Annotated in this window: 54 protein-coding genes and 1 riboswitch (2 of these 55 only partly in view); of the genes, 26 read left to right on the top strand and 28 right to left on the bottom strand. The window is 70.0% G+C overall.

Features of this window, described 5'->3' with window-relative positions; translation table 11 throughout:
• The 6 genes from ACGFNU_RS32235 to ACGFNU_RS32210 all read right to left on the bottom strand — a co-directional run.
• A protein-coding gene (locus tag ACGFNU_RS32235) for an MFS transporter (RefSeq protein ID WP_392599730.1) crosses the window boundary here: on the bottom strand, positions 1-1,123 show its 5' portion. 110 nt of this gene lie to the left of the window's left edge; only the first 1,123 of its 1,233 coding nucleotides appear in the window; its start codon is at positions 1,121-1,123; its stop codon lies off the left edge, out of view.
• 783 nt (positions 1,124-1,906) lie between these two features.
• A complete protein-coding gene (locus ACGFNU_RS32230; RefSeq protein ID WP_392599728.1) occupies positions 1,907-2,866 on the bottom strand; it encodes a sigma-70 family RNA polymerase sigma factor in 960 nt (319 codons plus the stop codon).
• A gap of 11 nt (positions 2,867-2,877) precedes the next feature.
• A complete protein-coding gene (locus ACGFNU_RS32225; RefSeq protein WP_392599726.1) occupies positions 2,878-3,618 on the bottom strand; it encodes an SDR family oxidoreductase in 741 nt (246 codons plus the stop codon).
• A gap of 83 nt (positions 3,619-3,701) precedes the next feature.
• Positions 3,702-4,712, bottom strand: a complete 1,011-nt coding sequence (locus ACGFNU_RS32220; RefSeq protein ID WP_392599725.1) for an LLM class flavin-dependent oxidoreductase — start codon at positions 4,710-4,712, stop codon at positions 3,702-3,704.
• Positions 4,713-4,760: 48 nt separating this feature from the next.
• On the bottom strand, positions 4,761-5,081 hold the full coding sequence (locus ACGFNU_RS32215; RefSeq protein ID WP_392599723.1) for a DMT family transporter: 321 nt from the start codon (positions 5,079-5,081) through the stop codon (positions 4,761-4,763).
• A 1-nt stretch (position 5,082) separates the two neighbouring features.
• Positions 5,083-5,730 (bottom strand): FMN-dependent NADH-azoreductase, encoded by a 648-nt coding sequence (locus tag ACGFNU_RS32210; protein ID WP_392599722.1) that lies wholly within the window; start codon positions 5,728-5,730, stop codon positions 5,083-5,085.
• Positions 5,731-5,829: 99 nt separating this feature from the next.
• On the opposite strand from ACGFNU_RS32210, the gene ACGFNU_RS32205 reads away from it, so the two are divergent.
• Both ACGFNU_RS32205 and ACGFNU_RS32200 read left to right on the top strand, forming a co-directional pair.
• Positions 5,830-6,426 carry a TetR/AcrR family transcriptional regulator gene (locus tag ACGFNU_RS32205; protein WP_392599720.1) on the top strand — a complete coding sequence of 199 codons (597 nt, stop codon included), beginning with the start codon at positions 5,830-5,832 and terminating at the stop codon, positions 6,424-6,426.
• A gap of 102 nt (positions 6,427-6,528) precedes the next feature.
• The gene (locus ACGFNU_RS32200; protein WP_392599719.1) at positions 6,529-8,127 is read left to right on the top strand and encodes an alkaline phosphatase D family protein; all 1,599 of its coding nucleotides are present in this window, start codon (positions 6,529-6,531) and stop codon (positions 8,125-8,127) included.
• 13 nt (positions 8,128-8,140) lie between these two features.
• Here ACGFNU_RS32200 and ACGFNU_RS32195 read toward each other — a convergent pair whose 3' ends face one another.
• Complete coding sequence (locus ACGFNU_RS32195) at positions 8,141-8,608, bottom strand: NUDIX domain-containing protein (protein ID WP_392599717.1); 468 nt, start codon at positions 8,606-8,608, stop codon at positions 8,141-8,143.
• Positions 8,609-8,734: 126 nt separating this feature from the next.
• Here ACGFNU_RS32195 and purU point away from each other — a divergent pair, with 126 nt between their 5' ends.
• Positions 8,735-9,583 carry a formyltetrahydrofolate deformylase gene (gene purU / locus ACGFNU_RS32190; RefSeq protein ID WP_392599716.1) on the top strand — a complete coding sequence of 283 codons (849 nt, stop codon included), beginning with the start codon at positions 8,735-8,737 and terminating at the stop codon, positions 9,581-9,583.
• A gap of 115 nt (positions 9,584-9,698) precedes the next feature.
• Positions 9,699-10,829, top strand: a complete 1,131-nt coding sequence (locus ACGFNU_RS32185; protein ID WP_392599714.1) for a right-handed parallel beta-helix repeat-containing protein — start codon at positions 9,699-9,701, stop codon at positions 10,827-10,829.
• A 104-nt stretch (positions 10,830-10,933) separates the two neighbouring features.
• Here the strand turns inward: ACGFNU_RS32185 and ACGFNU_RS32180 are convergent, their stop codons facing one another.
• The gene (locus ACGFNU_RS32180; protein WP_392599712.1) at positions 10,934-12,388 is read right to left on the bottom strand and encodes a cation:dicarboxylate symporter family transporter; all 1,455 of its coding nucleotides are present in this window, start codon (positions 12,386-12,388) and stop codon (positions 10,934-10,936) included.
• Between the two features lie 166 nt (positions 12,389-12,554).
• On the opposite strand from ACGFNU_RS32180, the gene ACGFNU_RS32175 reads away from it, so the two are divergent.
• The 6 genes from ACGFNU_RS32175 to ACGFNU_RS32150 all read left to right on the top strand — a co-directional run bounded on the left by ACGFNU_RS32175 (position 12,555) and on the right by ACGFNU_RS32150 (position 17,997).
• Positions 12,555-14,189: an ATP-binding protein gene (locus tag ACGFNU_RS32175; protein WP_392599711.1), complete on the top strand. Its 1,635-nt coding sequence runs from the start codon at positions 12,555-12,557 to the stop codon at positions 14,187-14,189.
• Positions 14,186-14,869, top strand: coding sequence for a response regulator (locus tag ACGFNU_RS32170; protein WP_392599710.1), 684 nt, complete (start codon positions 14,186-14,188; stop codon positions 14,867-14,869). Before ACGFNU_RS32175 ends, ACGFNU_RS32170 begins: the two co-directional genes overlap by 4 nt.
• Before the next feature lie 18 nt (positions 14,870-14,887).
• Positions 14,888-15,715 carry a maleylpyruvate isomerase family mycothiol-dependent enzyme gene (locus tag ACGFNU_RS32165; protein WP_392599708.1) on the top strand — a complete coding sequence of 276 codons (828 nt, stop codon included), beginning with the start codon at positions 14,888-14,890 and terminating at the stop codon, positions 15,713-15,715.
• A gap of 376 nt (positions 15,716-16,091) precedes the next feature.
• Entirely contained in the window at positions 16,092-16,253 is a 162-nt protein-coding gene (locus tag ACGFNU_RS32160; RefSeq protein ID WP_392599706.1) for a hypothetical protein, read from the top strand.
• 98 nt (positions 16,254-16,351) lie between these two features.
• Entirely contained in the window at positions 16,352-17,515 is a 1,164-nt protein-coding gene (locus tag ACGFNU_RS32155; RefSeq protein ID WP_392599758.1) for a thiolase family protein, read from the top strand.
• 29 nt (positions 17,516-17,544) lie between these two features.
• A complete protein-coding gene (locus ACGFNU_RS32150; RefSeq protein ID WP_392599704.1) occupies positions 17,545-17,997 on the top strand; it encodes a winged helix-turn-helix transcriptional regulator in 453 nt (150 codons plus the stop codon).
• On the opposite strand, the gene ACGFNU_RS32145 is transcribed toward ACGFNU_RS32150, so the two are convergent.
• Positions 17,994-18,473: a hypothetical protein gene (locus ACGFNU_RS32145; protein ID WP_392599702.1), complete on the bottom strand. Its 480-nt coding sequence runs from the start codon at positions 18,471-18,473 to the stop codon at positions 17,994-17,996. The genes ACGFNU_RS32150 and ACGFNU_RS32145 overlap by 4 nt on opposite strands.
• A gap of 134 nt (positions 18,474-18,607) precedes the next feature.
• On the opposite strand from ACGFNU_RS32145, the gene ACGFNU_RS32140 reads away from it, so the two are divergent.
• Both ACGFNU_RS32140 and ACGFNU_RS32135 read left to right on the top strand, forming a co-directional pair.
• A complete protein-coding gene (locus tag ACGFNU_RS32140; protein WP_392599701.1) occupies positions 18,608-19,036 on the top strand; it encodes an Hsp20/alpha crystallin family protein in 429 nt (142 codons plus the stop codon).
• Positions 19,037-19,100: 64 nt separating this feature from the next.
• Positions 19,101-19,436, top strand: a complete 336-nt coding sequence (locus tag ACGFNU_RS32135) for a MerR family transcriptional regulator (protein WP_392599699.1) — start codon at positions 19,101-19,103, stop codon at positions 19,434-19,436.
• Positions 19,437-19,440: 4 nt separating this feature from the next.
• Here the strand turns inward: ACGFNU_RS32135 and ACGFNU_RS32130 are convergent, their stop codons facing one another.
• Together ACGFNU_RS32130 and ACGFNU_RS32125 are read right to left on the bottom strand one after the other, a co-directional pair.
• A complete protein-coding gene (locus tag ACGFNU_RS32130; RefSeq protein WP_392599697.1) occupies positions 19,441-19,746 on the bottom strand; it encodes a hypothetical protein in 306 nt (101 codons plus the stop codon).
• Positions 19,746-20,222 (bottom strand): class I SAM-dependent methyltransferase, encoded by a 477-nt coding sequence (locus ACGFNU_RS32125; protein ID WP_392599695.1) that lies wholly within the window; start codon positions 20,220-20,222, stop codon positions 19,746-19,748. The genes ACGFNU_RS32130 and ACGFNU_RS32125 overlap by 1 nt, the downstream gene beginning before the upstream one ends.
• Positions 20,223-20,273: 51 nt before the next feature.
• On the opposite strand from ACGFNU_RS32125, the gene ACGFNU_RS32120 reads away from it, so the two are divergent.
• Complete coding sequence (locus tag ACGFNU_RS32120) at positions 20,274-20,873, top strand: TetR/AcrR family transcriptional regulator (RefSeq protein ID WP_392599694.1); 600 nt, start codon at positions 20,274-20,276, stop codon at positions 20,871-20,873.
• Positions 20,874-20,929: 56 nt separating this feature from the next.
• On the opposite strand, the gene ACGFNU_RS32115 is transcribed toward ACGFNU_RS32120, so the two are convergent.
• From ACGFNU_RS32115 to ACGFNU_RS32080, 8 genes are all read right to left on the bottom strand, one after another.
• Complete coding sequence (locus ACGFNU_RS32115) at positions 20,930-22,303, bottom strand: L-serine ammonia-lyase (protein ID WP_392599692.1); 1,374 nt, start codon at positions 22,301-22,303, stop codon at positions 20,930-20,932.
• Positions 22,304-22,361: 58 nt separating this feature from the next.
• The gene (gene glyA / locus ACGFNU_RS32110) at positions 22,362-23,621 is read right to left on the bottom strand and encodes a serine hydroxymethyltransferase (RefSeq protein ID WP_392599690.1); all 1,260 of its coding nucleotides are present in this window, start codon (positions 23,619-23,621) and stop codon (positions 22,362-22,364) included.
• A 2-nt stretch (positions 23,622-23,623) separates the two neighbouring features.
• Entirely contained in the window at positions 23,624-24,013 is a 390-nt protein-coding gene (gene gcvH, locus ACGFNU_RS32105; RefSeq protein ID WP_392599688.1) for a glycine cleavage system protein GcvH, read from the bottom strand.
• 37 nt (positions 24,014-24,050) lie between these two features.
• Positions 24,051-25,133, bottom strand: a complete 1,083-nt coding sequence (gene gcvT / locus ACGFNU_RS32100; RefSeq protein WP_392599686.1) for a glycine cleavage system aminomethyltransferase GcvT — start codon at positions 25,131-25,133, stop codon at positions 24,051-24,053.
• A gap of 172 nt (positions 25,134-25,305) precedes the next feature.
• Positions 25,306-25,402: riboswitch (glycine riboswitch) on the bottom strand.
• A gap of 69 nt (positions 25,403-25,471) precedes the next feature.
• Positions 25,472-26,236 (bottom strand): 3-oxoacyl-ACP reductase, encoded by a 765-nt coding sequence (locus tag ACGFNU_RS32095; protein WP_392599684.1) that lies wholly within the window; start codon positions 26,234-26,236, stop codon positions 25,472-25,474.
• A gap of 22 nt (positions 26,237-26,258) precedes the next feature.
• Positions 26,259-27,620: an aldehyde dehydrogenase family protein gene (locus ACGFNU_RS32090; protein WP_392599682.1), complete on the bottom strand. Its 1,362-nt coding sequence runs from the start codon at positions 27,618-27,620 to the stop codon at positions 26,259-26,261.
• A 35-nt stretch (positions 27,621-27,655) separates the two neighbouring features.
• A complete protein-coding gene (locus ACGFNU_RS32085; protein WP_392599756.1) occupies positions 27,656-28,993 on the bottom strand; it encodes a glutamine synthetase family protein in 1,338 nt (445 codons plus the stop codon).
• Between the two features lie 57 nt (positions 28,994-29,050).
• The gene (locus tag ACGFNU_RS32080; protein ID WP_392599680.1) at positions 29,051-30,589 is read right to left on the bottom strand and encodes an amino acid permease; all 1,539 of its coding nucleotides are present in this window, start codon (positions 30,587-30,589) and stop codon (positions 29,051-29,053) included.
• A gap of 128 nt (positions 30,590-30,717) precedes the next feature.
• On the opposite strand from ACGFNU_RS32080, the gene ACGFNU_RS32075 reads away from it, so the two are divergent.
• Together ACGFNU_RS32075 and ACGFNU_RS32070 are read left to right on the top strand one after the other, a co-directional pair.
• The gene (locus tag ACGFNU_RS32075) at positions 30,718-31,512 is read left to right on the top strand and encodes a FadR/GntR family transcriptional regulator (protein ID WP_392599678.1); all 795 of its coding nucleotides are present in this window, start codon (positions 30,718-30,720) and stop codon (positions 31,510-31,512) included.
• A 220-nt stretch (positions 31,513-31,732) separates the two neighbouring features.
• Positions 31,733-33,046: a M50 family metallopeptidase gene (locus ACGFNU_RS32070; protein WP_392599676.1), complete on the top strand. Its 1,314-nt coding sequence runs from the start codon at positions 31,733-31,735 to the stop codon at positions 33,044-33,046.
• On the opposite strand, the gene ACGFNU_RS32065 is transcribed toward ACGFNU_RS32070, so the two are convergent.
• A complete protein-coding gene (locus ACGFNU_RS32065; RefSeq protein WP_392599674.1) occupies positions 33,043-34,140 on the bottom strand; it encodes a PLP-dependent cysteine synthase family protein in 1,098 nt (365 codons plus the stop codon). The genes ACGFNU_RS32070 and ACGFNU_RS32065 overlap by 4 nt on opposite strands.
• Before the next feature lie 116 nt (positions 34,141-34,256).
• Here ACGFNU_RS32065 and ACGFNU_RS32060 point away from each other — a divergent pair, with 116 nt between their 5' ends.
• Positions 34,257-35,129, top strand: coding sequence for a hypothetical protein (locus tag ACGFNU_RS32060; RefSeq protein WP_392599672.1), 873 nt, complete (start codon positions 34,257-34,259; stop codon positions 35,127-35,129).
• Positions 35,130-35,145: 16 nt separating this feature from the next.
• A complete protein-coding gene (gene sigJ, locus ACGFNU_RS32055) occupies positions 35,146-36,030 on the top strand; it encodes an RNA polymerase sigma factor SigJ (protein WP_392599670.1) in 885 nt (294 codons plus the stop codon).
• Between the two features lie 2 nt (positions 36,031-36,032).
• On the opposite strand, the gene ACGFNU_RS32050 is transcribed toward sigJ, so the two are convergent.
• Positions 36,033-37,595, bottom strand: a complete 1,563-nt coding sequence (locus tag ACGFNU_RS32050) for an ATP-dependent DNA ligase (RefSeq protein ID WP_392599669.1) — start codon at positions 37,593-37,595, stop codon at positions 36,033-36,035.
• A 126-nt stretch (positions 37,596-37,721) separates the two neighbouring features.
• Between ACGFNU_RS32050 and ACGFNU_RS32045 the strand changes: the two genes are divergently transcribed.
• Both ACGFNU_RS32045 and ACGFNU_RS32040 read left to right on the top strand, forming a co-directional pair.
• Positions 37,722-38,516 (top strand): hypothetical protein, encoded by a 795-nt coding sequence (locus ACGFNU_RS32045; protein WP_392599667.1) that lies wholly within the window; start codon positions 37,722-37,724, stop codon positions 38,514-38,516.
• 359 nt (positions 38,517-38,875) lie between these two features.
• Positions 38,876-39,592 carry a 4'-phosphopantetheinyl transferase family protein gene (locus ACGFNU_RS32040; protein WP_392599665.1) on the top strand — a complete coding sequence of 239 codons (717 nt, stop codon included), beginning with the start codon at positions 38,876-38,878 and terminating at the stop codon, positions 39,590-39,592.
• A gap of 71 nt (positions 39,593-39,663) precedes the next feature.
• Here the strand turns inward: ACGFNU_RS32040 and ACGFNU_RS32035 are convergent, their stop codons facing one another.
• The 3 genes from ACGFNU_RS32035 to ACGFNU_RS32025 are packed head-to-tail and all read right to left on the bottom strand — an operon-like array spanning position 39,664 to position 42,672.
• Positions 39,664-40,644, bottom strand: a complete 981-nt coding sequence (locus ACGFNU_RS32035; protein ID WP_392599663.1) for a diiron oxygenase — start codon at positions 40,642-40,644, stop codon at positions 39,664-39,666.
• A gap of 9 nt (positions 40,645-40,653) precedes the next feature.
• A complete protein-coding gene (locus tag ACGFNU_RS32030; RefSeq protein ID WP_392599661.1) occupies positions 40,654-41,517 on the bottom strand; it encodes an SDR family NAD(P)-dependent oxidoreductase in 864 nt (287 codons plus the stop codon).
• A 48-nt stretch (positions 41,518-41,565) separates the two neighbouring features.
• Positions 41,566-42,672, bottom strand: a complete 1,107-nt coding sequence (locus tag ACGFNU_RS32025; protein ID WP_392599659.1) for a ferritin-like domain-containing protein — start codon at positions 42,670-42,672, stop codon at positions 41,566-41,568.
• A gap of 109 nt (positions 42,673-42,781) precedes the next feature.
• Between ACGFNU_RS32025 and ACGFNU_RS32020 the strand changes: the two genes are divergently transcribed.
• Positions 42,782-43,546: a TetR/AcrR family transcriptional regulator gene (locus ACGFNU_RS32020; protein ID WP_392599657.1), complete on the top strand. Its 765-nt coding sequence runs from the start codon at positions 42,782-42,784 to the stop codon at positions 43,544-43,546.
• Here the strand turns inward: ACGFNU_RS32020 and ACGFNU_RS32015 are convergent.
• Positions 43,527-44,144 (bottom strand): TetR/AcrR family transcriptional regulator, encoded by a 618-nt coding sequence (locus ACGFNU_RS32015; protein ID WP_392599655.1) that lies wholly within the window; start codon positions 44,142-44,144, stop codon positions 43,527-43,529. The two genes, ACGFNU_RS32020 and ACGFNU_RS32015, sit on opposite strands and share 20 nt — an antisense overlap.
• 121 nt (positions 44,145-44,265) lie before the next feature.
• Between ACGFNU_RS32015 and ACGFNU_RS32010 the strand changes: the two genes are divergently transcribed.
• Positions 44,266-45,726, top strand: coding sequence for a flavin-containing monooxygenase (locus ACGFNU_RS32010; RefSeq protein WP_392599654.1), 1,461 nt, complete (start codon positions 44,266-44,268; stop codon positions 45,724-45,726).
• Between the two features lie 18 nt (positions 45,727-45,744).
• Here ACGFNU_RS32010 and ACGFNU_RS32005 read toward each other — a convergent pair whose 3' ends face one another.
• The 3 genes from ACGFNU_RS32005 to ACGFNU_RS31995 all read right to left on the bottom strand — a co-directional run bounded on the left by ACGFNU_RS32005 (position 45,745) and on the right by ACGFNU_RS31995 (position 50,052).
• Positions 45,745-46,584, bottom strand: a complete 840-nt coding sequence (locus tag ACGFNU_RS32005; protein WP_392599652.1) for a hypothetical protein — start codon at positions 46,582-46,584, stop codon at positions 45,745-45,747.
• Positions 46,585-47,214: 630 nt separating this feature from the next.
• Positions 47,215-48,462 carry a PucR family transcriptional regulator gene (locus ACGFNU_RS32000; RefSeq protein WP_392599651.1) on the bottom strand — a complete coding sequence of 416 codons (1,248 nt, stop codon included), beginning with the start codon at positions 48,460-48,462 and terminating at the stop codon, positions 47,215-47,217.
• Positions 48,463-48,810: 348 nt separating this feature from the next.
• On the bottom strand, positions 48,811-50,052 hold the full coding sequence (locus ACGFNU_RS31995) for a PucR family transcriptional regulator (protein WP_392599649.1): 1,242 nt from the start codon (positions 50,050-50,052) through the stop codon (positions 48,811-48,813).
• Between the two features lie 517 nt (positions 50,053-50,569).
• Between ACGFNU_RS31995 and ACGFNU_RS31990 the strand changes: the two genes are divergently transcribed.
• The 5 genes from ACGFNU_RS31990 to ACGFNU_RS31970 all read left to right on the top strand — a co-directional run.
• Positions 50,570-51,469: a hypothetical protein gene (locus tag ACGFNU_RS31990; protein WP_392599647.1), complete on the top strand. Its 900-nt coding sequence runs from the start codon at positions 50,570-50,572 to the stop codon at positions 51,467-51,469.
• 469 nt (positions 51,470-51,938) lie between these two features.
• A complete protein-coding gene (locus ACGFNU_RS31985; protein WP_392599645.1) occupies positions 51,939-52,616 on the top strand; it encodes a hypothetical protein in 678 nt (225 codons plus the stop codon).
• A gap of 96 nt (positions 52,617-52,712) precedes the next feature.
• Positions 52,713-54,713, top strand: a complete 2,001-nt coding sequence (locus ACGFNU_RS31980) for a hypothetical protein (protein WP_392599643.1) — start codon at positions 52,713-52,715, stop codon at positions 54,711-54,713.
• A 57-nt stretch (positions 54,714-54,770) separates the two neighbouring features.
• A complete protein-coding gene (locus ACGFNU_RS31975) occupies positions 54,771-55,442 on the top strand; it encodes a hypothetical protein (RefSeq protein ID WP_392599641.1) in 672 nt (223 codons plus the stop codon).
• A gap of 15 nt (positions 55,443-55,457) precedes the next feature.
• On the top strand, positions 55,458-55,610 hold the start of the coding sequence (locus ACGFNU_RS31970) for an ABC transporter ATP-binding protein (RefSeq protein WP_392599639.1). 852 nt of this gene lie beyond the right edge of the window; only the first 153 of its 1,005 coding nucleotides appear in the window; it begins with the start codon at positions 55,458-55,460; its stop codon lies beyond the right edge, outside the window.

The following is a 55,610-nucleotide window of genomic DNA, read 5'->3' as shown; positions in this document are numbered from 1 at the left end:
CCGCGATGATCAGGCCGGTGAGTACGGCGGCCGAGGAGCTGAATCCGCTGATCGCCATGCCACCGGCGGTCGAGCCGAACGCGATTCCCAGGTTGGCCGCAGAGGCGGGCAGTGACTGTGCCAGCGCGCCGCCTGGGCCGGCCAGGCTGATGACGCGGTATTGCAGTGAAGGCACCATGCCGAAGCCGAACACGCCCCCGGCCAGCAACACCAACGCCACGAGGAAAGCGATCGAGCCGACGAAGTAGAGCGCCAGAAGGGAGGCTGCGAGGCCGATGGTCGCGATGCTCAGGGTGCGCGCGGCGTTCCGGTCGGCGAACCGGCCGCCGCCGAACGAGCCCACCGCCGTGGCCATGCCGTAGACCAGCAGGAACACGCTGATCAGCGCGCCGGAGATGCCGGTGACGCTTTCCAGGAACGGCACGATGTAGGTCAGCGCCGCGTACAACGCCGCGAACACCAGGAAGGTCAGAAACAGAACGGCGAGCACTCGTGGTGCGAACGCGTGTCTGGCCTGGTCACCCGCACCGCCGCCGCTGCTGGGCGCGGACGGCACCAGCGCGAGCGTGGCGATGAGCGCGACCGAGCTGAGCACGACGATCGCGGTGAACGAGCCGCGCCAGCCGAGCGCCTGCCCGGCCAGCGTGCCCAGCGGCACGCCCAGCGCGGCCGACACCGCGACCCCGGAGATGATGACGGAGATCGCCCGGCCCATGCGTTCCGGCGGGACGACCGCGATGCCCGCGGCGAACGCGGCGGCGATGAACAATCCCTGGAGCGCGCCGGTGACGACCCGCGCCGTGAGGAACAGCGCGTAGTCCGCGGTGAGAACCGTGACCAGGTTGCCCAAGATGAAGAGGACGAGCGCGCCGATGAGGACGGTCCGTTTATCGAATCTGATCGTGAGCGCGGTCAGGATCGGGCCGCCGATGGCCAGGCCGAGCGCGTAGCCGGTCACCAGCGTCCCGGCCGTGGGGATGGAGACGTGGAGGTCGGCGGCGATCAGGTTGAGGACGCCGACCACGAGCAGTTCGGCACTGCCCAGGACGAACATTCCGACGAACAACGTGGCCAGGACGAGATTCGCCCTACCTCGACTCAGCGCTCTTTGCTGGGTGCTCATGTGCACCTTCCTTGTTATGTGTCCCGTGCATGCGGTGTGCGGAAGTGGTGGCGCGTGGGTTGCTCGCACGCGGCCGTCGCTGACGATCGCCATATGGAAAGCGGCGGTGGCGCTCACCGGACAAGGCAGCGTCACCGTCTCCGCCCCAACGGCGGCAGACCGGCGCCCCCGCCTTGCCAGTCCTCTGGACTCACCGGCGCTGACCTGGGCAGGCCATCCGGCGCGACTCCCTTGCGGCGGACTACCGTGTGGCGGCCGCTCCGTAAGTTGGTGATCCCCTTGCGGCGGCAGACCCACGTGGCGGCGACTCCCGCGCGGCGGTGGCGGCTGTCGTGCGGCGGCAATCTCCATGCGGCGGGCTCCATGTGCTGGCGATCTCCGTGCGGCGGCCACTTCTGCGTGGCGGCCATTTCTGCGTGGCGGCGACTTTCGCGTGGGGGCGACGCCTGCGCGGCGGTGGCGGGTGTCGTGCGGTGGCAATCTTCATGCGGCGGCCTCGGCGTGGTGGCCACGCTCCGTGCGGCGGCGAGCCTTCGTGGGGCGGGCATTTCCGCGTGGCGGCGGTTGCCGTGTGGTGGCGATTTCCATGCGGCGACTCCCGTGTAGGGGCCAACATCCGCGGTTTTTGTGGGTGGCAATGTCTGGGCGACGGTGGCTGGCGTGCGGCGCGTTGGAGCGGCAACCCCACTCGGCGTGACTTCCGTGTGGTGGCGATCTCGCGACCCCGTGTGTGGTGGTCAGCCTTTGTGTGGCGGTCCGGTGCAGGGGCGAGCGTTCGTGGGGTCAGGTTGTGAGGGTGGGGGTTAGGCCGAATGTTGGGACCAGGGTTCGGTCGTGGAATGCGGTTATGCGGCTGATTCGGGGGCCGGTCAGGGTCAGGAGTTCTACGCCGTGGGCCTTGTAGCTGTTGCCTTCGTGTTTGTATGCGACTACGGCTGGTTGGCCGTTGGCGCGGGTCGGGATCAGTTGCCACAGGTCTCTGCGCAGTACCCGGTTGGCCAGGAATCCGATGACGGCGTCCCGGCCGGTGAACCAGGTCGGGATCGGCGGCATCTCCAGCTCAACGTCGGCTCGCAGGAGGTTCACCAGGGCCTCGGGGTCGGCGCGGGTGAACGCGTCGACGTAGCCGTTCAGGAGGGTCCGCCGGGTCTCCTCGTCCGGCTCGGCCAGTTCGTCCGCGACCGGGCCGGCCTCGGCCAGGCGGGAGCGGGCGCGGCGGAGGGCGCTGTCGACGGCGGCGGTGGTGGTGTCCAGCATCTCGGCGACCTCGGTGGTGCGGAAGGCGAGGACGTCGCGCAGGGTCAGGACGGCTCGTTGGCGTGCGGGCAGGTACTGGAGTGCGGCGATGAAGGCGAGCCGGACGCCGGATCGTGCGGCCACGATCGTCGCCGGGTCGTCGGCGCCGAGCAGTCTGTCGGGGGCTGGTTGGAGCCAGGCGATCGTTGGCTCGCGGGGCGCTGTGGCCACCCGGTGATCGTCTGAGGGGGCGCCCAGGCCCGAGGGCAGGGGGCGTCGGGAGCGTGTTTCCAGCGCGGTCAGGCATGCCATGGTGGCGATCTTGTAGAGCCATCGCCGTACCGAGGAGCGGCCTTCGAAGCCTCCGTACGCGCGCCAGGCACGCAGGTAGGTTTCCTGCACCAGGTCTTCTGCGTCATGGATCGAGCCCAGGAGCCGGTAGCAGTGCGCGAGCAGTTCCGAGCGGTACGGCTCGGCAAGGGTGGCGAACTCGCCTTCCGAGGGCATCGCGGCTCCTTTCACTCGTTCGGGCGCAGGCCGGCACCTGTGACCAGGTATTCGGGAGCGCTGGTTGGGTTGGCCGTGATTTCCATTACGGCTTTGGCCACGAGGGCTGGGGTGACGGCTGGCTGGAGGCCCTCGATGAAGGTGTCCTGGCTGACGCCCTGGAGCTTGGCGTAGGCCGCGATCGCGGTCGAGCCGACGCCGGTTGCCGGGGCCAATTGCGGAAGTAGCGTGACGAATCGGACGTCTAGACCGGCCCGGTCTGACTCGTCCGCCGCGTAGTTGCGCAAGAAGCGGATGGCGGCCTTGGCGCCGGCGTATCCGCCGCTGAGGAGGGAGCCGCCCAGGGCTGCTCCGCTGGATATCGCGACTACCGCACTGCCGGGTGCCAGCGGCTCTTTGAGTGCGGCCTGGATCCAGGTGAAAGCGTGGCGGGTGTCGGTTTGCCAGTGCCGGCTGAAGGTTTCCCAGGTGTGTTCGTGGACGGGCGCCATGTGCGGAGTGGCGCCCGCGTTGAGGACGAGCAGGCCCGGACGGTGTTCGCGGATCGTGTCGCGGGCGAGCGCCTCGTCGGTGGCATCGGCGGCTAGGGGCCGGAACGCCGTGCCGACTTCGTCGCGGACGGCGTTCAGGTCCTGCTCGTTGCGGGCGATGCCGACGACGTCGGTGCCCGCGGCGACGAGCGCGGTGGCGATCGCGCGCCCGAAGCCGCGGCCGGCGCCGGTGACTACTGCGGTCTGGAAGGGAACGGACATCGGACGACTCCTCGGATTCGGTCCGCATCAAGACCGGCCGCCGGAGGGAAATCCGTCGCTGGCGAGAGTGTGATTTGGGTCACTCAGCTTGCCGTGCGCAGCGGAGTGCGGGCCAGGCGGGCCAGGCGGCGATGCGAGTCGAGGCGCGCGTCCCGGTCGTAGGTGCTGGTGTGGACGAGGATCTCGTCGGCTCCCGTCCGTTCGATGAGGCCTTCGAGCCGGTCGGCGACCTCGTCGTCGGTGCCGTGAACGTGGCCGCGCATGGAGTCCTCGAAAATGCGCCGTTCCCGATCGGTCATGGCGCGGCCGAGGATCTCGTCCGGCGGGGAGAGCGGCGGGAACTCGCCGTGCGTCCGGGAGTACGCGTTCGACCAGGCCTCCGGGACGAGCAGGCGGCGGGCCTCCTCGGTGGTGTCGGCGATCGCCACGGTGCCGGACACGATGACGTAGGGGACGCGGCCCCGGAAGTTCGTCCGGTACCTGCGGATCGCCTCGATCATCCGCTCCTCGCCGCGGGCGGCGGCGATCACGAGGGGCAGCCCGAACTCGGCGGCGAGGTCGGCGCCGGAGCCGGTGGCCAGGACGTACGCGGGCACGCGGAGCCCCTCGGCGGGCCAGGCGTGCACGCCCGGATGGGTCTCCTGGTCGCCGGCGAGGTAGCCGAGCAGTTCGGTCAGCTGCGCCGCGAAGTCGTCGGCGTCGTCCTTGCCGTGCCCGAGCGCGCGCCGGATGCCGTCGGTGAAGCCGACCGACCGGCCCAGGCCCATGTCGATCCGTCCCGGATACAAGGCCTCCAGCACCCCGAACTGCTCGGCGACCACCAGCGGGCGGTGGTTGGGGAGCATGACGCCGCCGGTGCCGACGCGGATCCGGGACGTGGCCGCCGCCACGGCCGCGGCGAGGACGGTCGGCGCCGAGCCGGCGACGCCCGGCACGCTGTGGTGTTCGGAGACCCAGAAGCGGTGGTAGCCGAGTTCCTCCGCGTGCCGTGCGAATTCGACCGTGGCGCGCAGCGCCTCCGGATGGCCTTCGCCCACGCGTGTCCGTGACCGGTCGAGGATCGAGAACCGCGTTGAACTCAGCGCTGAGGTCATGGTTGTTTCAACGCCGTGGCGCCGCCGCCATTCCGGCCGTGTCCCAGGTCACTCGGGGTTGGTCAGGCGGGCCAGGATCACGCCGCCCAGGATGAGGGCGAGGGCGATCGAACGGCCCGCGGTGACCGGGTCCTTGTTGATGACGACGCCGAGGCCGATCGCGCCGGCGGCGCCGATGCCGGTGAAGATGGCGTACGCGGTGCCGACCGGGAGGGTCTGCATCGAGCGCGACAGGAGGTAGACGGCGATCGCGGCGAGGACGAAGCAGAGGAGGGTCGGGAGGGGGCGGGTGAAGTTCTGCGTGGGTTTGATGCTCTGCGACCAGGCGATCTCGACCAGGCCGGCCAGCGTGAGGAAGACCCAGGCCATGTCAGTAGTCCTTTCCGAGGTCGTGTGCGGTTCGCAGGGCGGCGGCAAGGGATTCCTCGTGCGCGCCACGCAGGTGAGCCAGTGCAGGGTCGATCCGTGAGTTGGCCAGCTCGGCGTTGATGAAGATGGTGTCCTCGACGGCGAAGTGACCCGCGAAGAAGTCGCGCAGGAAACGCTCCTGGTAGTCGAACTTCGCCTTGGGCGCGCCAGGGGAGTAGGCGCCGCCGCGTGCGGTGGCCACGACGAAGCGACGTCCGGCCAGGGACATCTTGGGGAACGTCACCTGGTCGAGCCACGCCTTGAGAGAAGCGGGGATCGAGTAGTTGTACATCGGCGTCGAGATCAGGACGACGTCTGCCGCGACCAGCTCGTTCAGGAGCGGTTCGAGGACGGCCCAGGCGGCGGCCTGCCCGGGTGTCCGGACGGCCTCCTTGTAGCGGTCGATGTCGGTGATGCCGTTGGCCAGCACGTAGTCGCACAGCTCGGTCCAGGCTTCGCCGATGAACGGCACCGGGTCGAGCGCGAGGTCGCGGCGCACGTACGTCCCGTCCGGGTGGGCGGACCGCCAGGACGCGGCGAACGCCTCGCCCACCTCGCGGCTGAACGAACGGCGGCGGGCGCTGGCTTCCAGGTGCAGCAACGTGGTCATGGCCTCTCCTTGATTAAGTGGACGTCGTGTCCGCTTGAGTGACGATAGGGATAAGCGGACACGTTGTCCAGTTATTCCGATCTCGGCTACAGTCGCCGCATGGAGAGCCGACCCGACCTGCTGGCGGACGCCGCGACCCGCCCGCGCGAGCGTGCGGACGCCGCGCGCAACCGGGCCAAAGTGCTGGCCGCGGCGGCAGGGCTGTTCGCCGATCGCGACCCGCGCGAGGTCACGATGGACGACATCGCCAAGGCGGCGGGGGTCGGGCGCGGCACGCTCTACCGGCGGTATCCCGACACCGCCTCGATCGCCCGCGCGTTGCTCGACGAGCACGAACGCGAGCTGCAAGAGCGGCTTCTGAGGGGCGAGCCGCCGCTCGGGCCCGGTGCCCCACCGGCCGAACGGCTGGCGGCGTTCTATGCCGCGATGGTCGAGTTGCTGGAGACCCATGCCCCGCTGGTGCTCGGCGCCGAGAGCGGCCGGCTGCGCTACTCCACCGGGGCGTACGGGTTCTGGAGCGCCCACGTCCGCACGCTGGTGGCGGAGGCGGGCATCGCCGAGCCCGAAGCGCTCGTGGACGTGTTGCTGGCGCCGCTCGCGTCCGAGTCGTACCTGCACCAGCGCGAGCAGGGACGCACCCCCGCGCAGGTCACCGCCGCCCTGTCGCGCCTCGCGCACGGCGTCCTGACTAGTTGATCAAGAGGTAGTCAGACTCGTGCAGTTCACTCCCTGATTGTCGACTCCCGTCCTGAATGTGCGGTTTGCTGACCGCCGTTCGGATCAAGATCGGGAGTGCACATGGATTCACACTGGTCGCGCCGGCGGTTCCTCGGCGGGGCGAGCGCGGCGGCCGTGATGGCGGGGACCGGGTTGCTGGGCGCCGGCGCGGCGAACGCGTTCACGCCGAAGAAGGGCGACCCGTTCACGCTGGGGGTCGCGTCGGGCGACCCGTCGCCGGACGGCTTCGTGCTGTGGACGCGCCTGGCGCCCGAGCCGTTCGCGGCCGATGGCAAAGCGGGCATGCCGGACCGGCGCGTCAGGGTCGAGTATGAGGTGGCGCGCGACGAGCGGTTCAGGCACGTCGTACGGCGCGGGGCCGCGGTGGCGACGCCCGAGCTCGGCCACTCCGTCCACCCCGAGATCCACGGGCTCGCTCCCGGCCGCGAGTACTTCTACCGTTTCCGTGCGCTGGGAGAGATCTCCCAGACGGGGCGGACCAGGACGATGCCGAGTGCGTCCTCCAATCCGCGCGACCTCACGTTCGCCTTCGCGTCGTGCCAGGCCTGGCAGGACGGCTTCTACACGGCGTACGACCACATGGCTGAAGAAGACCTCGACCTGATCGTGCACCTCGGCGACTACCTGTACGAGTACGAGATCCCTGCCAACAACAAGCGCGGTGTGCCCGTGCCAGGGCCGCAGTTCAGCACCGAGACGTTCGACCTGGCGCGCTACCGGTTGCAGTACTCGCTCTACAAGTCCGAGGCGCCGCTGCAGAAGGCGCACGCGCTCTTCCCGTGGATCCACACGCTCGACGACCACGAGCTGGTGAACGACTGGGCGGGCGACAAGGTCATCGCCGGGCGCAACCCCAACCCCGACCCGGCGGCGCACCGGGCGCGCAAGGTCGCGGCGTTCCAGGCGTTCTACGAGAACCTGCCGCTGCGCCGCGCGCAACTCCCGTCCGGTCCGGACATCCGCCTGCACCGGCGCCTGTCGTACGGGCGGCTGGCCGATTTCACGATGATCGACACCCGGAGCCACCGCGACATCCAGGCCTGCTCCTACGGCAACGGCACCGGCCGGACCAAGAACTGCGACGAGCGGTTCGACGCCGGCCGCACGATCCTCGGCGACGAGCAGCGGCGCTGGATCCTCAACGGCTTCAGCCGGTCCCGCGCCCGCTGGCAGGTCATCGGCAACCAGTGCCCGATGGGCGAGACCGACTGGGACCCGGGGCCCGGCAAGGACGTGTGGGTCGACCCGTGGGACGGCTACGTGGCCGATCGCAACAAGGTCCTCGCCGCCGCGCAGGACCGGCATGTCCGCAACCTCGTGGTCATCACCGGTGACCGGCACCAGAACTACGCCTGGGACCTCAAGCGCGACTACGCCGACCCGAACTCGCCCACCGTCGGCACCGAGTTCGTCGGCTCGTCGATCACCAGTGGCGGCGACGGCGCCGACCTCGACGCCGCCGGCCGCAACTTCCTCGCCGCCAACCCGCACATGAAGTTCTTCAACGGCCAGCGCGGCTATGTCCGGGTGAACGTGAACCGCGAACGCTGGCGCAGCGACTTCCGCGTCCTGCCGTACGTCACCAAGCCGGGGGCGCCGATCTCGACCCGCGCCAGTTTCGTCGTCGAAGACCGCCGTCCCGGGGTCCAGCCCGCCTGACCGCGGGCGGCGGCTAGGCGGCGCGGTCGAGGAGGAGGATGATCGCGGCGACGAGGTCGGGCGGTTCGAGTTCGTCGAGCTCCTCGAGCTCGTCGAGGGTGTGCCAGCCGAACGCCACGAACGTCTCGTCCTCCTCCGGGGTGAACGCGGCCGGGGAGACCTCCGGCGTGCCGTCCAAGCGGGCCAGGAAGAACGGCTCGACCTTCCTGAAGCGGCGGCCGAGCCAGAAGGAGTCGCGTTCGACCGGGATCGACACGTCCAGGACGGCGCCGGGGGAGAGGCCGGTCTCCTCGTGAAGCTCGCGCCGGGCGGTCTCCAGCGGTGTCTCGCCGGGCTCGATCCCGCCGCCGGGCGGCTCCCAGAAGATCCTTCCGGACACGGTGTCGCGCCAGCGGATCAGCAGGATCCGCTGGTCACCGTCCACGCAGATGATCCGTACGGCCGGTCGCGTCTGTACGTCGTCGTCTTCGTCGGTCGTCACAAGTCCTCCACGATCGGCCAGGAGGGCCCGGCGGGTCAAGGTCGCGTTTCGCCTGCGAGCACGGCGTAAGCTCGTGTCCACCTCATTGAGCTGGACGACCTACCCGACGGCAGTGAAAGTGACATCGTGACCGAATACGTGCTGACGCTCTCGTGCCCGGACCGGCCCGGCATCGTGGCGGCGGTGTCCGGGCTGCTCGCCGAGCGCGGCTGCAACATCCTGGAGAGCCAGCAGTTCAGCGACCTCGACACCGGCACGTTCTTCATGCGCGTGCAGTTCGCGGCCCTGACCGGCACGGCCGAGGACGAGCTGCGGGGCGCCTTCGGGGCCCTCGCCGCCGAGCTCGGCCTGGAGTGGCGCCTGGACGCGACCGCCACCCGCGAACGTGTCCTGATCATGGTCTCGAAGGGCGGCCACTGCCTGAACGACCTGCTCTACCGGCAGCGGTCCGGGCTGCTCGACATCGACATCGTCGCGGTCGTCTCCAACCACCCCGACCTGCGCCCGCTGTCCCAGTCGTACGGGATCGACTACCACCACCTGCCGGTGGGCCCGGGCGGCAAGGCGGCGCAGGAGGCCGAGGTGCTCACGCTGGTCGAGCACTACCGTGCCGACCTGGTGGTGCTGGCCCGCTACATGCAGATCCTGTCCGACGAGTTCTGCGCCAAGCTGCCCGGCCGGGTGATCAACATCCATCACTCGTTCCTGCCGAGCTTCAAGGGCGCCAAGCCCTACCACCAGGCGCACGCCCGCGGCGTGAAGGTCATCGGCGCGACCGCGCACTACGTCACCGCCGACCTCGACGAGGGTCCGATCATCGAGCAGGAGATCGCGCGGGTCGACCACACCCAGAGCCCCGAGGACCTCATGGCCGTCGGCCGCGACATGGAGTGCCTCGCGCTGGCGCGCGCCGTGCGCTGGCACGCCGAGCACCGCATCCTCCTCAATGGCACGAAGACGGTCGTCTTCCGCTGATTTGGGGCCGGGGAGAGCCCGTCGCTGGGCCCTAGGGCCCTGGGGCCGGGACGCCCCGCGTTCGTACCGTTCCTGCTGATCAGTCGGAGTCCTGACGTCAGCAAGGAGCAAGATCATGCGCAAGCCGGTGATGGTGATCGGTCTGTCCACCGCCGCGGTCGTGGGCGCGGGCGGCCTCGGCCTGGCCGCCTGGAGTCCCCAGTCGTCGAGCTTGGTCCCTGTCGCGGGTGATGAGGTCGTCGTCTACGTGAGCCCGCCCGGCGACGGCGCCGGCGGCGCGGGTGGTTCGGCGGGTGCCGGTGGGGACGGGATGACCGCCGCGTCGTCGAAGGAATCGTCGGGCGGGGGCTCCAAGGTGACCGTGACCTCGCTGAGCGAGGCGGCGAACGCCCTGCGGGAGAAGGGGGCGACCAAGGGCACCGTGCTGGTCAAGGGCGGCACCTACAGGGGCGAGTCGTTCAACTGGAACTACATGCCGGCGGGCGGGGAGTTCACGATCAAGCCCCAGCCGGGCACCGGCCGCCCGGTCTTCGACGGCGGCGGGCAGGACGGCTACTGGACCAGCGTGGAGGCGGGCGGCACGAGGCTCCACTTCCGCGGCATGACCGTCCGGAACTACGTCACCGGCGGGATCCACTTCAACGGCAGCACGGGCGGGGAGGGGTTCTCCGGCGGCTCCGTCCGCAACATGGTCTTCGAGCGCATGGGCACGATCTCCCGCGGCGACAAGGGCTACGCGGCGCTGCACCTGCAGAACGTCACCAACATGGACATCCGGGACAACGACTTCTGGGACCTGCGCAACCGGCTCGACAAGCCGGCCGGAACCAATCCCGGCCAGATCCACGCCATCTACTTCTCCGAGGGCGGCGGCAGGGGGAGCACGGTCGCCGGCAACACGTTCTACAAGATCACTGGAGATCCGGTGCGGGCGAGCGACGGCGCCGGCGGGATCAGGGTGACCGGCAACAGGTTCAAGAGCACCGGCTGGTACGGCGTCTTCAGCTTCTGGCGTTTCGACCGTGACCGCACTTGCAGCACCGGCAGCACGTTCTCCGGTAACACCTACGGCAACGGCCACCCCCGGCGCTCCGAGACGACCGGGAAGATCGTGACGAAGATCTTCAAGGGCAGGCCCACCGTGTCGGGCCAGGAATGGAAGGGCGACTGCAAGCCGCAGCCGATCCGCGACGGCAGCAACAGCTACGCGCCTGCCGCTGGGATGAGCAAGGTCAACGGGGGCTGAGCGGGCATGGCACCGCGCACCCGGCGTACGGGGTCGCCGGGTGCGCGGTTGCTCTGGGCCGCCCGTCCGGGTTCCAGGGCCGGGAGCGGGCGTCAGGGGCGGGCCTAGGAGCGGGTGGTGGTCAGGGGGTTCTGGCCGTCGGTGATGGTGTCGGCCGACGGCTTGGTCCCGGCCTTGGTCCCGGCCTCGGTTCCGGGTGCGGGCGCGGTGTAGGGCGCGTCGTCCACGAGTGTGGCCTCGTTGAACGGGTCCTCGCCGGCCAGCACCGACAGGGCACGCTCTCTGTCGATCTCCTTGGTCCAGGTGCCGATCAGGACGGTGGCGACGGCGTTCCCGGCGAAGTTGGTCAGCGCCCGCGCCTCGGACATGAAGCGGTCGATGCCGACGATGAAGCCGACGCCGTCCACCAGCTCGGGCCGGTGCGACTGGAGGCCGCCCGCGAGCGTGGCCAGCCCGGCCCCGCTCACGCCCGCCGCGCCCTTGGACGCGATGATCATGAAGAGCAGCAGCGTGATCTGCGAGCCGAGCGACAGGGAGCTGTCCTGCGCGGTCGCGATGAACAGCGTGGCCATGGTCAGGTAGATGGCGGTGCCGTCGAGGTTGAACGAGTAGCCGGTCGGGACGGTGATGCCGACGACCGGGCGGCTCACGCCCAGGTGCTCCATCTTCGCGATCAGGCGGGGCAGCGCCGTCTCCGAGGACGAGGTCGACAGGATGAGCAGGAACTCGCGGGCCAGGTAGCGCAGCAGCGTCAGGATGTTGATCCGGGCGCCGAGCCAGAGCACCGTGCCGAGCACGCCGAAGACGAACAGCGCGCACGTCACGTAGAAGCCCAGCATGATCACCGCGAGGCTGCGCAGCGCGTCCCAGCCGGTCTCGCCGACGACCGCGGCGATCGCGCCGAACGCGCCGACCGGCGCGGCCCACATGATCATCGCTAGGATCCGGAACACCCAGCGCTGGATCAGCTCGACGCCGCGCAGGATCGGCTCACCCGCCGGGCCGAGCTTCTGGAGCGCGAACCCCGCCAGCAGCGCCACCAGCAGCGTCTGCAGGACCTCGCCCTCGGTGAGCGACGACACCAGCGAGGTCGGGATCATGCCCAGGATGAAGTCGGCCAGGCTCTCGCCGCCCTTGGCCTGCTCGTGCGCCTTGGCGGCGGACGCCGGGTCGAGGTGCATCCCCGCGCCCGGATGCAGTAGGTTGCCCACGATAAGCCCGATGAGCAGGGCGAACGTGGACATCGCCGTGAAGTAGGTCAGTGCGATCACACCGACCTTGCCGACCTTCGCGGCCTTGGCCACCGAGCCGATGCCGAGCACGATCGTGCAGAAGATGATCGGCGAGATCATCATCTTGATCAGGTTGACGAAGCCGGTGCCGAGCGGCTTGAGCTCCTTGGCGAAGTCGGGGGCGACGAAGCCGACGATGACGCCCAGCACGACCGCGACGATCACTGAGACGTAGAGATAGTGCATACGGTCCCGGCGCGGTGCGGGCTTGCCGTCGGCAGGGGGTGGGGATGCGGCGTGACCGTCCGTGTGCGGGCTGGATGCCACGGTGGTCGCCTCCTTCGCGGGTCGGGGTGGGCTTTGGTCTTCAGCTGTGGGTGTTCGGCTGTGGTGTTCCTGTTCCGCGAATATCGGCTTTTATGTGACCGCGGTCACGCTTGTGTACATTTCGTTCACGGGCCAGATGCGCAGGTAGAAGCGAGGGTGAGCGCGGATGCGATGGAAATCGGTGCCGGTACGGCGCTGGAGCGTCGCCCGGCAGCTGCTGGTGCTCCAGGCGGTCATCGTCGGCCTGCTGGTCGTCGCCGGCGCCGTTCCCGCCTACCTGGACGCGCGCGACGCGGCCGACGACCGGGCCCGCGAGACGGTCACCGCGGTCGCCGCCACGGTCGCCAGTGCGCCGGGCCTGAGCGCCTCGCTGACCTCGAAGGACCCGAGCCGCGAGCTGCAGCCGTTCGCCGAGCGGATCCGCGCCGGCACCGGGGTCGACTTCATCACGATCATGAATCCGGCGGGCATCCGCTACACCCATCCCGACCAGTCCCGGATCGGGCAGCGTTTCCTCGGCAACACGGCCTCCGCGCTCGCCGGCCGCCCGTTCACCGAGACCTACACCGGCACGCTCGGCCCTTCCGTCCGGGCCGTCGTCCCCGTCTTCGAGGAGGAGCGCGTGGAGCCGCGCGGGGAGCGGCGTGTGGTCGGGATGGTGGCGGTCGGCATCACCGTCCGCGCGATCAGCGCCGAGCTCCGCGGACGCCTGCTGTGGCTGGCCGCGATCGCCGTCGCCGTGCTGGCCGCCGGGTTCGGCGGCACCTACCTGGTGAGCACGCGGTTGCGGCGGCAGACGCGGGGCGTCGCGCCGGACGAGCTGCGGCACATGTTCGACTACTACGAGGCGATCCTGCACGCGGTCCGCGAGGGCCTGGTGATCCTCGACCGGGACGGCAGGGTGGTGCTCTGCAACGACGCCGCCCGCGAGCTGCTCGGCCTCGGCGCCGACCCCGTCGGAACGCCCGCCGGGGAGCTCGGGCTCGGGGCCGGGCTGGCCGGCGCGCTGGTGTCGGCCGAGCGGAGGTCGGACGAGATCCACATCGGCGACACCCGCGTCCTGGTGGTCAACACTGTGCCGGTGCGGTCGGGCGGGCGGGCGATGGGCACCGTGGCGACCCTGCGCGACCACACCGATCTGCAGGCCCTGATGGGCGAGCTCGACACCGTGCGCGGGTTCGCCGAGTCGCTGCGCGCCCAGGCGCACGAGGCCGCCAACCGGCTGCACACGGTGGTGTCGCTGGTCGAGCTGGGCCGGCCCGAGCAGGCCGTCGACTTCGCGACCGCCGAGCTGGCGACCGCCCAGGCGCTCACCGACCGGGTCGTCGGCGCCGTCAGCGAGCCGGTGCTGGCCGCGCTCCTGCTGGGCAAGTCCGCGGAGGCGGCCGAACGCGGCGTCGAGCTGCGCATCACCGAGGACACCGCGATCGACGACACGCGCGGGGCGATCGATCCCCGCGACCTGGTCACCGTGCTGGGCAACCTGATCGACAACGCCGTCGACGCGGCGGTGGCGGGCGACGGGCCGCCCCGCGTCGAGGTGAGCGCCCGCACGCTCGACGCCGAGCTCGTGCTGCGCGTCGCCGACACCGGGCCGGGGATCGAGCCGGGCCTCGTCCCGGACGCGTTCCGGCAGGGCTGGACCACCAAGCCGCCCGACGGGCCGGTGGGGCACGGCCTCGGGCTCGCGCTGGTCGGCCGGGCGGTGCGGCGCCACGGCGGCGACATCACGGTCGAACGCGACGTCGGCGCGGTGATCACCGTCTCCCTGCCGCTGGACGACCCGGAAGGCCTGTCGTGATCCGGGTCCTGGTGGTGGAGGACGAGGCGGTCGCCGCCGAGGCGCACCGGCGCTACGTGGAACGGGTCGCGGGGTTCACGGTCGCGGGCGTGGTGCACTCGGGCGCCGACGCGCTGCGGTTCTGCGAGCAGCGGCGCGGCGAGGTCGACCTCGTCCTCCTCGACTTCTACCTGCCGGACACGCACGGGCTCAAGGTCTGCCGGGCGCTGCGGGCGGCCGGCGTGCCGGTGGACGTGATCGCCGTGACGTCCGCGCGGGATCTCACCGTGATCAGATCGGCCGTGTCGGTCGGGGTCGTCCAGTACCTGCTCAAGCCGTTCACCTTCGCCTCCCTGCGGGACAAGCTGGAGAGCTACGCGCAGTTCAGGCGGCGGGCGGGGCTGCCCGGCGAGGTGACCGGGCAGGCCGACGTCGACCGCATGCTCGCCGCGCTGCGCACCCCGGAGATGCGGTCGCTGCCCAAGGGCATGAGCGGCGAGACGTTGCAGACGATCACCGAGGCGCTGACGGGCGCCGCCGAGGGGCTCTCCGCCGCGTCGGCCGCCTCGCTCACCGGGGTGTCCCGCGTGACCGCGCGCCGCTACCTGGAGTACCTCGCGGAGAACGGCCTGGCCGAGCGCCGCCCCCACTACGGCCAGGTGGGGCGGCCGGAGCTCCGCTTCTACCCGGCGGCGGGCTGAGCGCCTAGGGTGCTGCCCGTGACCAACGACATGAAGGCGAACCCCGAGTTCCAGGCGAATGTGGCGGCGTTCGAGCAGACGGTCCGGTCGACGATCGCCCTGGCGGAGACCTTCACCGCGGCCGACTGGGACCTGCCGACCGAGTGCCCGGGCTGGAGCGTCAAGGACGTCGTCTCGCACCTCGTCAGCGTGGAGACCCTGCTGCTGGGAGAGGACCCGGCGCCCGGCCACGTCCTGCCCGACGATCTCCCGCATGTGCGCGGCGACATGGGGCGCATGCTGGAGTTCGGGGTGGACGCGCGCCGCGCGGTCCCGGGGCCGGAGGTGCTCGCCGAGCTGCGTGACGTGCTGGCACGCAGGCTGGCGGCGCTCGCCACGACGGACCCCGATCGGGAGACCATGGCGCCGACGGGACGGATGGTCACGTACACGACGTTCATGGTGTTCCGCGCGTTCGACTGCTGGGTGCACGAGCAGGACGTCCGGCGCGCGGCCGGCCGTCCCGGCAACCTGGACGCGCCCGGCGCGGAGTGCACCCGCGCCATCCTGCGGCCGGGGCTGCCCATGGTCGTCGCCAAGCGGGCGGGCGCGGCGCCGGGGCAGTCGGTCGCGTTCAGGATCACCCGGCCCACGCCGTCGACCGAGTACGTGCAGGTCGGCGCGGACGGGCGCGGAAGCCTGGCCGACGGTTCCGGCACGGCGCCGACCACGACGTTGAGCATGGACTGGGAGACCTACGTGCGGCTGGCGGCCGGCCGGTGCGCGCCCGCGGACGTCGCGGTCGAGATCGAAGGCGACGCCGAGCTGGGCGCCCGGGTGCTCGCCCACCTGGCCGTTACACCCTGATCTCGTCCTGAGCTCGCGGCCCGGCGACATTGGCGAGGGCTTTGATCGATATTGGGGTTCCGGATCCACAAATCTCCTGGTCACTGGGCTAGTGTCCGGAGTGACCGCTCTGAACGTCGAGGGATGGGGGGAAGGTTTGATCGAGAGTTCAGCATCCACCGGCTCCGCGTCGGAGCCCTTCGACGCACGGAGGACTATGGCCGACAACTTCTCGGGCCCCTTCCACTAGCGGCCCGTCCCACTCGGAGACCGTGGCACCCAACGCCACGGTCTCTGAGTTTTCTCGGTCGTCCTGCTCGGTTGTATTTTCCAACTGACTTTCGCCACGGTCGGCGCGAGCCAGTCAGTTGGATTTTCAAACTCACGAGGAGCCGCCGTGCGCCTGCGGTCCGTGCTCGGCATCGCGGTCCTGGTGGCGGCGTTCGGCGACCGCGCCGGCTCGGCGGCCGCGTTCGACGAGGGCTGGCTTCTCACGGTGGTCGCGACCGCGGGCGTCGCGGCGGTGTGCCTCTTCCTGCCGCGTCCGCGCAAGGTGTGACGGCCGCCACGGGCCTGGTCGGTTGTGTTTTCCAACTCGCGAACGGATAGTGAGGTTCGGTGAGTTTGTTTTTCCAACTGATCGCTGAGGAGGGCATCATGCGGGACGCGGTGATCGTGGCGGCGGTGCGGACGCCGGTCGGCAAGGGCAAGCCGGGCGGGGCGCTGCACGCCGACCATCCGGTGGACCTGCTGGCGCGCACGCTGAAGGCCCTGGTCGAACGCAGCGGGATCGACCCGGCGCTGGTGGACGACGTGATCGGCGGCGTGGTGACCCAGGTGGGCGACCAGGCGATGAACGTCACCCGGTCGGCCGTGCTCGCCGCCGGGTTCCCCGAGAGCGTGCCCGCCACGACCGTCGACCGGCAGTGCGGCTCGTCCCAGCAGGCCGCGCACTTCGCCGCGCAGGGCGTGATCAGCGGCGCGTACGACATCGCGATCGCGTGCGGCGTGGAGTCGATGTCGCGCGTGCCGATGGGGTCGAACGTGCTGCCGGGCAGCGACCCGTTCGGCCCCGGCGTGCACGCCCGCTACCCGGAGGGGCTGATCGGGCAGGGCATCGGCGCCGAGCTCATCGCCGCCCGCTGGAAGCTCTCCCGCACCGATCTCGACGCGTACGCCTACGAGTCGCACCAGCGCGCCGCCGCGGCCTGGGAACGGGGTGACTTCGACCGCGAGGTCGCCTGGGCGGGGCAGCGCGACGAGACCGTGCGGCCGGGCACCTCGATGGAGGCGCTCGCCGGGCTCAAGCCCGCCTACCACCACCCGTCCTACGCCGAGCGCTTCCCGGAGATCGGCTGGCAGATCACCGCGGGCAACGCGTCTCCGATCAACGACGGTGCCGCCGCGCTGCTCATCATGAGCTCCGACGCCGCCGCCCGCCTCGGCCTGCGCCCGCGCGCCCGCTTCCACACGTTCGCCGTCGCCGGTGACGACCCGCTGCTCATGCTCACCGCGATCATTCCCGCGACCGAGAAGGCCCTGGCCCGCTCCGGGCTGGCCCTCTCCGACATCGACCTCTTCGAGGTGAACGAGGCGTTCTCCCCGGTCGTCCTGGCCTGGCAGCACGAGACCGGAGCCGACTTCGCCAAGGTGAACGTGCGGGGCGGCGCGATCGCCATCGGCCATCCCCTCGGCGCGAGCGGCGCCCGCATCATGACCACGCTCCTGCACGCCATGGAGGACCGCGGCGCCCGTTTCGGCCTCCAGACGATGTGCGAGGCCGGCGGCCTGGCCAACGCCACCATCCTCGAACTCCTCTGATCCGACCGACCCCGCCTAGGCTGGACGCCATGCCCGCTTCGAAGAAGGACACGCGGCCGCGCGAGTGCTCGGTCGCCGATGCCCTGCAGATCGTGGGGGAGCGGTGGACGCTCCTGGTGATCCGCGAGCTGCTCTACGGCGTGCGCCGCTTCGACGGGATCGCGCGCAACACCGGGGCGTCCCGTGACATCCTCACCGCGCGGCTGCGCAAGCTGGAGGACGCGGGCATCGTCCACCGCGAGCTCTACCACGAGCATCCGGCCCGGTACGAGTACCACCTCACCCCGTCGGGCCGTGAGCTGAGCGACGTCCTCTCCATGCTCATGAAATGGGGTGACCGGCACATCAACGCCGACGACCCGCCCGTCCGCTGGATCCACACGTGCGGCGAGGTGCTCGATCCGGTCGTCGTCTGCGCCCACTGCGGCAAGCCCGCCCGCGACGGCGGCACCCCGACCGGGCGTGGCGCGCTGGCCGGCTAACGCACGTGGAAGGTGAACGTGACGTCCATCGGCTTCTTGTCCTTCGACTGCGGCAGGCCCTCGATGTGGACGGTCGCCGTCCCCGCCCGTACGGGGGCCACCACCCACTCCGTGAAGCCGGGGTCGACGAGGTAGTTGACCTGGTTCAACCGCACGGCCCCGCCGAGGACCCTCGGCTCCTGCCAGCCCCACCCATGTCCCAGCCGGATGCTCACCCCGGGCTCGCGCACGGTCGCCTCGCGTCCGCTGTCCCGCTCGGTGAGGATCAGCTTGCCCGCGGGATCCGGTGAGGCGGGCGCCGAGGTGGTCGGGGTGGAGGCGGACGCGGTCGGTCGCGAGGTGGCGGGAGCCGGGGTGACCGGCGGTGTCGTGGGCGCGGGGGCGGACTGCGGTGTGGCCGCGGCTCCGTCCTCGCCCGAACAGCCCAGGACGCAGAGGCTCGCGACGAACAGGACCGCTGGAAGTCGACTCCGCATGGCGCCCAACGTAACCGTTCGCCAGGACTTGACAAGGGCGCCATAGGAAACTTATAAATCTGCTTGTAGGTTTCCTCTGACTTGGAGGGCAGGTATCGGGAGGCCGACTCCCGGATCTTCGGAGGTGATGCACGATGTTGCTGACGTCGATCGACCCGTTCGTGCAGGAGTTCGAGCGTCAGTTCGACCGGCTGGCCCGGCAGGCCGCCGGCCCCTCGATGCCGATGGACGGCATCCGCCGCGCCGACGATGTGGTGCTCCGCTTCGACCTTCCCGGCATCGACCCCGACTCCGTCGAGGTCACCGTCGACCGCGGCGTGCTGACCGTGAGCGCCCGCCGCGAGGAGGAGTACGGCGAGACCGAACGGCTGTTCGTCCGCGAGCGGACGATGGGCACGTTCACCCGCCGCGTCTACCTGTCCGAGCACCTCGACCCCGACGCGATCGAGGCCGCCTACAACAACGGCGTGCTGGCCGTCCGCATCCCCGTGCTGGAGCGAGCCCGCCCGCGCAAGATCGAGGTGCAGCGCAGCGGCGACACCCACAAGGCGATCCACAGCTGAACGACCGTGTCCCGGCCGGTGACGGACGTTCCGTCACCGGCCGGGCCGACTCCCCGGGAGCACCGTGACCGATCGATCAGGCCACCGCGTGTCGCCGCTCGACGACGAGCACGCACCGCTGTTCACCGTCGGTCAGGTCGCCGAGATGCTCGATGTGCAGCAGGCGTTCCTGCGCCGCATCGACGACCAGCGCGTGGTCTCGCCGCAACGGTCCGCGGGCGGGCAGCGCCGCTACAGCCGCCACGACATCGGCCAGGTCGAGCAGGTCGTCTCCCTGGTGGGCGAGGGCATGACCCTCCCCGCCATCCGCCGCATCATCGAGCTCGAACACGAACTCGCCGCCCTGCGCCGGGAGCGCGACGACCTGGCGGCCCGGCTCCGCACGCTGAAGGAGCCCTAGCGAGTCAGATCCTGGCAGCGGTGGCCACGACCGCGGTGTAGTGCATCGTGAAGGCGCCGCCCACCTTGTCGATGGCGGCGCCGATGCCCGCGAGGATCTCCTGCAACTTCTCCTGCGGCAGCCTGGTGTGGAGGCCCTGGGTCGGCAGCTGGTCCAGCCACTCGTCCCGGGTGTAGACGCGCTCCCAGGGGAACCGCCACTGCTCGGCCTCGCCGAAGGCACCTGCCTGGCGCATCCCGTCGGCCGCCTTGTCGCCCATCGCCGAATAACCGTCCACAGCGGGCCCCGGCAGGCGCGGCATGTCGGGCATCAGCCGGGCATAGACCGCGGCGAAGGCGCCGGCCACGTCGGCGAAGGGTCGCCCGCGTTCCAGAACACCGCCAGCCGGCCACCGGGACGCAGGACCTCCGCCGCCTTGGCGGCCCCGGCGACCGGATCCACCCAGTGCCACGACTGCCCGGCGATGACCGCGTCGAACGTCCGCCCGGCGGGCTCCCAGTCCTCGAACGTCGCCACCTCGCTCTCGATGCCGGTCCGCCGCGCCAGCTCGGCCATCCGGGCGTCGGGATCGACCCCGAGGACCGTGCGGCCGGCGGCCTGGAACTGCCGGGACGAGATGCCGGTGCCGCAGCCGACGTCGAGGACGTCCGGCCCGGGGGTGGCGGCGACGATCCGTTCCACCATGGCGTCGGGATAGTGCGGCCGGGCACGGTCGTAGCGTTCGGCGTCCGTGCCGAACGACTCCGCGACCTGCCGGTACTGGTGGGTCTCAGGTAGGGTGGGCATGCGCCCACTATAAGTGGGCACGTGCCCACTCGTCCAGTGAAAGGCGGCGGAATGCCGACAGGGGTGGCCATGCGCGACGCGCGCCGGCAGTTGTTCGACGCCGCCGAGCGCCTCCTGCTCCGGGACGGCCCGAACGCGCTGACCAGCCGGGCCGTCACCGACGAGGCGGGCTGCGCCAAGGGCGTCCTGCACCGGCACTTCGCCGACTTCGACGCCTTCCTCACCGAGCTCGTGCTCGACCGCATCGACCGGCTCGAACTCCAGGCCACGGCCCTCCGGCAGTCCGCCGGCACCGGCACCGTCGACGGCAACCTCACCGACGCGCTGACGGCCCTGTTCGAGTCGGTCGCCGTGGCGATCGTCGGCCTCATCACCTTCCGCGACGAGCTCCGCGACCGCCTGCGCAAGACCAGGCCGGCCGGCGTCCCCCTCCTGACCGAGGCGGCAGCCATGATCGCCTCGTATCTGGCCGCCGAACGCGAGCTGGGCCGCATCGCGGCCGACGCCGACGTCCAGACGCTGGGCCTGACCCTGATCGGCGCCGGTCACCTGCTCTTCGCCGACCGTGAGAGCACACCCCCCGAGCCCGGGGCCGTCCACCGAATGGTGACCACGGTCATCGCCGACGTCGTCCAGAGACGTCTGCTCTGACGAGCGCGGCGGAGTGACGGCCGGTCAGAAGCGCGCGTTCGCGCCCCCTGTCACGGTCAGCACTCGATGACGTTGACGGCCAGGCCGCCTCGGGACGTCTCCTTGTACTTGTCGAGCATGTCGCGGCCGGTGTCGCGCATGGTCTTGATGGCCTTGTCGAGCGAGACGAAGTGGCGGCCGTCGCCCCGGAGGGCGATGCGGGCGGCGCTGATGGCCTTGGTGGCGCCGACCGCGTTGCGCTCGATGCAGGGGATCTGGACCAGGCCGCCGATGGGGTCGCAGGTCAGGCCCAGGTTGTGCTCGATGCCGATCTCGGCGGCGTTCTCCACCTGGGCGGGGGTGCCGCCCAGGACCTCGGTGAGGCCGGCGGCCGCCATGGAGCAGGCGCTGCCCACTTCGCCCTGGCAGCCGACCTCGGCGCCGGAGATGCTGGCGTTCTGCTTGAAGAGGACGCCGATGGCCCCGGCCGTGAGGAGGAAGCGGACGGCTCCCTCGTCGGACGCGCCGGGGACGAACTTGGCGTAGTAGTGCAGGACGGCCGGGATGATTCCGGCGGCGCCGTTGGTGGGGGCCGTGACGATGCGGCCTCCGGCGGCGTTCTCCTCGTTCACTGCCAGGGCGAAGAGGGTCACCCAGTCCATGGCGTGCAGGGGGTCTGTGGGCTCTTCGCAGGAGAGCTGGCGGTGCAGCTGGGGCGCGCGGCGGCGGACCTTGAGGCCGCCGGGCAGGAGACCCTCGCGGGTGCAGCCTCGCGTCACGCACTGCCGCATCACGTGCCAGAGGTCGATGAGCTTCTGCTTGATCTCTGGCTCGGTGCGGCCGAAGGCCTTCTCGTTCTCCATCATGAGGGCGGAGATCGACAGGCCCGTCTCGTTGCAGCGGTCGAGGAGCTCGGCTGCGGTGTCGAACGGGTGGGGGAGCACCGTGTCGTCGGGCTTGATGCGGTCGGCGCCGGTGGCGTTCTCGTCCACGATGAAACCGCCGCCGACCGAGTAGAAGACCTTGCTGCGGAGCTCGTGGCCGTCGTCGGAGTACGCGGTGAAGCGCATGCCGTTGGGGTGGCCGGGGAGCGACTCCTTGCGCTCGAAGATCAGATGCTCGTTGACCGCGAAGGGGATCTCGTGGTGGCCGAAGAGCGTGAGCTTCTTGGTCTCGCGGATGGTCGCGAGGCGGTCGTCCACCGAGTCGACGTCGACCAGATCGGGCTTGTCGCCCTCCAGGCCGAGGATGACGGCCTTGTCGCTGCCGTGGCCCTTGCCGGTGAGGCCCAGCGAGCCGTAGAGGGTGACGTGGACGGTCGCCGTCTTCTCCAGGACGCCGTCGCGGTCGAGGCCGCGCGCGAAGCGGTGGGCGGCGGCCATCGGCCCGCCGGTATGGGAGGAGGAGGGACCGATCCCGACTTTGAAGAGATCGAAAACGCTGATGGCCATGGCTGCTACCTCGTTGTAGCCGCTCCCCGCCGGGTCGCCCCGGCGGGGAGTGCGCGCATTACAGGTTGGGATAGAGGGGGTGCTTGTCGGCCAGCGTCTTCACGCGGGCCGACAGCGCCTCGGAGTCGAAGGACGGCTGGAGTGCCAGGGCGATGACGTCCGCCACCTCGCGGAAGTCCTCGTCCTGGAAGCCCCGGGTCGCCAGGGCCGGGGTGCCGATCCGCAGGCCGGACGTCACCATCGGCGGGCGCGGGTCGTTCGGCACCGCGTTGCGGTTGACGGTGATGCCGATCGAGTGCAGCCGATCCTCGGCGTCGCGGCCGGTCAGCTCGGAGTCGACCAGATCGACGAGGACGAGGTGGACGTCGGTGCCGCCGGTGAGGACCTGCACGCCCGCCTTGGCCGAGTCGTCGGCGAGCAGGCGTTCGGCCAGCACGCGCGCGCCGTCGACGGTGCGCTGCTGGCGGGCCTTGAACTCCGCCGAGGCGGCGACCTTGAGGGCCACGGCCTTGGCGGCGATCACGTGCTCCAGCGGGCCGCCCTGCATGCCCGGGAAGACCGCGGAGTTGATCTTCTTGCCGTACTCCTCGCGGGCGAGGATCAGGCCGCCGCGCGGACCGCCGAGGGTCTTGTGCGTGGTGGTCGTGACGACGTCGGCGTGCGGGACGGGCGACGGGTGCAGGCCCGCGGCCACCAGGCCCGCGAAGTGCGCCATGTCGACCATCAGCAGGGCGCCGACGGAGTCGGCGATCTCGCGGAAGGCGGCGAAGTCCAACTGACGGGGGTAGGCCGACCAGCCCGCGACGATCATCTTGGGTCGGTGCTCGGCGGCCAGGGACGCGACCTCGTCCATGTCGACCAGGCCGTCCTCGGCGCGCACGTGGTAGGGCACCACGTTCAGGGTCTTGCCCGAGTAGTTGAGCCTCATGCCGTGGGTCAGGTGCCCGCCGTGCGCCAGGTCGAGGCCGAGGATCGTGTCGCCGTGCTGGAGCAGCGCGAAGTAGACCGCGGTGTTGGCCTGCGCCCCGCTGTGCGGCTGGACGTTGGCGTGCTCGGCGCCGAACAGCTCCTTGGCCCGGTCGATGGCCAGCTGCTCGGTGACGTCGACGTACTCGCAGCCGCCGTAGTAGCGCCTGCCCGGGTAGCCCTCGGCGTACTTGTTGGTGAGGACCGACCCCTGGGCCTCCAGGACCGAGACCGGCGCGAAGTTCTCCGAGGCGATCATCTCGAGGGTCGACTGCTGCCGGTGGAGCTCCTGGGCGACCGCCTCGGCGACCTCGGGGTCGACCGCCGCGAGCGAGTCGTTCAGGGTCGTCATGCTCAGCTCTCCTCGATCAGCTTGGCGTACGCCTCGGCGTCGAGGAGGTCGCCCGGCTCGTCGCTGACCCGGACCTTGAAGATCCAGCCCTCGCCGTACGGGTCATCGTTGATGACCTTGGGCTCCTCGATCACGGCGGCGTTGATCGCCGTGATCTCGCCGTTGACGGGGGAGTACAGGTCGCTGACCGACTTGGTCGACTCGACCTCGCCGCAGGTCTCGCCCGCCTCGACGGTGTCGCCCTCGCCGGAGCTCAGCTCCAGGTAGACGATCTCGCCGAGGGCGTCGGCGGCGTGCTGGGTGATGCCGACCGTGACGATGCCGTCCTCGCTCTCAAGGCCGGACACCCACTCGTGCTCTTCGCTGTAACGGAGCTGCTCCGGAACGCTCACGATAGTTCTCTCTCCCAGGTTCAGGTTTTTACCGGTGTCAGGAACGCTTGTAGAACGGCAGGGCCACCACGTCGACGGGCTCCCGCCGCCCGCGGACGTCCACCGCGAGCTCGGTCTCCGTGACGCCGCTGTCGACGTACGCCATGGCGATCGGCTTGCCCAGTGTGGGCGACGGAGCGCCGCTCGTCACGATTCCGCACGGCGTGCCGTCCGACGCGACGACCTCGTAGCCCTTCCTGGGGGCGCGCCGGCCGCGCGCGACCAAGCCTACGAGCCTGCGGCCCGGAGGGGTCTGGGCCTGCGCCGCCAGGGCCGCCTTGCCGACGAAGTCGCCCGGCTTGTCCAGCTTCACGACGCGGTCGAGGCCCGCCTCGTACGGGGAGGTCTCGGCGGTCAGCTCGTTGCCGTACAGCGGCATGCCGGCTTCGAGACGAAGCGTGTCACGGGACGAGAGCCCGCAGGGGACGACCCCCTCGACCTCGGCCAGCGCCCGCCAGAGCGCCACGGCGTCGCCGGAGTCGACGAACAGCTCGAAGCCGTCCTCGCCGGTGTAGCCCGTCCGGGCGAGCAGCGCGTCGGCCCCCGCCACCTTGGCCGCGAAGATCGCGTAGTACTTCAGCTCGGGCAGCGGCGCGTCGGTGAACGCGGCGAGGATCTCCTGCGCCCGGGGCCCCTGCAAGGCGATCAGGGCGTAGGCGTCGGAACGGTCGTCCACCCGCGCCTCGAAGCCCTGCGCCCGCTCGACCAGGGCGTTCCGGACCACCGCGACGTTGGCGGCGTTGGCCACGACCATCCACGTCTCGTCGGCCAGCCGGTAGACGATCAGGTCGTCGAGCACGCCGCCGTCATGCGCGCAGATCATGGTGTAGCGGGCCTTGCCCACCGCCATCGGCGACAGGTTGCCGACGAGCGCGTGGTCGAGGGCGACGCCGGCCTGGGGCCCGCTGAGGAAGATCTCGCCCATGTGGGAGAGGTCGAAGAGCCCGGCGCCGGTGCGCACCGCGGCGTGCTCGGCCGTCTCGCTCGCGTACCGCAGCGGCATCAGGTAACCGGCGAAGTCGACGAGATTCGCTCCGAGGTCCGCGTGGACGTCGTAGAGCGGCGTCTTCTTGGGTGACATGGGTCGGCTCCTTGTTCGCGGGCGCGCGTGATTCCCATCGTTTCACCCGCGCACCGGGCTCGTCGGTGCCTCCCCCTCTGTCATCGGAGCCTGAGAGCTTCACCCCGCGGGAGACGCGGCGGGGCTTGCACCTTCGGCGGGGGACGCGTGGTCCCCGCTTTCCAGAGGTCGCCTCGTCCGCGCGGTCCGTGGGCCTGAGAGGTTCCGGGGAGGATTTGCTCCTTCGGCGTCCCTGGCCGGCTGCCAGGGCACTCTCCCGCACGGGATCATCGGCTGCGCCCCAGGCTAGCAGCGCTCTCGCCCCCTGGACCACCTGTCAGAGGGTGGTCAGGCGAGGGTCATACGGGGGTCACGTACGCGCCGGAGATGCCGCCGTCCACCAGGAACTCGGCGGCGGTGACGAACGAGGCGTCGTCGGACGCCAGGAACGCCACGGCGGCGGCGATCTCGGTGGCCTCGGCGAAGCGGCCGGCGGGGATGTGGACCAGGCGGCGCGCGGCGCGTTCGGGGTCCTTGGCGAAGAGCTCCTGGAGGAGCGGGGTGTTGACCGGGCCCGGGCAGAGGGCGTTCACTCGGATGCCCTCGCGGGCGAACTGGACGCCCAGCTCGCGCGACATGGCCAGCACGCCGCCCTTGGAGGCGGTGTAGGAGATCTGCGAGGTGGCCGCGCCCATGACCGCCACGAACGAGGCGGTGTTGATGATCGAGCCCTTGCCCTGCTCGCGCATGTAGGGGATCACGTGCTTGCAGCACAGGTAGACGCTCGTGAGGTTGACGTCCTGGACGCGCTTCCAGGCGTCCAGGCCGGTCGCCAGGATCGAGTCGTCGTCGGGCGGCGAGATGCCGGCGTTGTTGAACGCGACGTCGATGCGCCCGTAGGCGTCGTGGGCCGCCCGGTAGAGGGCCTCGACCTCCGGCTCGGAGGTGACGTCCACCTTGACGAACAGGCCGTCGATCTCGGTCGCGGCGGCCTTGCCCGCGGCCTCGTCGAGGTCGGCGACGACCACCCGGGCGCCCTCCGCGGCGAAGCGCCGGGCGGTCGCCAAGCCGATCCCGCTGGCCCCGCCGGTCACGACGGCGACCCGGTCCTGCAAGCGCTGCATCTCTCTCCTCAGCCGGTGGTGTCTACTCGGTGGCGATGAAGACGTTCTTCGTCTCGGTGAAGGCGTCCAGGGCGTCCGGGCCCAGCTCGCGGCCGAGGCCGGACTGCTTGAACCCGCCGAACGGGGTCCAGTAGCGGACGGACGAGTGGGAGTTGACCGAGAGGTTCCCGGCCTCGACACCGCGGGCCATGCGGATGCCGCGGCCGAGATCGCGGGTCCAGATCGAGCCCGCGAGGCCGTACGGGGTGTCGTTGGCGATCCGGACGGCGTCGTCCTCGTCGTCGAACGGGACGACGGTCACGACAGGGCCGAAGACCTCCTCGCGCCAGGCGGGCAGGGTGTCGTAGGACGGGGTGGCGAGGACGGTCGGCGGGAACCAGAAGCCGGGGCCGTCCGGCGCGGAACCCCGGAAGGCCACGGCGTCCTCGGGGACGTACGAGGCGACCTTGGCGCGGTGGGCGGCGCTGATGAGCGGGCCGACCTCGGTCTCCGGGGCGCCCGGATCGCCGACGACGACGTTCTGGACAGCGGGTTCGAGAAGCTCCATGAAATGGTCGTAAGCGGATCGTTCGACCAGGATCCGGGACCGCGCGCAGCAGTCCTGGCCCGCGTTGTCGAAGACGGCGTACGGCGCGGTGGCCGCGGCCTTCTCCAGGTCGGCGTCGGCGAAGACGATGTTGGCGTTCTTGCCGCCCAGCTCCAGCGTCACCCGCTTCACCTGCGGACCGGCCGCCGCCATGATCTGCTTGCCGACGCGCGTGGAGCCGGTGAAGACGATCTTCCGGACGTCCGGGTGCTCGACCAGCCGGGCCCCGGCGACCGGCCCGGCGCCGGGCAGGATCTGCAGGACGCCCTCGGGCAGGCCCGCCGCCAGGGCCAGCTCGCCGATCCGCCGGGCGGTCAGCGGGGTCAGCTCGGCGGGCTTGACGATCACGGAGTTGCCCGCCGCGAGGGCGGGGGCCATGCCCCAGGCGAGGATCGGCATCGGGAAGTTCCACGGCACGATGACGCCGACGACGCCGAGCGGCTCGGCGAACGTCACGTCCAGGCCGCCCGCCACGGGGATCTGGCGTCCGAACTGCCGTTCCGGCGCCGCCGCGTAGTACGTGAGGACGTCGCGGACGTTCCCGGCCTCCCAGCGGGCCTGGCCGATCGGGTGGCCCGCGTTGGCGACCTCCAGCGCGGCGAGCTCCTCGACATGCGCGTCCACGGTGGCGGCGAACGCGCGCAGGAGCCGGGCCCGGTCGCCCGGAGCCACGGACCGCCACACCTCGAAGGCCCGTTTGGCGCGTTCCACGGCCGCGTCGGTCTCCTCGGCGGAGGCCAGCCGGACGGTCTCGACCACCTTCCCGGTCGCCGGGTTGATCACATCGAAGTCGGTCATGGTTCCTCGGTCATGTCCTTGGGGCACGGGCGCTGTCACAGGCGCTCGAAGCCGCGGCGCAGCTCCCAGTCGGTGATCGCCCGGTCGTAGGCGTCCAGCTCGACCAGGGCGTAGTTGGCGTAGTGGTCGACGACCTCCTTGCCGAACGCCTCCTGGGCCAGGGCGCTGCGGTTCCAGTCCTCGGCCGCGTGGCGCAGCGTCCCGACGACGGTCTCGGCCTCGCTGGAGTAGGCGTTGCCGGTGTACGCCTCTTCCAGCGGCAGCTCGTTCTCGATGCCGTGCAGCCCGGCGGCGATCAGTCCCGCGACCGCGAGGTAGGGGTTGACGTCGCCGCCGGGGACGCGGTTCTCGATGCGGAGGGACGGGCCGTGGCCGACGAGCCGCAGCGCGCAGGTGCGGTTGTCGACCCCCCACTTGATCGCCGTCGGCGCGAACGAGCCCGGCTGGTACCGCTTGTAGGAGTTGATGTTGGGCGCGTACAGCAGGGTGAAGTCGCGCAGGGCCGCCTGCTGGCCGGCGATGAAGTGCTCGCCGATCTTGGACAGCCCGAACGGCCCGTCGCCCGCCATCACCAGCGCCCCGTCCGTCCCCCTGATCGAGATGTGGATGTGGCAGGAGTTGCCCTCACGCTCGTTCGGCTTGGCCATGAACGTGATCGACATGCCCTCCTGGGCGGCGATCTCCTTGGCGCCGGTCTTGTAGAGCACGTGGTTGTCGCACGTCGCCAGGGCGTCGGTGTAGCGGAACGCGATCTCGTGCTGCCCGAGGTTGCACTCGCCCTTGGCCGACTCCACGTACATTCCGGCGCCCGCCATGCCGTTGCGGATCCGGCGCAGCAGCGGCTCGACCCGCGCTCCGCCGAGGAGGGAGTAGTCGACGTTGTACTGGTTGGCCGGGGTGAGGTCCTTGTACGACTTGTTCCAGGCCTGCTCGTAGGTGTCCTGGTAGACGATGAACTCCAGCTCGGTGCCCACGTACGCGCCCCATCCCCGTTCGGCCAGGCGGTCGAGCTGGCGCCGCAGGATCTGCCGGGGCGAGGCGAGCACCGGGGCGCCGTCCTCCCACACGAGGTCGGCGAAGACCAGCGCCGCGCCCTCCTGCCAGGGGACGCGGCGCAGCGTGCTCATGTCGGGCTTCATGACGAAGTCGCCATAGCCCCGGTCCCAGGACGACATGTCGTAGCCGTCGACGGTGTTCATGTCGACGTCCACGGCCATCAGGTAGTTGCACCCCTCCGAACCGTGCCCGGCGACCTCCTCCAGGAAGTAGCGCGCCGACAGCCGCTTGCCCTGGAGCCGGCCCTGCATGTCGGTGATCGCGATGATGACGGTGTCGATCTGGCCCGCCTCGGCCTCGACCCACAGTTGTTCCAGGTTGAGCGAGGGTGGCGCGGGGTTTGAGGGCACAGGACCGCCTTCCGGTGAGCTGACTTAGCCGACGGACTTCAGGTCTTCCTCGATCGCGGCGAGCTCCGCGGCGCTGCCCTGCACCTTCGGGCCCGTGAACCAGCGGCGCGCCGACACCAGCCACCACAGGGCCGCGCCGCCCAGCACGACCAGTACCGCGATCGGCGAGTAGTTGAAGGAGTCCTTGGTGATCGGGTTCGCGGGCGGCAGCATGAACAGCACCGAGATGAACAGCACCCAGACCACCGCGACGATCCCGATCGGCTTGCCCCACCTGCCCAGGTGCCAGGGTCCGCGCTGGAACCGGTCGCCCTGCCGCAGCCGCAGGAACGTCGGGATGACGTACGCGATGTACAGGCCGATCACCGCGACGGACGTGACGGCCAGGTAGGCCGTCTTGTTCCAGATCGCCGGCAGCGCCAGCACCCACGCGCCGCCCGCCGCCAGCCAGATCGCGTTGGTGGGGGTACGGGTGCGCTTGTTGATGGCGTGCCAGAGCCGCGAGAACGGCAGCGCGCCGTCCCGCGAGAACGCGTAGATCATCCGGGAGTTGGCGGTGACCGAGGCCATGCCGCAGAAGAACTGCGCCACGAACGAGATGAGGATGAGCAGCTTGCCGGTGGTCTCACCGGCCGCCGCGACGAAGATCTCCGCGGGGCCGCCGGTCAGCGACTTGTCGTAGTCCTGGATGGCGAACGTCACGCCGAGCAGCAGGATCCAGCCGGCGATCACCGACACCAGCACCGAGTTGACGATGCCCTTGGGGCCGCTGCGCGCGGCGTCCCGGGTCTCCTCGGTCATGTGGGCGGACGCGTCGTAGCCGGTCATCGTGTATTGGGCGAGCAGGAGCCCGATCAGCGCCGCGTACCAGCCGTACTGCCAGCCGGTGCCGTTGACGAACTCGGTGAACACGAACCCCGCCGACTGGTGCTTCGCGGGCTTGATCACCAGCACCCCGACGACGACCGCGACGCCGATCACGTGCCACCACACGCTGACGTTGCCGAGCAGCGCCACCAGCTTCACGCCGAACTGGTTGAGCAGCGCGTGCGCCGCCAGGATCACCGTGAAGAGGAGGAACGTGTGGCCGAGGGACACCGAGTAGCCGAACTGCAGGTCGAGCAGCGGGTTCAGGAACGCCGCCGAGCCGTAGACGATCGCCGCCGTGACCGCGACCTGGCCGATGAAGTTGAACCAGCCGGTGAACCACGACCAGGCCGCGCTGTTGGACGGCGCGAGCTTGGCCGCCCAGTAGTAGAGGCCGCCCGCCGTCGGATAGCTGGAGCAGACCTCGGCCATGGCGAGCGCCACGAGCAGCGTCATGACGCCGACGAACAGCCAGCCCCAGGTGATCACCACCGGGCCGCCGCCGGACAGCCCGATCGTGTAGGAGGTCAGGCAGCCGCTCAGCACCGAGATGATGGTGAACGAGACCGCGAAGTTGGAGAAGCCGGACATCGATCGGCTGAGCTCCTGGGCGTAGCCCAGCTCGTGCAGCCGCTTTTCGTCGTCGGAGAGGGAATCGGGCGAGGGCGAGGACGCCTTGTGCTCGTCGATGCTCACGAGCGCCTCCTAAAACGGGCTAATGTCAGACCATTAGTGGTCAAGGCCACGTTCCCGTCAAGGGCCGGGGCCAGGCGAAACAGACATGTAACGTGGCCTCCGACGTTCGGGGACGGCGGAGGGCGGCGATGCTGGGCGACACCGGGGAGCCCCCGCCCGCGCCGGATGCCGAGCCGGGCGCCGGGCCGGATGCCGGGCCGGGCCTCGCGGCTGGGGGGATCAACGCCGTGTTCCGTCCCGTCCGGGCCGGGAACGCGTTCGAGGAGACCGTCGAGCGGCTGCTCCAGGTGATCAAGCTGGGCGTGGTCGGCCACGGCGAGCGGCTGCCCCCCGAGCGCGAGCTCGCGCCACGGCTGGGCGTGAGCCGGGTGACGCTGCGCGAGGCGATCCGGGCGCTCCAGCAGGAGGGGTACGTCGAGTCCCGGCGCGGCCGCGCGGGCGGCACGTTCGTGCTCTACCGGCCGCCCCGGCCCCGCCGGGGCGACCTCGCCCGCGTCGCGGCCGGGCGCGGCGAACAGCTCACCGACGCGCTCACGTACCGGATGGCGGTCGAGACCGGGGCCGCCCAGCACCTGGCGTCCACCGGCCTGGAGCCCGCCCAGGCGGCCCGGCTGCGCGCCGCCCTGGCGGCGGTCAACACGGCGAACGCGGCGGACTACCGGCGGCTGGACACCCTCTTCCACCTCACGATCGCCGAGCTCACCGGTTCGGAGCTGCTGTCGGCCGCCTGCACGGACGCGCGGATGCGGGTCACCGACCTGCTCAACGCCATCCCGGTCCTGCAGCGCAACATCGAGCACGCCGCCGTCCAGCACGCCGCGATCGTCGACGCCGTCCTGGCCGGCGACCCCGAGGCCGCCCGCCGGGCCGTCGCCGAGCACCTGGAGGGCACCGCCGCCCTCCTCCGCGGCTTCCTCGCCTAGGTTTGCGGGCCCTGCGCCGCTGGGAGGCCTTCCGCCCAGGGGCCGGACTCCCTGCACCCAGGGGCCGGACGCCCTGCGCCCGAGGGGCCGGATGCTCTACGCTCGCGGGCCACACGGCCCTGCGTTCGCGGGCCGGGAGGTGAACCTTGGACGCGGTCGCGTGCGTTTCTCATGACGTACGCTGAACGGGTCGCTGGAGATCACGGAGGGATCGGCACGCATGGAGTGGCTGCTCTGGGTGGCAGGTGTGCTCGGGTTCTTCCTGTGCCTGATGTTGTCGATCGCTCTGCACGAGCTGGGGCACTTCACGTTCGCCAAGAGGTTCGGCGTGCGGACCACCCAGTTCATGGTGGGTTTCGGGCCGACGATGTGGTCCAGGACCAAGGGCGAGACCGAGTACGGGGTCAAGTGGATCCCGCTGGGCGGCTACATCCGCATGATCGGGATGCTGCCGCCGCGCAAGGGCGACGCCCCCGGCCAGGTGCGCCAGATCAGCACCGGGCCGTGGCAGGGCCTGATCGAGTCGGCCCGCGGCGCCGCGCTGGAGGAGGTCCGCCCCGGCGACGAGAACCGGGTCTTCTACGCCAAGAAGTGGTGGCAGAAGCTGACGATCATGTTCGGCGGCCCGGCCATGAACCTGCTGCTCGCCGTGCTGTTCTTCGCGATCCTGATCATGGGCATCGGCCAGGAGAACCGGATCGCCCGCCCGGTGGTCAGCGCGGTCAGCGAGTGCGTCGTCCCGGCCGCCCAGGCGACCGGGCAGTGTCCGGCGGACGCCACGCCGACCCCGGCGGCCAAGGTCGGCATCAAGCCCGGTGACCGCTTCGTCTCGTTCGGCGGCCAGCGGATCGAGAGCTACTCGCAGCTGCAGACCATGATCCGCGACTCGGCCGGCAAGACCGTGCCGCTGGTGGTCGAGCGGGGCGGGCGGCAGGTCGGCCTGCAGGTCCCGATCATCAAGAACCAGATGCCCGACCTCAAGGACGAGGCCAAGACCGTCACGGTCGGGTTCCTCGGCATCACGCCGCTCCAGGAGTACACCTACGAGCGGCAGGGGCCGGTCGCGGTGGCCGAGCAGTTCGGCTCGATGACCGCCCACACGGCCGGCGCGCTGCTGCGCATGCCGCAGAAGATGGTCGGCGTCTGGCACGCCGCGTTCGGCGACGACAAGCGCGACCCGAACGGCCCGGTCGGCGTCGTCGGGGTCAGCCGCCTGGGCGGCGAGGTCGTCGCCTCCGACTGGCCGGCCAAGCGCAAGATCGCGATCTTCGTCGGGCTGCTCGGCTCGATCAACCTCGCGATCGGGATGTTCAACCTGGTCCCGCTGCTGCCGCTGGACGGGGGCCACATGGCAGGCGCGATCCTGGAGGGGCTGAAGAAGTTCTTCGCCCGGCTCTTCGGCCGCCCCGACCCGGGCTATGTCGACGTCGCCAAGGCGCTGCCGCTGACGTACGTGATGGCCGCCATCATGATCGTCATGGGCGGATTGCTGATCTACGCCGACCTGGTCAACCCCATCCGGCTCTCGGGCTAGGGCTCCACGGGCATCTCGCCGGTCTTGTGGAAGGCCCGCAGGGCCTCCAGGTACGGCCCGACGTCCAGGCCCTTCTCGGCCAGCCAGGCGTCCGAGCCGTAGGTGTGGGCGTACCGCTCGCCGCCGTCGCAGATCAGCGTGACCACGCTGCCGCGCTCGCCGCGCGCCAGCATCCCGGCGACGAGCCCGGCCACGCCCCACATGTTGGTGCCGGTCGAGCCGCCCACGTCGCGTCCGGTGACCTCGCGGGTCCAGCGCATCGCCGCGACGGACGCCGCGTCCGGCACCTGGATCATCCGGTCGATCACGGTCGGCAGGAACGACGGCTCCACCCGGGGCCGTCCGATGCCCTCGATGCGCGACCCGGCCGCCGTCCGCGACCGGTCGTTGTCGGCGAAGCCGCCGAAGAACGCCGAGCCCTCCGGGTCGACCACGGCGACCCGGGTCTGGAAGCGCCGGTAGCGGGCGTACCGGCCGATCGTCGCCGACGTGCCCCCGGTGCCCGCGCCGACCACGATCCAGGACGGCTGCGGGAACCGTTCCAGCGACAGCTGCTCGAAGATCGACTCGGCGATGTTGTTGTTGCCGCGCCAGTCGGTGGCGCGCTCGGCGTAGGTGAACTGGTCCATGAAGTGCCCGTCGCACTCCCGCGCCAGCCGCCGCGACTCGTCGTAGATCGACGACGGGTCGGTCACCAGGTGGCAGCGGCCGCCGTAGAACTCGATCAGGCCGATCTTCTCCGGGCTCGTCGTCGCCGGCATCACCGCGACGAACGGCAGCCCGAGCAGCCGGGCGAAGTAGGCCTCGCTGACCGCCGTGGAGCCGCTGGACGCCTCGATGATCGTGGTGCCCTCGCGGATCCAGCCGTTCGCCAGCCCGTACAGGAACAGCGACCGCGCGAGCCGGTGCTTCAGCGAGCCGGTGGGGTGGACCGACTCGTCCTTCAGGTAGAGGTCGATGCCCCATTCGGGCGGCAGCGGGAACACGTGCAGATGGGTGTCGGCGCTGCGGTTGGAGTCGGCCTCGACCTTGCGGATCGCCTCGGAGATCCACTCGCGGCCCCTCGGATCGCAGCGGTCCACGATGCGGCTCATGTGCGACCTCTCCCCTCGTCGTCCGCCCGTCATCCCGGATCGGCGGCCTCCCAACGATATCCCCGCATGTCACGGTGCACGTGACGGTGCATGATGGGGGGACCACAGGGGGCCTCATGTTCGACTTGTTCACGCACCGGATCGTCGAGACGGGCAGGCTGCCGCTGTTCTCCTTCCTGGCGGCCTTCATCGTCATGTTCGTCGTGACCAGGGTGAACGTGCGGCTGATCCGGGCGAACGTGCGCTGGTGGTTCCGCAACGTCAAGGCCGGCGATCTCCACATCCACCACGTGGTCTTCGGCGTGGTCCTGATGCTCGTCGGCGGCGTCGCGAGCTTCGCCATCCCCGACTTCTACAGCGGCTTCAAGGTCGCCGCGGCGATCGTCTTCGGCATGGGCTCGGCCCTCGTGCTGGACGAGTTCGCGCTGATCCTGCATCTCAGCGACGTCTACTGGACCGAGAAGGGCCGGGCCTCGGTCGACGCCGTCTTCGTCGCGATCGCGGTGACGGGGCTGCTCCTGCTCGGCATCAGGCCGCTCGGCTTCGAGGGGATCCAGCCCGATCCGGAGGGCGGGGTCAGCCACACCGTGCTGGTCGTGATCTACATCCTCTCGCTGATCGCCAACCTCGTCCTCGCCGTGGTCACGCTGCTCAAGGGCAAGATCTGGACGGGGCTGCTCGGGCTCTTCGTCCCGTTCATCCTCATCATCGGGGCGATCCGCCTCGCCCGCCCCGGCTCGCCCTGGGCCCGCTGGCTGTACGTGCCGGGCTCGCGCAAGGCACGCCGCGCCCAGTGGCACGAGGAACGATTCCGGCGTCCGCTCATCAAGGGGAAGATCTGGGTCCAGGAGTTCATCGCGGGCCGGCACGATCTCGACCTCCGCCACCGCCGCAAGGGCGGGGCGGACGCGCGCGGCGCGGACTCGGAGGGGCGCGGCGGCCGGTCACAACCGGCCGATCAGGTTCGTCAACCCCATGACGGGACCTGACGAAAGGCTGCGACCGATGCACGACACCGCCACCGATTTCCTGGCCGAACGTTTCGAAGAGAACCGGGTCCGCCTTCAGGCCGTGGCCTACCGCATGCTCGGCTCGCTCAGCGAGGCCGACGACGCGGTGCAGGAGGCGTGGCTGCGGCTCAGCCGTTCCGACGCGCGCCGGATCGACAACCTCGGCGGCTGGCTCACCACGGTCGTCGGGCGCGTGTGCCTGGACATGCTGCGGTCGCGGACGGCGCGGCGTGAGGATCCGCTCGACCAGCGGCTGCCCGATCCGATCGTGAGCGGCCAGGAGGGCGCCGATCCCGAGCAGGAGGTGATGCTCGCCGACTCGGTGGGCCTCGCGCTGCTGGTCGTGCTGGAGACGCTGGCCCCGGCCGAACGGCTGGCGTTCGTCCTGCACGACATGTTCGCGATGCCGTTCGAGGAGATCGCGCCCATCGTCGAGCGCAGCCCGGCCGCCGCGCGCAAGCTCGCCAGCCGTGCCCGCCGCCGCGTCCAGGGCACCGTCCCGGCCCCCGATCCCGACCTGGCCCGCCAGCGCGAGGTCGTCGACGCCTTCCTCGCCGCCGCGCGCGACGGCGACTTCGACGCGCTGGTCGCCGTGCTCGACCCGGACGTCGTGCTGCGGTCGGACGCGGGCAAGGGCGGCCGCCTGGCCGTCGTCCGCGGCGCCACGGCGGTGGCCCGCGGGGCGATCACCTTCTCGCGGATCGCGCAGGGGGGCACGCCCGCGCTGGTGAACGGGGCGGCGGGCGTGATCTCCACGGTGGGCGGCCGGCCGTTCTCGGTGCTGGGCTTCACCATCAGCGGCGGGAAGATCGTCGAGATGGACGTGCTCGCCGACCCCGACCGGGTCAGCCGCCTGGACCTGCGGTTCGTCGCCGGCTGAGCTCAGTCCTTGTCGATGACCGGGGCGATGGCCTTGACCGTGTCGATGGTGTCGGCCTCGGCGGCGGACTTGTCGGGCCGGTAGCGCAGCACGCGGGCGAAGCGGAGCGCGATGCCGCCGGGGTAGCGGGGGCTGTGCTGGACGCCGTCGAAGGCGATCTCGACGACCAGTTCGGGACGGACGTGGACGGTCCAGGAGTCTTCGCGGACGGCCAGCTCGCGCAGCTTCTCGGTCTGCCAGGCGAGGAGCTTGTCGGTGAGGCCCTTGAACGTCTTGCCGAGCATCACGAAGCCGCCGGTCTCGGGGTCGCGGGCGCCCAGGTGCAGGTTGGACAGCAGGCCCTGGCGGCGGCCGTGGCCCCACTCGACGGCGAGCACGACGAGGTCGAGGGTGTGCCGGGGCTTGACCTTGATCCAGCCCGCGCCGCGGCGGCCGGCGGTGTAGGGGGTGTCGAGGGACTTGACCACGACGCCCTCGTGGCCGAGCGCCACGGACTCTTCGAAGAACTCGGCGGCCTCGGTGGCGGAGGAGGTGACGATCCGCGGCATGCGGAGGTCTTCGGGGGCGACCCGGGCCAGCGCCGCGTGCCGGTCGGCGGACGGCGCGTCCAGGAGGTCGTCGCCGTCGAGGTGGAGGATGTCGAACAGGAAGACCGAGAGCGGCACCGAGCCGGAGCTCTGGGTGCGGGTCGCGGTGCGGGCCGAGGTGACCTGGAACGGGTGCGGGCCGCCGTCGGGGCGCAGCGCGATGAGCTCGCCGTCGAAGACCGCGGTCTGGAGGGGCAGCCTGCGCACGGCCTCGACGACCTCGGGCAGCCGGTCGGTGATCTCGTCGAGGGTGCGGGTGAAGACGCGGACGCCGGACGGGCCGACATGGATCTGGGCGCGGATGCCGTCCATCTTCCACTCGACCGCGACCTCGACGCCGCCCTCGTCACCGGCGCCCTTGGCACCGCCCTGGAGCTTGCCGAAGGACTCCTCCATCGTCGGCGCGGCGGCGGCCAGCATCGGCTTGATGGGGCGGCCCACCTCCAGGCCGAACGTGCGGAGGGCGTCGACGCCGCCCGTCAGCGCGGCGGTGGCGACGGGCCCGAGGGAGCCGCGCAGCATCACCGCGCGCCGTACCTCGGTGGCCGGGACCTGCGCCGCGGCCGCGATCGCCTCGGCCATCACGCCGTCGAGGGCGCCCTGGCGGAGCTCGCCGGCGAGGAGGCGGATCAGGAAGTCCTGCTCGGCGTGGGTGGCGCGGGCGAGGAGGGCGGCGAGCAGCTCGCGGCGGCGGGCGACCGAGCCCTTGCCCGCCACGGTGCCGATCTCGGTGAACGCGGCGTCGATCTCGGGGACGGTCAGGGCCGGGGCCGCGGCGGGCTCGGGCACGTCGCGCAGCGAGGCGTAGCCGACGCCGATCTGGCGCTGGGGCAGGTCGCCGGACAGATAGGCCACCACGATGGCGGCCTCGCCCGGACCCGCGTCGCGCAGGCACTCGGCGAGCAGCCCTACCTTGGTCTTGCGCCCCGACGTGCCGGCCACCGCGCCGGACGTGCGGGCGATCTCCGCGAGCAGCACGTCTCCCATTGTGTCCGGAGGGTCTGACACGTGACTCCACCGGGGGACCTCTGGTCAGCGGCACGTTCACCCGATTACCTTTTCGGGCATAGGGGCTGGGGAGCTCGCGGGAGTGAGGAGCGGTGAGTGGCGCGTCCACGTCCGACTGAGCCTTTCCAGCGTGTCTATTCGGCGCCGGAGCCGCCGGCGCGGGCCCGCCGTCCGCGGGTCGCGGCCCTGGTGACCGCGCTGGTGTCGTTCGCGGTCGCCGCGGCCGTCGTGTTCCTGGTGCTGCCGGGCGGCGACGAGCGTGAGGGGGCGGGGCGGGCCCCGTCGTCCGCGCCCACCGGCGGAGGGGGAACCGAGTCCGCCGAGCCGACGGCCGCGCCTTCGGCCTCGAAGGGGCCCGCGTCGCCGTCGTCGGGCCCCACGGCCGCGGGCGCACCGCCGATCACCGCGTTGCCCGACTCGTGCGGCACGGTCGGCCAGAACACCGTCCGCCGCATCATCCCCGGTGCGCGCCGCCAGGAACAGAGCCGCAACAGCACGCTCACCACCTGCACGTACGCGTCCACCGGAGCCGACTCGCGCTGGCTGCGCGTGGAGGCGCACCTCTATCCGCCCGGCAGGTCCACGTCGCCGGTCGATGACGCGAAGGGCTACTACAGCGCCCAGTGGACGCAGGCACGCAAGCCCACGATCGAGCGGACGGTGAGCCTCGGCCGGCAGTCCGGGCTCGGCGACGAGGCGTTCCGCTGGTTCAAGGTCGACAAGGGCCAGCCGACGGTCGTCGGACAGGTCACCGTGCGGCTCCGCAATGCCGTGATAGCCGTCAGTTACAGCGAATACGCCGAGAGTAAAAATGAAGCGGATTCGCGTGAGCAAACGTGTCTCGCCAAAGCCACGGACGTCGCGCGAGAAGTGCTGGCCGGTATCAGTTGAATCATTTCTGACCGAATTCGGCCGAACGTGGGATAAGCGCTGTCATCCGCTCCTAGGGTGTTTCGGTATAGGGGAGGGCGGTACCGGCCCGCCCGGTGGGAGGGTGGTGCCCGGTACGGTCGGCCCGTGGGGAGGAGGAGGTCGACGGCGTGTATACGCAACTGGCAGGAGTGTCCTGGGTGAAGTGACCCCGGGGCGTGTGGGGATCCGCAGAGGACGGGCCGCAAGGTGGACCACCGCCTTGCGGCCCGCGTCGGTCTATTAGGTGTACCAAATGGAAATGCCGCGACGGGACATCGCCTAATGTGATTAGTCAAGCACGGACGTCCGTTGGGCGCGGGCCCAGGAATGGAGCGATTGTGGAACCGGTTGCAGTTTGGTGGGCGGCACTGGGAGATGTCCGGCCGGGGCTCGCCGACCTGCTCGACCCGGTCGAACGGGGCCGCCGGGAACGGTATCTGCGCGATGCCGACCGGACTCGGTTCACGCTCGGCGTCGCCGTCACCCGGCTCGCGGTGGCGGCGGCACGGGGGCTGGCTCCGGAGGCCGTTCCGATCGACCGGGCCTGCACCGACTGCGGCAAGCCGCACGGCCGCCCCGTCATCGAGGGCGGCCCGCACGTCTCGGTGTCCCATTCCGGCGACCGGGTCGCCGTGGCGATCTCGCCGCACGGTCCGCTCGGCGTGGACGTCGAGGAGGCGGGCCGCGCCACGGAGAGCATCGCCGGGCACCTGCTGGCCCCCGCCGAGAAGGCGGACGCGGCGGCGGCCGGGATGAGCCCCGGCGCGCTCCTCGCGTACTGGACCCGCAAGGAGGCGGCCCTCAAGGCGACCGGCGACGGCCTGCGGGTCGCGCTCACGCACCTGCGCATGTCGGCGCCCGCCGACCCGCCCCGGCTGGTCGCCTGGGAAGGCCGGCCGGACCTTCCCGGCCGCATGAGCATGCACGTCCTGGACCCCGGTCCCGGTTACGGCGCCTGCCTCGCGCTGCTCGACCACCCCGCGGACGTCCCGCGCGTCGAACGCCCGGCCGCGGAGCTGCTCGACCCGTTCAGCCCACCGGCAGACCGGTCTTGATCCAGATCAGCCCGTGGATAGACCGATCTTGATCCAGGTCAGGCCGCCGGCTGAGCGATCTTGAATTCGGGTCAGGCCGCGAGCAGACCGGCCTTGATCCAGACGTCGCGGGCGGCGCCGTCCAGGTAGCCGACCTCGTCGAAGAACGCCGTGCACTTGCGGAACGACCACGCCATCGTGGCGCGGCGGTGCGGGCTGCGCAGCGCGACCCGGCGGGCGAACGCCGGGTCGAGCCCGACGCCCCGATAGCAGGACGGGTGGACGACCTGGCTGCTCATCAGGCGGATCCCCTGGGCGAGGCCGTAGGAGGCGAGCCGCCGCTGCACCGCCGGGGCCCTGACGATCAGCCGCTTGAGCTCCTCCCGCGCGTACTTGATGTGCCGGGCCTCCTCGATGACGTGGATCCGGGTGACCTGGCGGATCAGCGGCTGGATCTCCTCGTCCGGGAACGTCAGCCGCTGGAAGGCGTCGGTGAACTCCTCGACGGCGAGCACTCCGGCGAACATCGGCATCGGGTCGTAGACCGCGTTCACGGCCTTGCCGATCGCGAACGGGACGCGGTGCACGCGGTGGGTCTTCAGCCCGCACGTCCGCACCATCTGCCCGAACATCTTCGAGTGCCGGCATTCGTCGGCGACCTCGGTCAGCGCGTACGCGAAGTGCCCGCTGTCGTAGCGGTTCCGGTAGGCGTGCTGGATGAGGCCCTGCATCAGCAGCAGCTCGGACCAGATGCCGAACGAGGCGATGCTGCACATCTCCCGTTTGCTCAGCTCGACCCGCTGCCGGTGCGTCAGCTTCTCCCAGAGCGGCGTCTCGTAGAGCGAGACGAGTTGCGGCGGCATGTAGAACCGGTCCGGATCCTGCGGGGCATCCCAGTCGACATCCATGTCGGGGTCGAACGAGTGTTTCCGGGAGGCCCTGAGGAGCCGTTCGGCGACCACCTCGCGGTCGGTCAGTTCGAGCGTGTGGTTCCCGTCCTTGCAGCGGACCTGAGCGGTCCAGGTGGAGGCGCGGGGACGATCGGTGACGGAGCCGGGGGCCGAGGTGGCCATGGGGGCCTCCTATCGGAGCGGTGCGGGTATCCGGGCGAGCAGGCGCAGGGAGCCGGGGGAGACGCGGGAGACGGCGTGCAGCAGGCGGCTCTCGAAGGTGACGGGCACGAGCGGCTTGTTCTTGGTGATCGCGTCCACGATGCGCTCGGCGACCTTCTCCGCCGGGTAGTGCCGCAGCTCGAGCGCCCGCTGGCCGCGTTCGCGCAGCCGCTTCCGCTCGGCGTCGCTCCCGCCCACCAGCGTGGCGTTGCGCAGGATGTTGGTGTTGGTGAAACCGGGGCACACGGCGGTGACGCCGATGCGCGAGCCGGCGAGCTCGGCCCGCAGGCATTCGCTCAGCATCACCACGGCGGCCTTCGTCGTGCAGTAGGCGGGCAACTGGCGCGACGGGGCGAATCCGGCGGCGGAGGCGATGTTGACGATGTGCCCGCCCTTGTTGGGCTTGTCCGGCTTGTTGGGCAAGTTGTTGACGCGCTCCACCATCTGCTTGCCGAACAGCCGCGAGCCGTGGATCACGCCCCAGAGGTTGACGCCGACGATCCGTTCCCAGTCGGCCAGGCCGGTGTCGAGGAACGGGCCGGACACGGCGATCCCGGCGTTGTTCACCACGATGTCGGGGACCCGGTGGGCGGTCCGCACCTCGGCGGCGAACGACTCCATCGCGCCGGCGTCGGCCACGTCGACCTGGTAGGCGGCGCCGTCCGCGCCCAGCCCCTTGGCCAGGACGATCGTCTGCTCGGCGGAGTCAAGATCGATGTCGGCCGCGATGACCTTCGCGCCGCGTTCGGCCAGGGCCAGCGTGGCGGCCCGGCCGAGGCCGCTGCCGGCCCCGGTCACGACGGCGAGCGCTCCGTCGAACTGCGCGATGGGCATGAGTACCTCCGAGGGATGGGATCTCAGGAAGATCTCAGCAAAAGGTACTCAGGATGCGGTCTCCGCCGCGATGACCGCGTCCACCTCGGCCTTGCGATCGGCCTCCTCGGCGGCGAACCGCTCCTCGTCGAGCTTCTCGGCGATCTCCTCGTCCTGCCCCATCAGGGCTTCGAGGTCGGCCTTGGACATGTTCAGCACGCCCATGTCGTCGTAGGTCCGCTGGATGCGCTCGCTCCACAGCCCGATGTCCTTGACGCACGGCACGATGCGGCTGAACAGCAGGCTCTGGAACATCCTCATGTAGGGGGAGTTCTCGACCATGTGGTCGACCTCCTTCGGATCGATCCCGAAGTTGGTCCAGATCTCGCGGCCGCGGATGCGGTCGCGCATCAGGTAGCAGCCCTCGATGACGAAGTCCTCGCGCTCCTTGAGCTCGGCTGGCGACAGCTGCTTGTAGTAGTCGCGCAGAGCCAGCCGCCCGAACGCGACGTGCCGCGCCTCGTCCTGCATCACGTACGCGAGGATCTGCTTGGGCAGCGGCTGGGTGGTGATGTCGCGGATGACGCCGAACGCGGCCAGCGCGAGCCCCTCGATCAGTACCTGCATGCCGAGGTAGGGCATGTCCCAGCGCGAGTCGGTGAGCGTCTCGGTCAGCAGGTCCTGCAGCTTGGTGTTGATCGGGTAGACCATCCCGATCTTGTCCTGGAGGAAGCGCGAGAAGATCTCGACGTGCCGCGCCTCGTCCATCGTCTGGGTGGCCGAGTAGAACTTGGAGTCGAGGTCGGGCACCGACTCCACGATCCGCGCGGCGGTGATCATCGCGCCCTGCTCGCCGTGCACGAACTGGGAGAACTGCCACGAGACCGAGTGCCGCCGCAGCTCACCGATCTCCTTGGCGCTGAGCATGTCCCAGTACTTGGTGCCGTAGATGGCCAGCGACTGGTCGGGCACGCCGAGCGCGTTGTGCGGGTCGACCTCCAGATCCCAGTCGATGCGCTTCTCCGAGTCCCACTGCTTGTCCTTGCCCTTCTGGTAGAGGGCGAGCAGCCGGTCCCTGCCGTCGTCGTACTCCCAGGTGAACCGGGCGTCGCCGGTCATCGGGACCTGCCAGGTGGACTTGTCGACAGGCTCGGTGTAGAGGTCATGGGTCGACACGGGCGCACCCTCCACGGTGAGGCTTACGTACGTTGTACGTCTTACGTACGATGTACGTACCGTGTCACGCGATACTTACCTGCGTCAACGGTGGGAAAGGGACGGACCGATGGGCAAGAGAGTGAGCTCCGTCACTCCTGCGGAGGGGCCGGCGGGGGAGCCCGCGCCCGCGCCCGCGGCGGCGGCGGCGGTGCCCGCGGGAGGCCGTCCGGTGCTGACGCGTGAGCGCATCGTGCGGGCCGCCGTCGAGCTGATCGAACGCGGCGGCGCGGACGCGCTGTCCATGCGCGGGGTCGCCGCCGAGCTCGGCGTCGCGGTGATGTCGCTCTACAACCACGTGCCCAACAAGGCGGCGCTCTTCGAGGGGGTCGCCGAGTACGTGGTCGCCGGCATGGACCTCGCCGACGACCCGGCCGAGCCGTTCACCGACCGGGCGCGGGCGCTGGTGCGCGCGTTCCGCAAGGTCGCGCACGACTACCCGCGCTGCATGACGATCGTGTTCACCCACAAGATCGACACCCCGGTCGGGCTCCGGCCGGCCGAGCGCGCCCTCGCCCTGGCCGACGCCGCCGGCTTCGACGGCGAGACGTCCGTCCGCGTCATGCGCGCGCTGATGGCCTACGCGCTCGGCGCCCAGATGCGCGAGATCGGCCAGGCCAAGGCGCTCGACTACCACCCGCCGGTCGCCGAGTCGCTCGCGCGGCTCGATCCGGAGGAGTTCCCGCACGTTATCGCGTTCGCCCCGGACCTGGCCCGGCACGATCCCGAGACCGACTTCGAGTTCGGCCTCGACATGCTGATCTACGCGTTGGACGCCCTGCAGAAGGGCCTGCATACGGGCCTGAACGCAGGGGTCAAGGAGCGTACGGACTGAGTCCTCGCCAGCAGAACTCGGTCATGTGGTTCGCGGCGTCCTCGACGCTGACGCGGTCAGGGTGCCGGGTCCGCCACAGGGCCAGCCGCTCGCACCCGCCGATGATGATCTCGGTGAAGGCCGCCAGGGCGGCGTCCGGCGCGTCCGGGGCGAACGACTTCAGCACGCCCTTGATGAGCGCGCTCTGCTGCTGCCGGGTCTCCTCGACCAGGCCGGCGCTCTCCGGTGGCACGGTCAGCGGCTCGGAGAGCACCATCGCGAACGAGGCGCTGTGCGCGTCGACGAACGCGAAGTAGGCGAGCATCCCGCGCCGCAGGATGTCCTCGGGTGTGGCCGCGCCCGCCATCGCCTTCTGCGTCGCCTCGTACAGCTCCGCCTTCGACCGGGCCATGGCCGCGTGGAACAGCCCGTCCTTGGAGCCGAAGTACTCGTACAGCATCGGCTTGGAGACACCGCAGCGCTCGGCGATCTCGTCCATGGAGGAGGCCCGGTAACCGCGGTCGGCGAAGACCTGCTCGGCCACGTCGAGCATCTGCCGCTCCCGCTCGGCACGCGACATCCGGCGGCGGCGCGGCGTGCCCGGTGTGGCGGTGCTCACAACGATTCCCCTCTGTTGTACCTATCGTCAGTAACCTACTGTCGGTAACTTACCGGGAGTAGGGTAACGCGCGCCGGGACGGCACGGCGGCGGAACGCGGTACGCGGAAGGCGGACACGGCATGAGCGAACGGGCGGCCATCGTCATCATCGGCTCCGGATTCGCCGGGCTCGGCATGGCGATCCAGCTGAAGAAGCACGGCTTCCACGACTTCGTGGTGCTGGAGAAGAGCGAGGCCCTCGGCGGCACCTGGCACGACAACACCTATCCCGGTTGCGCCTGCGACGTCCCCTCCCACATGTACTCGTTCTCGTTCGAGCTCAACCCCGGCTGGTCGAGGATGTTCGCCCCGCAGCCGGAGATCCGCTCGTACATGGAGAAGACGGCGGACAAGTACCGCGTCCGCGACCACCTCCGCTTCAACAGCACGGTCGACGCGCTCGAATACGACGACGACGCCAAGCGCTGGAACGTGACGCTCGCCGACGGGGCGGTCCTCACGCCCAAGGCCGTCATCGCCGGGATCGGCGCGCTGCACGTCCCGTCGTACCCGGATCTTCCCGGCATGGAGACGTTCAAGGGCAAGGCCTTCCACTCCGCCGAGTGGGACCACTCCTACGACCTCGGCGGCAAGCGCGTCGCCGTCATCGGCACGGGCGCGTCCGCGATCCAGTTCGTGCCCCAGATCGCCGAGCAGGTCGCCGAGCTCGTGCTCTTCCAGCGCACCCCGCCGTGGATCCAGCCCAAGCCGGACCGCGTCTTCCCGGCGCCGCTCCGCAAGGCGTTCGAGAAGGTGCCGGGCGCGGCGCGCGCGTTCCGCCACGGCCTCTACTGGACGCTGGAGGCGCGCGCCGTCGGCTTCACGATCGACCCGCGGCTGTCGGGACCGATGGAGCGGCTCGCCCGCTGGCACATCAAGCGGCAGATCGCCGATCCGGAGCTGCGCGCCAAGGTCACCCCGGACTACACCATCGGCTGCAAGCGGGTGCTGTTGTCCAACGACTACTATCCGGCGCTCGCCCGCCCCAACGTCGAGGTCGAGACCAGCGGTGTCGCCGAGGTGCGCGAGCACTCGATCGTGACCAAGGACGGCCGGGAGCACGAGGTCGAAGCCATCATCTACGGCACCGGCTTCAAGGTGACCGACGCGCTCAACGACCAGACCATCGTCGGCCGGAACGGGCTGAAGATCCAGGAGCTCTGGGCGAACGGCATCGAGGCCTACCGCGGCACGACCTACCCCGGCTTCCCCAACTTCTTCACGCTGCTGGGCCCCAACACCGGCCTCGGCCACAACTCGGTCGTCTTCATGATCGAGGTGCAGATCCAGCATGTGCTCAGCTGCCTCACGTTGCTCCAGGACACCGGCGGCGACGCCATCGAGCCCAAGCCCGCCGCGCTGCGCGCGTTCAACGATCGCATGCACAACCGGCTGCGCAAGGCGGTCTGGAGCGAAGGCGGCTGCCAGAGCTGGTACCTGGACGAGAACGGCGTCAACCGCACGCTCTGGCCGGGACACACCTTCGAGTTCTGGGCGGGTTCGCGCAAGGCCAAGCCCGAGGACTACCGCATCAGCAGGTAGCCCTCAGGCCAGGTCTTGTTACGGACGGGCGATACGAGGGGCTCGCAACGGGACCCACACCACGCGTACGGAGCGTTCGCGTTCGGGCGGCTTCGGGGGCCGCGCCGGTTGTGGTGGAAGGGCCCGCAGACGGGCGGCGGTGAGCTTCTTGCCCTTCGGCAGTTCGACCCCGTTCGGCACCTTCACGCCCTTCGGCAGCTTGGGCCCGTACGGCAGGAAGAGGACGTGGTGGGCCCGGCGGGTCCGCAGGGCGGAGGCCCGGCGACGGCGGGACATCTGCAGCCTGGCGAGGAGCAACGCCGTTGACGCCGCCAATGCCGCGAGCCACCCCGCCTGGAGCGCGGCGAGGTCCTTGGAGTCGAAGGCGGGCTCAGTGCCCGCCCGCAGCGCGACCGTGGAGAGGATCGGCTGCGCGTCCGGGGCGATCTGCGGTGAGGCGACCGGCGGCAGCGCGACCTGGCTGGGCGGCAGGCTGAAGGGGTTGAATCCGCCGCTGCCCGGAGCGCCGCCGGAGGAGCCCGGCGCGCCGGGCGAGGCGGGGCCGGTACCGGGCGGCGGCGCGATGTTCTCCTTGGCGGTGACGACGACGGTGGCGGACGCGGTCTTGCTCGCCGCCTTCGCGGCCGACACCGTGGCCGAGATCGTGATCACGCCGTGCTTGGCGGTGTCCGGGATATTCACGGTCGCCAGCGCGTTCGCACCGGCCGAGGTCACCGTGCCGAGGCTCTGCGAACCAGGGCTGATGGAGACTCCGGAGCCGGAGAGCCGCACCGTGGCGCCGGTGGCGTTCGCCTTGCTCGCCGACACCCGGACCATGGCGGTCACCGAGCCGCCGGGAGCCACGACCGGATAGCTCATCGTCAGCCCGGCCGACAGCTCGGGAGCGCCCTTGGCCGGCGGCTTCGTCGGTGGCTTCGTTGGTGGCTTGGTCGGTGGATCCTTAGGCGGGTTGGACGGCGGTGGATCGCTGGGCTCGTGCGAAGGCGGTGGGTCGGACGGCGGCGGGTCCGAGGGCGGTGGGTCGGACGGCGGCGGGTCCGACGGCGGTGGATCCGAGGGAGGTGGGTCGGACGGCGGTGGGTCCGAGGGCGGTGGGTCCGACGGTGGAGGGTCGGACGGCGGCGGGTCCGACGGTGGCGGATCCGAGGGCGGTGGGTCCGAGGGCGGTGGGTCCGACGGCGGATTCTCACTGGGGGTCGGATCCGCGGTCGTCGTCGAGGGACTGGGGGACGGCTCGGCGGCCACCGGGGTCGCAGAGCTCGCCGCCAGGATCGCCGCCGCGCCGAGCCCTGCCAGGACCGTGCCGCGTGCCGAGAGGACAGGCACTTCCTCCACACCTCCGGGCCATGTCGAGAAATATCAAATAAAGGGAGCCTCATTCGATATCAACATGGACCGGAGACGCTTATCAACCCTTGCGAACGGAGTTCGTGCCGAACGCGAAATCGACCTTCTGGATGATCGATGAATTGTCATCCGGTGAGTGTCTCAGTGCTCCTCCGGTCGATCTCCGGACCCGGGACGGACACGATCGCGCAACGACATGGCACGGAGCACGATCTCGATGGCGAAGCGCGCGTCGGGATCGGTCAGCCGGCCGCCGAGCTCTTTTTCGAGGCGCTTGATCCGGTGCCGCACGGTCTGCGGGTGAACGTGCAGTTCATCGGCCATTTCGGCGGCCGTTCCACGGGTCGTGAGCCAGGTGTGGAGCGTCGCCAGGAGCCGTTCCCGCTGCCCGGGCTCGAGCTCGTTCATTCCGCCGAGATGCCGCCGCGCGAGCTGGTCGACCAGGGCGCAGTCGGCGAGCAGCCACAGCGTGACCAAGTGGTCCTCGCACGAGGTGACGGGCCCGTCGTCAAGCACTCCGGCCTCGATCAACGTCAGCGCCTGCCTCGCCCACCGCAGCGAGTCCGCGGCGTGCTCCAGGGGCACGGTGAGCCCGGTCGCGACACCGCCGTCGGGGAACGCCTCGGCGAGCATCGCGCGGCGTCCGGCGGGCAGCGCCTCGGGCCGGCCGTCCGGGGCGCGGCACGGGACGAGCAGCCGCGGCTCGTCCGCGGTGAGATCGACCAGCACGTCGTCGTCGAGGGCTTCGCGCACGCAGCGCGCGTCGTGCGGGACGACGACCAGCGTCACCTCGTCAGGCACGTTCCATTCGGTGAGCTCGGCCAGTTCGGCGATGGCGCGGTCGGAGCCGGGGCGCCTGGCCAGGATCAGTTGCAGGAGCCGGCGCCGCTGGTCCTCCACCTGGGTCGGGCGCGCGTCCATGTAGCCGGACAGGGAGAGCGACGCCAGCTCGTTCATGTAGCCGAACAGCGCGTCGGCGAGCTGTGCCATCACCGACGACGAGAGGTCGTGCCGCGCGGCGATGGTCATCAGGCGGCGCCACGCCACCTGCGCGCCGATCCGGTAGGCGGCCTGAAGGCTGTCGAGGGAACGGCCCTCGTGCGCCTCGAACCGGCCGAGCCGGCGGTAGGTGTCGTCGTGCCGGTGGGCGTCGGGAGCGGCCTCCGCCACCCGCGCGACGAACTGGTTGAGAGCTCGTTCGACGCCGATCTGCAGGGCCGTCACATAGGGCCCCTGCATCGGGCGGTCGTACTCCGGGAGCGCTCGGGGGATCTCTTCGATGATCTCCTCGGCCAGGCTGGGCAGCTCCGGCCGCAGGATGGTGAGGAGCCGTCGCGGGAGCTGCGACGTCGCCGGTTCCGGCCTCCCCGTCTCGAGCGTTCGGGGCATCGGTGGGCACCTCCAGGTCAACACCGTCGGCACGGCCTGGCCGAGACGCGGCGGGGTCGCCGGTCTCGTACGGCCGTGTGTCAGTACGGCATCAGGTCCCGGAAGGGACGCGCCGAGCGGGGGACCCCTGCGCGTCCCCCGAGCGCTTGGTTATGTGAGTTGGAGCACACTGACATTAAGTGGGATACCGCCGCCGGAAGTTAAAGCGAACGTAAAATCGTTCGCTCGTGATCATGGCGTGGCGGTCCGTAACGGCTGATCGGTCCCGGCTGGTACTCACCTTCGGTCATCGCGAGTTGATAATCCCGGATGTTACCAAGCGCTTGCTCACCTCACCATTCTCGCCCGTTAGTCGGCACGGTCGCCCGGGGTGCCGCGTCGTCCCAGGTGACGCCGCCGGTGCAGGCTGGCGGCCCGCAATGTGACGTCCAGAGAGAAACGTGTGTCCGGATCGGCGAGGCTCTCGCCGAGATAGCTCTCCAGTTGCCGGAGCCGATAACGAACCGTCTGCGCGTGGACGTTCATCCGGTCGGCGAGCTCCACCGCGTTGCCGCGCGTGGTGACCCACTCGGCGAGCGTCTCGGTGAGCTTGCGGCGGTGGCCGTCCGACATGTCCTCGAACGGGGCCAGGTGCCGGCGGGTGAGCTCCTCGATCAGCGTGACGTCGGAGAGCAGCCACATCGTCATCAGGTGCTGCTCGCAGGGGATGAGAGAGCCGTCCCGGATGATGCCCTCTTCGGCGAGCTCCAGGACCCGCCGTGCCCAGCGCAGCGAATGCGTCGCCTTGTCCAGCGGAAGGGTGAGGCCGAGCACCGAACTGGCCTCGGACAACGCCGCGTCCAGCATGCTCTTGCGGTTGCGGTCGAGCGGGCCCGGGACGAGCAGGCACGGCCCGGGGGAGTCGAGATCGATCAGCACGTCCGCGTCGAGCGCCGACAGTGTGCACGGCGCGTCCGGATGGATCGCGACCATCGTGACCTCGTCGGGCAGCGGCCACGACGCCGTCCGCGCCAGCTCCTCGATGGCCTCCGGCACGACCGCCGGCTGCTGGAGGATCAGATGCAGCAACTGCTTGCGGTGCTCGCGGCGCCGCAGGTCGGCGTGCTCCATCGCCTGCCGGTGCCCGTGCCGGGTCTGGGTGATGGCCTCGTCCATGTACGTGAGCATCGACTCGACCATCGTGGTGACGATGACCGACGGGATCTTCTCCCGTTCGGCCACCGCGGCCGTGCGCCGCCAGGCGATATGGAACGCGATGCGGTACGCGGCCTGCATGTGGTCGAGACTGCGCCCCTCGACGGCCTCGAAATGCCCGAGCGCGCGGCAGGTCTCGTCCCGTTCGGTCAGCGGGGCGGCGGGGTCGGCGATGCGCTCGATGTACGCGGTGAGCAGTTTCTCGGCGCCCAGCCGCAGGATCTGGTCGTACGCGGAGTTCTCCGGCCGGTCGTACTCGGGAATGGCGCGCCGGATCTCCTGCACGACCTCGTTGATGACGTCTTCGAGCTCAGCCCACATCAGGCGGGCGAATTGCGGCGGGACCTGCACGGGGTCGGGCTCCGCCGGTCCGGGGAGCTCGAGCGCCTGCGTCATGAAACACACCTCTCCGCGTGAGGACCGCTGGGCGCTGCGCGCGAACGTCCGGTCACCGGGCCCTCGGCGGCGACCGGGCAGCAACGATGGCCGGGAGCGCGCCGTGGAGGGGGAGCTCACTCCCGAAACCGTGCACTGGAGCACGTGAAACATAGGTCTACCCACGGGTTCTGACAAGGGTTTAGACCGACATTACCTGCGAGTACTCGGACCCGGATAAGGCAAATGTTTGGCGGCGCTGAGTTAGTGATAACGGCGTCCCGGCCGACCTCTGGAGTCACAATTACTAGCCAGTACTAAGCCTTGACGAGTTTTGAAAGATCGAACGCTCAGCATTTGACACCGAAGAAGCCCTGGTCAGAGCCGTTGGGCGAGATTCTGCGGATTCCTATTGAGAGTCGTTGGTCTTGGTCGTAATGTCCTCGCGTACAACCACGGCCAGCCGGAAGGGAGTCACGTGCTCAGAACAGTCGGCACGCGAACCCTTCTAGCCGCCCTATCTGCGACAACGCTGCTGATGCTTCCGGCACCCGCTATCGCGAGCGACCCCGAGCCGACTCCGACGCGGACCGAAGAGCCCGAGGGCAAGCTGTCGATCAGCGTGGTGGCCACCGACGCCAGCGCGAAGGCGGGCACTCAGGTCGCGGTGACCGCCACCCTCTCCGCCACCGGCGGCACCGTCGCGAAAGCCCGCATCACCGGCGCCAGCGCGACCGGCGGCACGGTCTCCGGCCAGTGCCGGACGGGCTGCACCCTCGGCCGCCTCACCGATTCGCAGACAGTCACCTTCGTGGTCTCGGCTCCCTCGGACATCCGCAAGGCCCGCGTCGTCACGCTCAGAGTGAGCGCCGCGTCCTCGACCGGCACGGCATCCGACTCCGCCTCGGTCAGCTTCGTCCCCAAGATCGTGCAGCTCCCCGGCAAGCCCGGTGGCGGCGGCTCCAAGACCAACCCGAGCACGCCGAAGAAGACGAAACCGCCGGTCAAGCTCCCACCGAGCAAGACTCCGAAGACTCCGCTGCCGAACACCAAGCCGCAGTCTCTTCCGTTCCAGCGGCTTCCCGGCAACGGAGTGCAGCTCCCGCAGGTCTCGCCCGTCCAGACCCCGCAGGTGGCCCAGCAGACGAGCCTCGGCCCCACCGCACGCCTCACCGGCGCGACAGACGACGCCGTAGACGCGTTCGGCCTGCTCGCCAGCGCCCAAAGCGCCTGGCTGACCGTGCTCCTGGCCGCAGTGATCGCCGTCTTCTACCGCGCCCGCCGCCCCCTGAAGCTGGCGGTCGCACCGACCTTGCGCCGCAAGCCGAAGCCGGCGAGGCAGACACCTGCGAAGCCCCACCTCCCGAGCCTCCCGAAGCGGCGCGAGCGTCGCTCGGGACCGCGCTCCTTCCTGGGCTTCTCCATCCGTCTTCGCTGATCACAGCACTCGCGACATAGCCCTTTCGGCTGCCCTAAATGGGTGAGCAGCCGCCCTATCCACGCATGACTACTCTCCGGTGTTTACCAGTTCGTTATCTGTGTTACTGGCCAGTACTCGTTCTCGTACGTTTTCGTGCCGATCGAACACTTAACTTGTGACAAAGCGCGAGAACATCGGCTGGTTTTCCTCCTGGTTTCTGTCAAATAGGTATTGCTGACGGGGGCTACTCGGCCGTAACGTACGAGCCGTACCACCGCATCCGTGGTGCCCGCCTGGACAAGGGTGGTCCCAGGTAAGAGGGCACCCATGCCTTCGGCGCGGCCGCCTGACAAAGGCCGCCGCCGAAGTGGAGGAATCAGTTCCCGCAGTTAAGGAGAAGCCGCCTCGCGCAACAGAGCCCCAGCCGTTCCCTACTCCGCGTCCCTCTTTTCGAACAAGCGCGTTCCACCCCGAGAAGGGAAATCCCTTGCGTAAGCTCCTCCGCACCTCCGTCCTCGCCACCGCCGCGACCGCGACCGTCCTCTCCCTGGCCGTCGTACCTTCGGCCAGCGCCGAGGACGCCACCTGGACCAGCAACCCCGGCGGCGCCATCACCGGCACCAACGTCGGCAACCTGATCGGCCGCAACGTGACCCGCGGCGCGATCGTGTCCTGCTCGGATGCCGAGGCCTCCGGCACCGTCAAGTCCGGCTCCGGCCTCGACGGCACGGGAATCGCCAGCGTCGAGTCGCTGCGAATGGGCGGCTACACCGGCGACCCGGAGATCTGTGAAGGCCCGTCCGGCCTCGCCGTTCAGATCATCGTCAACGACCTTCCGCTTGAACTCGACGCGGTCTCCTACAACCCCACCACCGGTGTGACCACCGGTGCGCTCACCAACGCCGACGCGGGCGGAATCACCGGCAAGCTGATCGGTCTCGACGACGGCTGTGAGGCCGACTTCGTCGGTGCGAACGGCCAGCCCGGCAAGATTCCCGGCACGTTCACCAACAGCACCGACAGGTTGACCACGACGAGCGGCGGCAACCTCGTGGCCACCAACGTCAACGGCAACTGCCCGGCGAACTTCATCCAGAACGGCGATGTCGTCGCACTGGAGGGCACCTTCCAGCTGAGCTCGAACCAGACCCTCACCAGCCCGTGACCTGACGCGTCTCAACCGCAGCGGCCACGCTCACTCCCGCGCCGGGGGGAGCGTGGCCTCTCGCCCCCGTCCTCGAGCAGAAAGCCGCCTCGTCGAATGCGATGGACACAGCACCGGAGCTCGGTCGCCGCGATCACCATCACGACCTCGGTCGCCGGTCTGGTCATCGTCGTTTCGCCGGCCACGGCCGAGGCCAAGGAGTTCGGCTCCGCGGTCTCCTTCGCCTGCACGAGGGCGGGCTCGGGCCAGCCCGCCGAAAAGGTCACGGTCCGGCTCACGGGCAGCGTCAAGGAACGGGTCGCTCCTGGAAAGCCGGTCCGTTTCAGCAAGCTCGGTGCACGGATCGTCGTCCCAGCGGCATTGGCGGAATCCTTCGTCGGACCGGAGCCGGGCCCTGTCACCGGGAGCGCGACGCTCACGACGACGGCTCGCCAGAACGGCCAGACGGCCGACCTGGGCTGGCCCGACCTCGTATTGACCGCGGCTCCTGGCGGCGGCGCCGGACTCGCCTTCACGGGTGCCATCGCCGTGCCGGACGTGATCCCTTCGGTCGCCGGCACCATCGACTTCGCCGCGGAGAGCCTCGCTCTGTCGCTGCGGCAGGAGAGCACCACACCCGACACGGCGGCAGGGAAAGCCGAAACCCCGCTGACTTGCACACCAGAGGGCAAAACTTCGATCGCCAGAGTCCAGGTCACGACCCCAGGAGCCCAGTCAGGCCGGTCGGGCCGGTCAGGACCGCTTCCGAACGCCGCCGCCGACGAACCCGCGATCGAGCGTTGCACCCATCCGAAAGGTGAGCGTGACAACTCGCTCTTCTCTGAGCCCTGGCCCAACGAGACCGTGTCCCATGACACGGGAGAGGGGCAGCCGCCGCAGCTCAAGTGCGGGAAGCTAGTTGGGTACTCCAACGTTCGAAAGCTGGGCGGAGCGGCCCCCGTTGGAGCCGGACTGCAGGCGGACACTACGATCCGGCGAGTTGTGGACGACCAGCCCAGCACTCCTGACAACCCTCACAACTGGCAGGTCGAATACCACCTGGCCGCGACGGAGGCAGCCTCTTCCACGGCCACGATGCTGGGCTTCGGCTTCATGCCGACCACCGTGAAGACTCAGATTACGCAGGACCGCCTGACGGGCATCATGTCGTTCGGTCGAATCTACGGCAATCGCGATTCGTTGCTCCCCGCTCGGACCCTGAGCTACGCCAACTCAAAGGTCAAGGTGAAGGTCTCCGAAATCCGAGTCAACGGACTTCCGATAAACCCAGGCACAGCATGTTCCAACGTCGGAGAAATGCTCCTGAAGCTGAAGGGTGATCTACCGCCCGGGGCCGGCGTCACCACCGGCGGCACTTACAAGACCGTCGAGAACGCGCTTCTAGAGATTCCGCGCTTCACCGGTTGTGGCGTGAGTGAGGACCTGAGTCCGCTGCTCACGGCGAGCACTTCCGGAAGCGGCAACCATGTCAGCGTTTTCCAGAGTCAGCTCTGCGATCCAGGTGACGCATTGGAAGATTGCAACGACACACCTCAGGAGTGGAAGGTATCTCCGCTCGGTGCGACTCTGAGGCCGGACCCCGTGCCTTTCGCGGTTACAGATCCAACGACCGGAGCGACGATCACCTGCCCTCGGGTGGCCTCGACCGTGACCACCGTGCCCGAAGTTCTCGGTGCGCAGATCGGACGGATCGGATTCACCAGGCCCACCGCCAATTCATGCTCGGGCACCAATGGGATCACCGGTATCAGCTTTACAACGGTTCCAAGTCTTTCCATGTTCGCCCAAGAATATGATCCGAAAACGCAGATTTCACGTATCGTGCCACCTTCTGCTTCGACCTTCATCATGTCGTACATGGTCCCTCGCGCCACCGGCACCGGGACGGTCCGCTGCGAGGTCAGGCCAAATCTCCGCTGGGATATCTTCTTCAACAACACGAGCCATACCTTCTCGCTTCGGCACCGCCCGGCCGTTCTGAGTTCGGCCAGTACGGCACCTGAGTGCAACGAACGCTTCGCCGTGGGCCGGGCGATAACGACAAAGATCGACCCGCTCGTCACCCCCGAGGTCACCATCACGGCCAAGCTGGCCTAGCAACATGCGGAGCCCGGATCAGTAGATGCGTTTCAGGTCGAGTTGGAGGAGGTAGAAATGCGCAGGACCGTCCGTACTTTGTTCGGCACCTCTTTGGCGGGCGGAACGATTGCAGTAGCGGCGGCTGTGGCGGTTGCCGCCGAGCTCACCTGGACGCTGTTGCCCGGCGGCGATATCACTGCGACGAACGTCGGCAACTTCTTCGTGCGCTTCGAGAGTCGGGGCGGTTACATCAGCTGCTCGGACACCGAGCTTCGCGTGACCGGAAAGAGCGGCTCGGGACTGCCGGGTCAGGAGATCGCGAGCATGGAGACCGTTCGCTTCGGCGGTTTCACCGGTGACCCGACGATCTGTGAAGGGCCGAGTGGACTCGCTACCCAGTTGCTCGTCAATGATCTGCCGCTGGAATTCAACGCGGAGTCCTACAACGCGCTGACCGGTGTCACTCGCGGGACTTTCACGAACCGGGACGCCGGTGGCATCACCGCAAAGGTCGTCGGGCTCGACGATGGCTGCGAAGCGGATTTCAGGGGACCGCCCGGGGTGGAGGGCGAGATCCAGGTCTCATACAGCAACGGCACGGGCGAGGTCACGCTCGACGGCACGAACATTGAGGCCGTGAACGTCAATTCGAACTGTCCGACCAATATCGCACAGAACGGCGACAAGATCGTGGTCACTGGAAACAGGTTCAAGCTCGACCCTGTCCAGACGCTGACGAGCCCGTGAGCGGAGTAATTTGACATGGGGATCGAGGTTGTTGTTGAGGGGCTGACGATGTCGTTCGGGCGTCAGACCATTTGGCGGGATGTCTCGCTTACCTTGCCGGCGGGGGAGGTGAGCGTGATGCTGGGGCCTTCGGGGACGGGGAAGACCGTCTTTTTGAAGTCGCTGATC

The sequence above is a fragment of the Spirillospora sp. NPDC048911 genome, from assembly GCF_043198015.1.
Lineage (GTDB): Bacteria > Actinomycetota > Actinomycetes > Streptosporangiales > Streptosporangiaceae > Spirillospora.
Note: the sequence above shows the minus strand (reverse complement) of the source record. Positions and strands in the feature narration are given on the sequence as shown.

Excerpts from the sequence above, each read along its gene's own strand:
- ACGFNU_RS32125 (WP_392599695.1), bottom strand. The coding sequence starts at position 20,222 with ATGCCCACCCTACCTGAGACCCACCAGTACCGGCAGGTCGCGGAGTCG.
- ACGFNU_RS32215 (WP_392599723.1), bottom strand. The coding sequence starts at position 5,081 with ATGGCCTGGGTCTTCCTCACGCTGGCCGGCCTGGTCGAGATCGCCTGG.
- ACGFNU_RS32115 (WP_392599692.1), bottom strand. The coding sequence starts at position 22,303 with ATGGCCATCAGCGTTTTCGATCTCTTCAAAGTCGGGATCGGTCCCTCC.
- ACGFNU_RS31990 (WP_392599647.1), top strand. The coding sequence starts at position 50,570 with ATGCTTCCGGCACCCGCTATCGCGAGCGACCCCGAGCCGACTCCGACG.
- ACGFNU_RS32155 (WP_392599758.1), top strand. The coding sequence starts at position 16,352 with ATGCGGGACGCGGTGATCGTGGCGGCGGTGCGGACGCCGGTCGGCAAG.
- ACGFNU_RS32230 (WP_392599728.1), bottom strand. The coding sequence starts at position 2,866 with ATGCCCTCGGAAGGCGAGTTCGCCACCCTTGCCGAGCCGTACCGCTCG.
- ACGFNU_RS32200 (WP_392599719.1), top strand. The coding sequence starts at position 6,529 with ATGGATTCACACTGGTCGCGCCGGCGGTTCCTCGGCGGGGCGAGCGCG.
- ACGFNU_RS32210 (WP_392599722.1), bottom strand. The coding sequence starts at position 5,730 with ATGACCACGTTGCTGCACCTGGAAGCCAGCGCCCGCCGCCGTTCGTTC.
- ACGFNU_RS32075 (WP_392599678.1), top strand. The coding sequence starts at position 30,718 with ATGCTGGGCGACACCGGGGAGCCCCCGCCCGCGCCGGATGCCGAGCCG.
- ACGFNU_RS32020 (WP_392599657.1), top strand. The coding sequence starts at position 42,782 with ATGGGCAAGAGAGTGAGCTCCGTCACTCCTGCGGAGGGGCCGGCGGGG.
- ACGFNU_RS31975 (WP_392599641.1), top strand. The coding sequence starts at position 54,771 with ATGCGCAGGACCGTCCGTACTTTGTTCGGCACCTCTTTGGCGGGCGGA.
- ACGFNU_RS32185 (WP_392599714.1), top strand. The coding sequence starts at position 9,699 with ATGCGCAAGCCGGTGATGGTGATCGGTCTGTCCACCGCCGCGGTCGTG.
- ACGFNU_RS32070 (WP_392599676.1), top strand. The coding sequence starts at position 31,733 with ATGGAGTGGCTGCTCTGGGTGGCAGGTGTGCTCGGGTTCTTCCTGTGC.
- ACGFNU_RS32175 (WP_392599711.1), top strand. The coding sequence starts at position 12,555 with ATGCGATGGAAATCGGTGCCGGTACGGCGCTGGAGCGTCGCCCGGCAG.
- ACGFNU_RS32095 (WP_392599684.1), bottom strand. The coding sequence starts at position 26,236 with ATGCAGCGCTTGCAGGACCGGGTCGCCGTCGTGACCGGCGGGGCCAGC.
- ACGFNU_RS32090 (WP_392599682.1), bottom strand. The coding sequence starts at position 27,620 with ATGACCGACTTCGATGTGATCAACCCGGCGACCGGGAAGGTGGTCGAG.
- ACGFNU_RS32005 (WP_392599652.1), bottom strand. The coding sequence starts at position 46,584 with ATGAGCTATCCGGTCGTGGCTCCCGGCGGCTCGGTGACCGCCATGGTC.
- ACGFNU_RS32060 (WP_392599672.1), top strand. The coding sequence starts at position 34,257 with ATGTTCGACTTGTTCACGCACCGGATCGTCGAGACGGGCAGGCTGCCG.
- ACGFNU_RS32120 (WP_392599694.1), top strand. The coding sequence starts at position 20,274 with ATGCCGACAGGGGTGGCCATGCGCGACGCGCGCCGGCAGTTGTTCGAC.
- ACGFNU_RS32035 (WP_392599663.1), bottom strand. The coding sequence starts at position 40,644 with ATGGCCACCTCGGCCCCCGGCTCCGTCACCGATCGTCCCCGCGCCTCC.
- glyA (WP_392599690.1), bottom strand. The coding sequence starts at position 23,621 with ATGACGACCCTGAACGACTCGCTCGCGGCGGTCGACCCCGAGGTCGCC.
- ACGFNU_RS32010 (WP_392599654.1), top strand. The coding sequence starts at position 44,266 with ATGAGCGAACGGGCGGCCATCGTCATCATCGGCTCCGGATTCGCCGGG.
- ACGFNU_RS31995 (WP_392599649.1), bottom strand. The coding sequence starts at position 50,052 with ATGACGCAGGCGCTCGAGCTCCCCGGACCGGCGGAGCCCGACCCCGTG.
- ACGFNU_RS32140 (WP_392599701.1), top strand. The coding sequence starts at position 18,608 with ATGTTGCTGACGTCGATCGACCCGTTCGTGCAGGAGTTCGAGCGTCAG.
- ACGFNU_RS32225 (WP_392599726.1), bottom strand. The coding sequence starts at position 3,618 with ATGTCCGTTCCCTTCCAGACCGCAGTAGTCACCGGCGCCGGCCGCGGC.
- ACGFNU_RS32065 (WP_392599674.1), bottom strand. The coding sequence starts at position 34,140 with ATGAGCCGCATCGTGGACCGCTGCGATCCGAGGGGCCGCGAGTGGATC.
- ACGFNU_RS32150 (WP_392599704.1), top strand. The coding sequence starts at position 17,545 with ATGCCCGCTTCGAAGAAGGACACGCGGCCGCGCGAGTGCTCGGTCGCC.
- ACGFNU_RS32220 (WP_392599725.1), bottom strand. The coding sequence starts at position 4,712 with ATGACCTCAGCGCTGAGTTCAACGCGGTTCTCGATCCTCGACCGGTCA.
- ACGFNU_RS32000 (WP_392599651.1), bottom strand. The coding sequence starts at position 48,462 with ATGCCCCGAACGCTCGAGACGGGGAGGCCGGAACCGGCGACGTCGCAG.
- gcvT (WP_392599686.1), bottom strand. The coding sequence starts at position 25,133 with ATGTCACCCAAGAAGACGCCGCTCTACGACGTCCACGCGGACCTCGGA.
- ACGFNU_RS32145 (WP_392599702.1), bottom strand. The coding sequence starts at position 18,473 with ATGCGGAGTCGACTTCCAGCGGTCCTGTTCGTCGCGAGCCTCTGCGTC.
- ACGFNU_RS32030 (WP_392599661.1), bottom strand. The coding sequence starts at position 41,517 with ATGCCCATCGCGCAGTTCGACGGAGCGCTCGCCGTCGTGACCGGGGCC.
- ACGFNU_RS32130 (WP_392599697.1), bottom strand. The coding sequence starts at position 19,746 with ATGCCCGACATGCCGCGCCTGCCGGGGCCCGCTGTGGACGGTTATTCG.
- ACGFNU_RS31980 (WP_392599643.1), top strand. The coding sequence starts at position 52,713 with ATGCGATGGACACAGCACCGGAGCTCGGTCGCCGCGATCACCATCACG.
- sigJ (WP_392599670.1), top strand. The coding sequence starts at position 35,146 with ATGCACGACACCGCCACCGATTTCCTGGCCGAACGTTTCGAAGAGAAC.
- ACGFNU_RS32205 (WP_392599720.1), top strand. The coding sequence starts at position 5,830 with ATGGAGAGCCGACCCGACCTGCTGGCGGACGCCGCGACCCGCCCGCGC.